The following is a 57,671-nucleotide window of genomic DNA, read 5'->3' on the forward strand; positions in this document are numbered from 1 at the left end:
CGAAAGCCTCCAACCATACACAGACAAATGGATAGGCTACCTCAAAGGGGGAGGGGCATCATGTTTCAAACATTCAAACGGGGACTGAAGGTGGGCCTTGGGACAACTTGGACATTGGGGAAAGTGATTTTTCCGGTCACCCTACTTGTCGGAATCCTTCAGCATACCCCTGTTTTACAATATCTTATCCAAGCAATCGCGCCGATCATGGGGATCTTCGGGCTTTCAGGTGAAGCAGCCATTCCACTGGTCATCGGTAATTTCCTTAACCTATATGCAGGGATCGGGGCCATTCTTACCCTTGATTTGACCGTGAAAGAGGTCTTTATTTTGGCCGTCATGCTCTCGTTCTCCCATAATCTATTGGTTGAATCGACAGTCGCTGCAAAGGTAGGCCTGAAAATATGGGTGATTCTCTTGGTGAGATTGGGCCTTGCCTTTTTCTCGGGGATCATCATCAACCTTGCCTGGAAGGGCGGGGGAGAACTTGCCCATTATGGGATGGTCGCAAGGTCCGAGGAGGCTGTAACTGGCTTTTTCCCTATACTCCTTGATGCCACCCAGCGCGGATTGATGGGAATTTTGCAGTTGGCGATCATCGTGATTCCGTTGATGATTCTTGTTCAGTACATGAAGGAACTGGGCTGGCTGGCGGTGTTCTCCAAGTGGATGGCACCGTTCACAAGGCTGCTTGGCATGAAGGAAAATACCTCCACTACCATGGCTGCGGGTCTATTGATCGGTCTTGCGTATGGAGCGGGTGTTATGATTCAAGCGGTAAAAGAGGATAATGTAAGTAAGAAGGACCTGACACTTGCATTCATCTTCCTTGTTGCCTGCCATGCAGTGGTGGAGGACACGCTGATCTTCATCCCGCTAGGAATTCCAGTCTGGCCACTACTGATGATACGAATCGTCACAGCCATCCTGCTTACCGTCGCGGTGGCCTTCATTTGGAAGCGAATTGAACTTGAGAAAAGAAAGGAAGCATCTTATGACCATTAACACGCTGCTTTTTGACTTAGATGGAACACTGATTGATACGAACGACCTGATTATCGAGTCGTTCCTTCATACGCTAAACCACTATTATCCAGAACAATATGGCCGTGAAGACATCCTTACTTTTCTAGGACCTCCATTATACGATACCTTTGTCAAAATGGATGAATCCCGGGTGGATGAAATGATTACACATTATCGCGACTTCAACATGACCAACCATGACAAGTTAGTAAAAGAATTTGACGGGGTATATGAAACGGTGAAAGCTCTACATGAAAAGGGATTGAAGCTTGGAATCGTCACGACGAAGATGCGTCAGACCGTGGTGATGGGCTTGAAGCTGACCGGGCTTGATCAGTTCTTTGACGTAGTCGTATGTCTAGACGATGTCACCAATGCCAAACCGGATCCGGAACCCGTCCTACTCGCCCTCCAGCAGCTTGGATCCACACCGGATGAAGCCATCATGGTGGGAGACAATTATCATGATATTCTGGCAGGGAAAAATGCCGGCACGAAAACGGCAGCGGTAAGCTGGACCATCAAGGGAGTCGATTATCTGCAATCCTATGAGCCGGATTACATGCTGACACATATGGAAGACTTGCTTCCACTTGTCGGAGTGAACAAGGGTGAGTAGACGGACGACACGCTATCCGGTGGAAGGCGCGAATTCCCTTTGGCATGTCTACAAGACGGTTCCTTTTTTGAAGGTGGTCAAGAACTTTGCGGTCATACAGCTTGCCAGATACACCCCGTTCCTCGGGATGAAAAACTGGCTGTACCGCACCTTCTTGCGCATGAAGGTAGGGGACCAGACATCCTTCGCCCTGATGGTGATGCTCGATGTCATGTTCCCGGAAAAAATAAGTGTCGGCCGCAATACAGTCATCGGTTACAACACGACCATCCTCGCCCACGAATATCTGGTAAAGGAATACCGCCTCGGTGACGTGGAGATCGGTAGCGAAGTCATGATCGGTGCCAACACAACCATCCTGCCCGGCGTCATCATCGGCGACGGTGCCATCATCTCCGCCGGAACACTCGTACATAAAGACGTTCCAGAAGGCGCTTTTGTGGGAGGCAATCCCATGCGCGTGATTTATAGTAAAGAAGAGATGCAGGAGAGGATGAAGTTTTAGACGAGAAAATACCAGGCTGAACTGGGGATGAAGCCCTTATGAGAGGATGTTCGAGCTGGAGAGGTCCTCTAGGAGGAATGAAGACAATCTCAGAGTGAAATCGGGTTCAAGATTGTCATCATAAGAGTGATGAAGACAATCTCAGAGTGAAATGGGGTTCAAGATTGTCATTATAAGAGTGATGAAGACAATCTCAGAGTAAAATCGGGTTCAAAATTGTCATCATAAGAGTGATGAAGACAATCTCACAGTGAAATCGGGTTCAAGATTGTCATTATAAGAGTGATGAAGACAATCTCAGAGTGAAATGGGGTTCAAGATTGTCATTATAAGGCGTATGAAGACAATCTCACAGAGAAATTCAGTTCAAGATTGTCATTATAAGAGTGATGAAGACAATCTCGGAGTGAAATTCGTCTCAGGATTGTCATCATAACAAATATAAAGACAATCTCAGATCGCCCTTCTCGTCAAGAAGTCTTCATAATAAATCAATCACCATTCTCAACACAACAAGCACTTTGTCTGCAAGGATAAAGTGCCTTTTTTTACCCAAAATATAGAAGACTACAACTCCAACCACTAACACTTGACCAAAAAGCTTCATTTTGTTAGTATGTTACCATATTAGCGAACTAAAGGATTTCAGATTATTATAAAAAGGTGGGTATCCACATGTCAAAACTATTCATGTTCGAAAAACCACTAGGAATGCGGGATACGCTTCCTTCCTTATATGAAGCAAAACAAAACGTCAAAAACACGATGACAGCAGAGATCAGCCAATGGGGCTATCAATTCATGGAAACACCGACACTGGAATACTACGAAACAGTTGGAGAAGCGTCCGCGATTCTAGATCAGCAACTTTTCAAGCTATTAGATCAGCAAGGACATACACTTGTCTTAAGGCCTGATATGACGGCACCGATTGCAAGGGTGGCGGCGTCCAGGCTTGTAAATGAAGGTTATCCGCAACGACTTGCCTACTCCGCGAATGTGTTCCGTGCCCAGCAAAATGAAGCGGGAAGACCAGCGGAGTTTGAGCAAATAGGTGTCGAGTGCATAGGCGACCGCTCTATCAGTGCGGATGCCGAGATGATTGCGCTGCTTGTCGCCCTGTTGAAAAAAGCTGGACTTTCCACGTTCACTGTCGCGATCGGGCATATCGGCTTCCTTCAGGAAATCTTCCTGGATGTGGTCGGAAACGAAGAGCGTGCAGCAACGTTAAGACGATACTTATATGAAAAAAATTACGTGGGATACCGCGAGCATGTGAAAAGCTTGCCGTTATCCTCCATTGATAAAAAACGCCTCTTAAACTTGTTAACGTTAAGAGGCGATTCCACTAACATCGAGCTTGCGAAAGAGGTCCTTGACGGCGAAGCGGGCAAAAAGGCCATACAGGAACTCGAACAGCTTTGGACGATGCTTGAAGCATATGGGGTCTCCGATTCCGTCAAGCTGGATCTGAACATTGTCAGCCACATGAGCTATTACACCGGGATTGTTTTTGAGGCGTATGCCGGGAACATTGGGTTCCCTATCGGAAATGGTGGGCGCTACGATAAGCTATTTGAAAAATTTAACCGGGAAAAATCGGCGACAGGCTTTGGCATTCATCTTGACAGGCTCCTTGAAGCGAAAAATATCCAAAAGGTCGAAGCGGATATCCATGGCGTCCTGTTCAGCCAGGAAAGAAGAGCAGAAGCCATCGCTTTTGCCAACGAAAAAAGACAGGATGGGAAAAAGGTGGTTCTTCAGGATATCGCCGGGGTGGAAAATGTGGATGCATGTACCGCGTCGTTTAGCGATGTGACCTTTTTTCTTGGAAAAGCCAGAAAGGAGAGCGAATCATGAGCGTACTGACGATTGCGATGCCAAAAGGGAGAATCTTTGAAGAGGCGGCACAGCTGTTGGTGAAAGCAGGATACCGGATTCCTCCCGATTTGGAGGATTCAAGAAAACTGATCATTGATGTACCGGACGAAAACATGCGCTTTATTTTAGCGAAGCCTATGGATGTGACGACCTATGTGGAGCATGGTGTGGCAGATGTTGGAATTGCCGGCAAGGACGTGATGTTGGAAGAGGAACGGGACGTTTATGAAGTGCTCGACCTAAAAATCAGTGACTGCTATCTCGCGGTTGCCGGGCTTCCTGGAACGGAAATGAAGGATGTGGCACCAAAAATCGCTACCAAGTATCCTGGCATTGCATCTAGCTACTACCGGGAACAGGGGGAACAGGTGGAAATCGTCAAATTGAATGGATCCATTGAACTTGCGCCACTGATCGGTTTGTCTGACAGAATTGTGGATATTGTATCCACAGGCCGGACCTTGAAGGAGAATGGCCTAGTGGAATTCGAGCGGATTGTGGATATCACGTCCCGCTTGATTGTGAACCCTGTGAGTTATCGGTTGAAAGATAAACAGATTGATGAACTTGTAGATAGATTAGCTGAGGTAGTCGGGGAGGTGTAACACGATGAAAATAAAGAGAGTGGAAGAATCGGTGTCATTGCGCCGTTCGATTGACCAGGGGACGGAAGAACAGCGGGTTGCCGTCTTGCAGGTGCTTCAGTCAGTCAAAGAAAAAGGCGACAAAGCGCTTTATGAATATACGGAAAAATGGGATGGGGCCAAGCTGTCCACATTAAAGGTAACCAAAGAGGAGATAAGAGAAGCTTATCAACAACTTTCTCCACAAGTTATCAACATAATCCACAGCGCGGCAGAAAACATCCGTGATTTTCACCAAAAACAGGTGAAACAGTCTTGGTTATCCACAAAACCAGATGGAACGATACTTGGACAGCAGGTGACAGCTCTTGATGCTGTTGGAGTTTATGTGCCCGGGGGGAAAGCAGCTTACCCATCTTCGGTCCTGATGAATGTCATTCCGGCACAGGTTGCAGGAGTGGATCGGATAGCTATGGTAAGTCCACCTTCCGGAGATGGCACATTGCCTGCTGGAGTACTTGTCGCAGCAGATATTCTAGGTGTGGATGAGATTTACAAAGTCGGTGGCGCACAGGCGGTCGCAGCGCTTGCCTATGGGACGGAAAGCCTTCAGCCTGTGGATAAAATCGTCGGTCCGGGGAATATTTTTGTTGCCCTTGCGAAAAAAGAAGTGTATGGACTTGTGGATATCGACAGCATCGCAGGACCTAGTGAAATCGTGGTGTTGGCCGATGATACCGCCCGTCCAAACGAAATAGCGGCAGACTTATTATCCCAAGCGGAGCATGATGAGCGTGCTTCCAGCGTTCTTGTGACCACTTCTGCAACACTTGCGGAACAGGTCGCCCAAGAAGTGGAAGAACAGCTGTCCACCCTGCCACGCGAGGCGATTGCGAGAGCTTCTATTGAGGCGTACGGCATCATTTATGTAACGGAAACCATGGAAGAAGCCCTCCGTGTCGTAAATGAGCTAGCACCAGAGCATCTGGAAGTGATGACAGGGGAAGCGATGAATCTTCTGCCATTCATCAAGCATGCCGGAGCTATTTTCCTAGGAAGGTATAGCTCGGAGCCTGTTGGGGATTATTTTGCCGGACCGAACCATGTGTTGCCGACAAATGGGACAGCACGCTTTTCCAGTGGATTATCTGTGGATGAATTTGTGAAAAAATCGAGTGTGATTATGTATAGTGAACAGGCTTTGACGGAGAATGTGGATAAAATTGCGGCGTTCGCGCGCTTAGAGGGGCTGGAAGCACATGCCCGTGCGGTGGAATCTAGATTTACTAACAAGAAAAAGTGAGGAGAAGTTGTGATGACACGTACAGCCAGTTTAGAGAGAAATACGAAGGAAACGCAGATACAGCTTGCTTTTACAATAGATGGAGAAGGAGCGGCGAAGCTTGAGACGCCTGTTCCATTTATGACACATATGCTGGACCTTTTCACAAAGCACGGCCAGTTCAACTTGGACCTGCAGGCAAATGGGGATGTGGATATCGATGATCACCACACAACGGAGGATATCGGGATCTGTCTTGGCCAGGCGTTAAAAGAGGCACTTGGGGATAAAGTGGGGATAAAACGATACGGAAATGCGTTTGTGCCAATGGATGAGGCGCTTGCACAGGTGGTGGTGGATCTCAGCAATCGTCCCCACCTTGAAATAAGAGCGGAATTCCCAAGTCAGAAGGTCGGCACTTTTGACACAGAGCTTGTGCACGAATTTTTATGGAAGCTTGCCTTGGAGGCGCGAATGAACCTTCATGTGATTGTGCATTACGGAACGAACACGCATCACATCATTGAAGCGATTTTCAAGGCGCTTGGTCGCGCATTGGATGAAGCGACGATGATCGATCCGCGCGTTAAAGGGGTACCATCGACGAAGGGAATGTTATAGAAGATGATAGGCATCATTGATTACGGAATGGGGAATTTATATAGCGTCTCCAAGGCGCTCGAGCGGATGGATGTGGAGTATATCATCACCAATGATAGGGACGTGTTGTTTGAAGCGGAAGGGCTCATCCTCCCTGGCGTTGGCTCATTCCGTGATGCCATGTCCATTTTACAGGAAACGGGTCTTGACTCTTTTATAAAGGAAGAAGTGGCCCGTGGGAAAAAGTTGCTTGGGATCTGCCTTGGCATGCAGCTGTTGTTTGAGGAAAGTGAAGAAAATGGGATAACAAAAGGTTTGTCACTGTTAACCGGCAAGGTCGAACGCTTTCCTGGAGAAACAGCGGAAGGCGAGTCGTACAAGGTCCCGCATATGGGATGGAACAAGCTTGAATTTCAGCAGGCATCCCCACTTCTGGACGGTGTTCCAGAGGACTATGTCTATTTTGTTCACTCCTATTATGTAAAGGATTTTGACGCTACTGAATTATTGGCAAGCAGTACATACGATGTGCAGGTGCCTGCGGTGGTAGGTCGAGCGAATGTGTTCGGCACCCAGTTCCATCCGGAAAAAAGCAGCAATGTCGGCTTGGCGATTTTAAAGAACTTTGTAAACCTTGTGAAGGAAGAGGAGCGATAATATGAGTTTTACCATCTATCCGGCAATTGATATGCGCGGCGGAAAGTGCGTACGCCTGCTGCAGGGCGACTATAGCAAGGAAACGGTCTACGGGGATTCCCCATTTGATATGGCAAAAACCTTTGTGGACCAAGGGGCAGAGTGGATTCATATGGTGGACCTTGACGGTGCGAAGGCAGGATCACCGGTGAATGACCGCTTTGTATTGCAGGTGGCCAGCGAATTGCCTGCAAAGGTTCAGATCGGTGGCGGCATCCGGACAGCTGCTGATGTAGAGCACTATTTATCGAACGGAGTGGACCGTGTCATCTTAGGGAGTGTGGCGATCAAGAATCCTTCTTTTGTGCGGGAAATGCTTAACAAATATGGCGGTTCCCGTATAGCCATCGGCCTTGATGCCAAGGATGGCTATGTGGCAACAGAAGGCTGGGTGGAGACATCCACGGTAAGGGCGACCGTACTCGGAAAAGAGCTGGCGGATGCAGGAGCGGAAACATTTATTTTTACGGATATCGCAACAGACGGTATGCTTTCAGGTCCAAATGTGGAGGCGACCGTTGAGCTTGCCCGTGTGACAGGTGCTTCCGTCATTGCCTCGGGTGGGGTGAGCTCGATTGAAGATTTACTAGCATTGAGAGAGTTTGCTGGTGAAGGCGTGTCAGGTTCCATTATCGGAAAAGCAATATATACAGAGAAAATAAACCTTGCCCAAGCGTTGGAAGAGGTGAAATAAATGCTGACAAAGCGAATCATCCCTTGCTTGGATGTAAAAGAAGGACGGGTCGTAAAGGGTGTCCAATTTGTGGAGCTTCGTGATGCTGGTGATCCGGTCGAACTTGCTGCTTTTTACGATGAAGAAGGTGCCGACGAGTTGGTGTTCCTTGATATATCCGCTTCCCATGAAGGGCGGGAAACGATGGTGGATGTGGTCGAGCAGGTGGCGGCAAAATTGGCCATTCCATTTACGGTGGGCGGCGGTATCAATTCCATCGAAGATATGAAGCGACTGTTGCGTGCCGGGGCGGATAAAGTCTCCTTGAACACGGCGGCGTTGCTGAACCCTTACTTGATTCAGGCTGGTTCAGATTACTTTGGGTCGCAATGCATCGTCGTCGCGATTGATGCAAAATATGAAGAGAGCCTCGGCTCGTGGAGAGTCTATACACATGGTGGACGCCGCGAAACGGACTGGGAAGTGGTGGACTGGGCACGAGAAGCGGTCAAATTGGGAGCCGGAGAGATTTTATTGACAAGCATGGACAGCGATGGGGAGAAAAAGGGCTTCAATCTGGCGCTGACAAAAGCGGTTAGTGAAGCCGTTTCGGTTCCGGTCATTGCCTCAGGTGGTGCAGGGGAAGCATCGCATTTCCTTACGGCGTTTAGAGAAGGAGCAGCTGATGCAGCATTGGCAGCGTCCATTTTTCATTATAAAGAAACGAGTGTAAAAGAAGTGAAGAGTTACTTGAAGGAGAAAGGAGTGGAGGTTCGATGATCAACCTTGAAGCGGTTAAGTTTGACGAAAAGGGACTTGTCCCAGCAATCGTGCAAGATGCTTCTAGTAAGGAAGTGTTGACGCTTGCTTACATGAACGGTGAATCGCTCGTGAAAACGATAGAAACCCGGGAGACTTGGTTCTGGAGCAGATCCCGTGCAGAGCTTTGGCACAAAGGAGCGACTTCTGGTAACACCCAGCGAGTGATTGAGATGCGCTATGACTGTGATCAAGATGCGGTGCTTGTGCTAGTGGAGCCAAAAGGGCCAGCGTGTCATAAAGGCGAGTCGACCTGTTTTCATGAGGTGGTGCTGGCTGATGGGACTGGTGCTCGTAGCGAGTCAGACGTAGAGAGTTCCAGTTGTGCATCGTCCATTTTAGAGCGTTTAGAGTCACTGATTGCCTCACGTGCTGTGGATAAACCAGAAGGATCTTATACGACCTATCTATTTGAAGAAGGTGTGGATAAGATTTTAAAGAAGGTGGGCGAGGAAGCGGCAGAAGTAATCATAGCCGCGAAGAACCGTGACCGCGGGGAGCTGACCTGGGAGGTTGCTGACCTGTTATTCCATGTGATGGTGCTGTTGCGAGAACAGGATGTAAACTTGGATGAGGTATTGGCGGTTCTAGAAGAGCGTCATGTCAAAAAGCCTGGTGGGGCGGAGAAATAGAATGTTCAAGTTGCACTTTCTTGGTTGCTTGCGGGCAACTGGGGAGGTGCTTTTTTACTTAATGAGAGACTAAATCAGTCCCTTCAATTTCATTAGTGACCCTAAAATTTTGCGGGAATTGAACGCTCTACTTTTTCATAACATAATAATTTTCAAACAAATGTTTGTATAAGAGAATATAAAAAGTCGGGTGTACGAAGGGATACAGTGGTCGTGTACAAGATTAACTTTTTAAATAGCTATTTCAATAAAGTATTTCACTTGCGTTATGAAAGAACCCCCCCTATCATCAAGGCTAGAAAACAGCAAACATCAAAATTTCCCACCTCCCTTTCAAAGCGGTGTTGTGTTATACTACGAACGGTAAGTAAGTTTGTATGGAGGCTATAATGGGAAAAAATCCGAATATGAAACAAGTTGCGAAGATCATCCCATTTGCGCAGAATGGCGATTATTTTTTTCAAAAGGGCATCCGCGCTTATCGAAAGCGGGATTTATATAAGGCAAGAAAATGGCTACAGCGTGCGGAGGCGATGAAGCCGAGTGATGCATCCATCATGTGTCAACTGGCGATTGTCTTAACCGAGCTTGGCGATTATCAGCGTTCGAATGAACTTTTAGAGGAAATCATAGGAGATTTGGCTCCCGATATGCACGATTGCCATTACTTTTTGGCGAACAATTATGCGTATTTGGGATTATTCCAGGAGGCTAGGAAGCATGCCGAGGAATACTTAACAATGGAGCCGGATGGGGAATTCGTGGAGGATACGGAAGATTTGATCGATCTTTTGGAAATCGAGACGGACGAACCGGAGGATTATGTGGAGGGTCAGGATCACCTTATTGTGATGCAGGAAAACGCCAGGGGTTTACTTGAGAAAGGTGAGCTTGATGAAGCGTTGGCATTACTCGAGCAAATTATCGAAGAGTACCCGCAATTCTGGTCTGCATACAATAACTTGGCATTGGCCTACTTCTACAAAGGAAATCTTTCAAAGGCGCGCGAAGTGTTGGAGGAAGTGCTGGAAAAGAATCCAGGCAACCTGCATGCGCTATGCAACCTGCTTGTTTTTTTCCATTACGAGAACAATGTGAAGGAAATGAATGAGCTTGCAACCCGCCTTGAAAAGGTGACACCGATCCTAGTGGAACATCGTTATAAGCTTGGCGCGACTTTTGGGCTGATCGGACGTTACGAACTGTCCTTCAAGTGGTTGCGCTCCTTGCAGAAGAACGGTTTTCAAGGAGATGGCACGTTCTACTTCTGGTTGTCGAATGCAGCCTATCAGACGGAACGATTTACGATCGCCGAGCAGGCTTGGGCAAAAGTACTTGAGATGAATCCTGAAAAGGCGGGCACGGAGCCATGGAACCATGTAGAAGATAAAACGGTCGAGGAAGAAGAAGCCGAACAGCTCTTCCACATCTTTCAATCGAGCTTCTCTAGTAAGACCACGGTCAAAAATGTGCTTGAGCAATCCTTTGTCACATCTTCCGTACGCGAATTTGCCATGTTTGCCTTATTGAATCGTAAGGATGTACCGGTCAATGTGGTCAATGGGTATGAAATTGCGACACTTTTAAAGAAGAAACAGGTGGATTCAATCGTAAAAGAATGGTTTGACCTTTTTGCACGCGCATCAAAGCAATCCATCACTTTTACCAATGCACCAGCTTGGGCTGGGGCTTTTGCCTATGTTTGGAGCAAAGGGAATGGATATGCAGTAACTCAAAAAGAACTAGTGGAAACATATGAGGTTTCTGCAAGTACTTTAAGAAAATACATCAAAAGAGTAGAAGAATTGGTTGCTACTTTATCTTAAAAGCCGGGCCTGAATGAGGTTCGGCTTTTTTGCTGATTTCTTATGAGCAAATAGTTGGACGGACAACCCACCTGTTATATAGGATAGTAACTGGGAATACTTTATAAGGGTGTTCCGTAATTATATATCTAAAATTGGATGAAAATAGGGTTATCATAAAGCAGTAAAAGAGTTAAAGGAGTGGGCAACATGACAGAGGAAAAAATTTACGATGTGATCATTATTGGAGCAGGACCTGCGGGGATGACTTCTGCCGTTTACACATCCCGTGCTAATTTGAGCACGTTGATGATCGAACGCGGAATGCCGGGTGGACAAATGGCAAACACAGAGGAAGTCGAGAACTACCCTGGTTTTGACCATATTCTTGGACCTGAGCTATCCACTAAGATGTTCGAGCATGCGAAGAAGTTTGGTGCAGAATATGCATATGGTGACGTGAAAGAAGTTATCGATGGAAAAGAATATAAAACAGTGAACGCTGGCAGTAAAACATATAAAGGCCGTACCGTAATTATTGCAAGTGGTGCCGAGTACAAAAAAATCGGTGCCCCTGGTGAGAAAGAGCTTGGCGGACGCGGAGTTTCCTATTGTGCGGTTTGTGATGGCGCATTCTTTAAAAATAAAGAGTTGGTGGTCGTTGGTGGAGGGGACTCGGCTGTGGAAGAGGGCGTGTACCTGACTCGTTTCGCATCCAAAGTGACGATTGTTCACCGTCGTGATGAGCTTCGTGCACAGAAAATCCTTCAACAACGTGCATTTGACAATGACAAGATCGATTTCATCTGGAGCAACACCATCAAAGAAATCAACGAAAAAGACGGCAAGGTTGGCAGTGTGACACTTGTAAGCACGAAGGATGGAGAAGAGCAAGAATTCCAAACAGATGGCGTTTTCATCTATGTGGGAATGCTTCCTCTGACAAAACCGTTCTTGAACCTTGGGATCACAAACGACATGGGGTACATCGAAACAAACGAACGTATGGAAACAAAAGTCCCTGGTATTTTTGCAGCAGGAGATATCCGCGAGAAAACTCTACGCCAAATTGTAACAGCAACAGGTGACGGAAGTATCGCTGCACAAAGTGCCCAGCATTATATCGAAGAGCTTGTGGAGGAGTTAAAGGCTAACGCAGCAAACTAACGTGTTGCTGGTAAGGATACTAGGTATGTCGAACTATAAAGGGCATTGTCGAAATATCCCTTTAACCAAAACGTAACTGCGCCTTAACGCATCTGTAACAGCTTTGAAACAATAATCGGTTATTATATAAATAGTAATTGACCCCCTTTTATAAATATAGTGGATGACACGGGTTCCCTTTTTCCCGTGTCCTTTTTTTATGTCTTTTTTTAGGGTATGCTTCGTTTAACAGTTAGCTATGATATACTTAAAAAATAAAGCGTTTACACATGGCTGATCACAAACTGGAATCGATACCTATCAGAATTCCTTACATAGAGTTCGTTAATTTGTAGAACTTTCTTGTGTCTTAATAGGTGTATTTGCTGTAAAATATAAAATGATACACTTGGCTAGTTTTATTTTTAATGAAAAGGCTCTGTTAAACATCGCTGTTGATTTTCGCACTAGGCATCGCTTTCCTAGGGGCGTTTGGGGAGCCTCCTCGGCTTGCGCCTGCGGGGTCTCCCCTAAAACGCTATCTCCCTAAGGAGTCTTCGCCTATTGCTACAATCAACAGCTAGGTTACTTTAAAAATTAACAGTTGTTTTAACAGAGCCATTGAAAAAAGAAACCTAAAATTAGACAGCTAAGATTAAAAGGGGTTGTAACCATGCAAAGAGTAACAAATTGTGTGTTAGTGAAAGATGACCAAGTGCTACTGTTGCAAAAACCACGTCGTGGGTGGTGGGTTGCACCTGGTGGAAAAATGGAGCATGGGGAATCGGTGAAAGATTCTGTTGTGCGTGAATATCGTGAAGAAACAGGCATCTACTTAAAAAATCCTGCCCTTAAGGGTGTTTTTACATTTGTGATAAAAGAAGGAAAGGACATCGTGTCCGAATGGATGATGTTTACCTTCCTTGCAACGGAGTATGACGGACAGAATGTGAAGGAATCAGAGGAAGGGAAAATTGAATGGCATAAGCAAGAGGACATTGCAACACTTCCAATGGCGCCAGGGGACTTTCACATACTTGATTACCTGATCAAAGGATCTGGCATGATTTTCGGGACGTTCACGTATACGCCGGATTTCGAATTGTTGTCCTACCGTCTGGATCCAAACTGATTGGCGTTTGCAAAGCCAGAATTAAAGGAGTGAAAACAATATGAGTACAGGTACGAGCAGTGATGTGGAATTGGTGATTATCACTGGGATGAGCGGAGCGGGAAAGACCGTCGCTATCCAAAGCTTGGAGGATCTTGGCTTTTTCTGTGTCGATAATTTACCTCCGACCTTGCTTCCGAAATTTTTGGAGCTGATGGAAGAGTCGGGCAATAAGATGAATAAAGTGGCATTGGTAATGGACTTGCGCGGGCGTGAGTTTTTCGACAGCCTGTTTGAAGCACTTGATGATATATCGGAATTATCATGGGTTACACCGCAGATTCTATTCCTTGATGCGAAGGATTCTGTTCTTGTTAGCCGCTATAAGGAAACAAGAAGGTCACATCCATTGGCAAAATCGGGATTGCCGCTTGAAGGGATCGAGCATGAGCGCGAGCTGCTGGAAGAATTGAAGGGCCGTGCCCAACTGATCTTGGATACATCCAACTTAAAGCCGCGTGAACTCAGAGAGAAAATCCTCAAACAATTTGCTACACACTCCAAACAGACTTTCAAATTGAATGTTGTTTCCTTCGGGTTCAAGTACGGACTTCCTATTGATGCAGATCTTGTGTTTGATGTACGCTTCTTGCCAAATCCTCATTATATCGACCATATGAGACCGATGACGGGCCTAGACGAAGAGGTTTCCTCCTATGTATTGAAATGGACGGAAACGCAGAAGTTCATAGAAAAGCTAGGAGATTTGTTGAGCTTCATGCTTCCGTATTACAAGCGGGAAGGGAAGAGCCAGCTTGTGCTTGCCATCGGATGTACAGGAGGACAGCACCGTTCCGTGACGTTGGCAGAGTATTTTGCCAAGCATTTTAAGGATGAATATGATACACTCCTTACACATCGTGATATTGAGAAACGAAAGGGTAAACACTGATGAAACATCAAAGGGTACCCAAAATCGTCATTATCGGAGGTGGAACGGGGCTTCCTGTTCTGCTCCGGGGATTAAAGCATTATGATGTGGATATCACAGCAGTGGTAACGGTCGCGGACGATGGCGGAAGCTCCGGCAGATTGCGTGACGAGCTGCACATCCCTCCTCCAGGGGATGTCCGCAATGTATTGGCGGCATTATCGGATGTGGAACCACTGATCGAGGATTTGTTTCAGCATCGTTTTGCAACTGGAAACGGTTTATCCGGTCATTCACTAGGTAATCTGCTGCTTGCAGCCATGACCACCATTACAGGTGACTTTGTCCATGCCATTCGTGAAATGAGCAAAGTATTGAATGTCCGGGGAAAGGTTCTTCCTGCTGCAAATCAAAGCGTTGTTTTACATGCGGAGATGGAGGATGGTTCCATCGTTACAGGAGAATCCAAAATCCCTTCACATGGGCAAAAAATAAAAAGGGTGTTCCTTACACCGGAAAAAGTCGAGCCCTTGCAGGAATCGGTGGATGAGATTGAAAAGGCCGACCTTATCATTGTTGGACCTGGAAGCCTTTACACCAGCATCCTCCCAAACCTTCTTGTACCAAAGATAGGCGAGGCGGTTTGCAATGCACATGCAAAAAAGGTGTATATTTGCAATGTCATGACACAGGCTGGCGAAACGTTGGAATATACGGCAAGCGACCATGTTAAAGCGCTTTATGACCACCTTGGCTGTCGCTTCATGGATACGATTCTGGTAAATGAAGAAGGTATTCCCGAGGAGATCGCCATTCGTTATAAAAAAGAATCGGCAACACCGGTTGTGTACGATATCGCAGCCTTGTCAAACCTAGGGCTAGAGATTGTACATGACAAAATCATTCGCTATGAGGACGGCGTCATCCGTCATGACACCCAAAAAGTGGCGGCGCTTTTATATTCGATGATCAAAAAAGAAGAATAGATAGATGCAAACGGATGCATGAAAAATAGACTGGGGGTGATCAACGATGTCCTACGCTTCTGAAACGAAAAAAGAACTGACTACCATAGAAACGAAAGACTGTTGCGTAAAGGCAGAGCTTGCGGCACTTATCAGGATGAACGGATCGCTTTCCTTTTCCAATCGGAAACTGATCTTGGATATCCAAACGGAAAATGCTGCGATTGCCCGCAGAATCTATACGCTGACAAAAAGGATATACGATGTGCGTGTCGAATTGCTTGTACGTAAGAAAATGAGATTGAAGAAGAACAATGTCTACATCGTACGATATGCAGAGCAAGCCCATTATATTTTGGATGAACTGAAAATATTGAAGGACGGCTTCACATTTGTCCGAGATATTTCAGAGGAACTGATTGCCAAAAAATGTTGCAAACGCTCGTATCTGCGCGGAGCCTTTTTAGCGGGAGGTTCTGTCAACAATCCAGAGACGTCCTCCTATCATCTCGAAATCTTCTCGCTCTATCATGAACACAATGAATCTTTGTGCGAGCTCATGAATATGTTTCACTTAAACAGTAAAACGCTAGAGCGGAAGAAGGGGTATATCACGTACCTGAAAGAGGCGGAGAAGATTGCGGAATTCCTGAGTATCATCGGCGCCCATCAGGCGTTGCTGAAATTCGAGGATATCAGGATTGTGCGGGACATGCGGAACTCCGTCAACCGACTGGTGAACTGTGAAACAGCCAATCTTAACAAAACGATCGGTGCCGCAATTCGGCAGGTGGAAAACATCCGTTTTATTGACAGCACGGTCGGGCTTGGGATCCTACCTGACAAGCTTCGCGAAATAGCAGAGCTGCGTGTCACCTATCAGGATGTCACCTTGAAGGAGCTTGGGGAAATGGTATCAAGTGGGACCATCAGCAAATCCGGCATCAATCACCGACTACGGAAAATAGATGAAATTGCCGATAAACTACGTGCAGGGGAATCTGTTAAATAAAGCTGTGAGGGGTCTTCCCGTTTGATGGAGGGCTTTCGACCAGCCAACATAAAATTGGATAGAGGAGGAATACACATGGTACAAAAACAAGTGGATGTTCGTTTGAAAACGGGCTTACAAGCACGTCCGGCTGCCCTTTTCGTACAAGAAGCAAACCGCTTCTCAAGCGAGGTATTCTTAGAAAAAGACGGCAAAAAAGTAAATGCGAAAAGCATCATGGGCCTAATGAGCCTTGCAATCAGCTCCGGCACAACGATTACACTAATCGCTGACGGTCACGACGAAGAGGATGCAATTGCGGCATTAACAGAATACGTACAACAAGAAAACTAAAAAACCGGGTCTCCCCTAGATGGGAAGCCCGGTTTTGTTTTTGCTCTTAGTTATTGTTACGGATAACTTTGTCGATTAGTCCGTATTCCAACGCGCGGTCGGCTGTCATGAAGTTGTCGCGGTCTGTATCGCGGGAGATCACTTCAATTGGTTGACCAGTTTGCTCAGATAGGATCGTGTTCAACTTTTCGCGTAGGAACAAGATGCGTTTTGCAGCAATCTCGATTTCCGTTGCTTGACCTTGTGCACCACCAAGTGGTTGGTGAATCATGACTTCACTGTTAGGAAGCGCGAAACGTTTGCCTTTAGCACCAGCTGCAAGTAGGAATGCTCCCATGGAAGCCGCCATACCCACACACATTGTGCTAACATTTGGCTTGATGAAGTTCATTGTATCGTAAATGGCCATACCAGCTGTGATGGATCCACCCGGGCTGTTGATGTAAAGGGAGATATCCTTATCAGGATCTTCCGCTGCCAAGAATAGAAGCTGAGACACAATGGAGTTTGCCACATTGTCATCAATCGCACTTCCAAGCATGATGATACGGTCTTTTAATAGACGGGAGTAAATGTCATATGCGCGCTCCCCGCGGCTTGTTTGTTCAATAACTGTAGGAATTAAGTTCATCTCACTTTTCCTCCTTGAAATTTAAGTTTTAAATTGATAAGGGTTCATATGTAAAAATGGGTAAACACCATGGTGAACCTCTATCAATTAGTAAGTATTACTAAATCTTTATGTACTTTTATCATACATACAAGGTCAAGAATGGTCAAATAAAAACCATCGCAAATACCCCCATTTTTCCCCATGTACATAATCATATCCACTCTGGGGAGGAATTAAACTTCCGTGTTAATGGACATCCGGAAAAATAAGCGGTAAAGCGTTATCTTAAAAGATAGACTATTCATTTTTTATAAAGATGCTTTTCTGAGAGTGTTGGCCTGACCTAATATTACTAATTTTATCAAAAACAGGATTTTGATAACTGTCTTGGTTATAGTCACCTAAAGCCTTATAGTTCTGAGAGACTTTTGTATCTTCTAAAGAGTATTGGGAAAAATGAATCACTAAAAGTCCGCTGGGCTTAACATGTTTGTCTAGTTTAGAAACTTCGTTTTCGAACTTTTCGAACGGATATATTTTTTTAAGACTTTTTATCCCCTTAGCTGCAATAAAATGTGGCTTTCGCTGAAATACAGCCATGCAAAAGATAGCGTCAAAAGGTCCATGACTTTGAATATTCTTAGTGGAAGAGTAGATGAACTTAATCTTATTATCTGTCTTTAGGTTATTACATTTTAAAAGACTATGTTTGTTTATATCAGCCCCTATAATTTCTGCATTAGGGAAGTATTTACGGAGAGTGAGTACTTCTTCACCTGTAGAACAACCATAAGATAAGATTTTTACATTTTCTTTATCCTTTAAAAATGTATGACAGGCTGAAAAAATCTCAGGATAGCGGTCCATGTATGTAAAAGGCGTCGTTTGGTGAACAGCTCTTGAGTTGAATAATTGTAGGTGATGAATAGAACGGTATTCTGGATCTAAAGCAAATTTCTTAATAAATACAGAAGTATTCCATAGCTTTTCTAAAAGAAATACGCTAGTACGGATGACTCTACTTTTTGAACCCTTATACATTTTAGTACGATTCTTTACTTCTAATATAATGGCCATTCCTTCACCTTCTATAATTTTTATTTTGAATAGACTTATCATACCATCGTTCTTAATAATGAACAACGTGTTTTTATTTAGAGGAATTATTCTTATTGCCCGCCTCTCGACAACTAGTGTATAATTTGGTATATTAATAAAGTTCCATTTGCAACGTGCGCTCGTAGCTCAGGGGATAGAGCGGTGGTTTCCGGTACCGCGTCATGCGGGGGTTCGAATCCCTCCGAGCGCGCCATTGATTTCTATATTGGAAAAACTTACTTTTGAAACACAATTGATAAGCATGTTATAGTATTACTTGTAACGGACAAGCGCCGTTATCTTATATGAACTACTCACCCAGTGTCGGCACACTGGGTTTTTATTTTGCTTAAAAGGCATTCCGGCATTATGAAGGAATGCCTTTTGTTTTATTCGTCGAAAAGTATTTTATGAGTTTTGGATCGAATAATGGTCTAACGGAAAATAAATCTCTCTTAACGGAAAGTAAAATTCCACTAACGGAAAGTAAATCACCACTAACGGAAAATAACCCCCCTGTAGCCCCACCCATAAGCAAGTCCCAATCCCAACTTCACCCCAAAATCTCCCCATTCACCATGAAAATTAAGTATGACAATCCGAACACCATAATAAAATAGAATAATTAGCAAGCACCGCTAGCAAAAAGTGCACCCTTCGACATAGGTGGGAGAATTCCTGCCGGGGTCTGACCCCTAAAGGAAGATTTTTAAAGCTTACAAGTTCCCCAATCTCATGTAGAATATAGGGAGAGACCGAAAACCGGATCGGAGAGTGGCCGGAGGAGGATTGGAAAGTATGATGAAGCAGTCAGTTGGTTTGTATCAGGAGCAGTCGTTGAGGCTTGCGATGACGCAGGAGTTGAAGCAGGCGATTACGTTGTTGCAGTATTCTACGCTTGAGATGGTTGATTTTCTGAAGGAGCAGTCACTGGAGAATCCGCTTATGGAGTTGAAAATGCCAGCTATACAAAGGGAGCTTGCCTCTTCAAGGGTGCAGCGACTTAAGCCAAGGAAGATTGGAAGCACCACTGTACAAACCTTTTCCATTGAAAACTTCAGCAAGCATGGGGAAACCCTACAACAATATATAGAACAGCAACTGGTCGACAGCCCCCTCTCACATGAAGAGAGGCAGCTTGCGAAACGAGTCATCCAGTACATGGATCCCAATGGCTACATTCAAGAAGAACCATCGATCATTGCGGAGCAGCTTAAGACAACAACAGGAATAATCGAAAATCTGCTTACCCACCTAAAACAACTGGAACCAGCCGGAGTAGGTGCGAGAAATCTTCAGGAATGCCTGCTGCTACAATTAAGACGCAGGGAGCAATCAAAACGGAATGAAATGGCAGAAGCGATACTTGAGAACGACTTCACTCTTTTTGCTGAAAAAGCGTGGAAGACGCTTGCCAAAAAATATGGGATCAGCCTTAAACAGATACAGGAGATTCACGATGAAATTGTCCAGTTGAACCCTCGTCCAGGAAACAAATATGAAACAACAGAAAGGCCCAAGTACATCATTCCGGACCTGGTCGTCCAAAAGCATCAAAACCAATTCATCGTATCATTGAATGAAGAGATCATTCCTCAAATTAAAATAAATAAGCAAAACGAGGCGGCACTTAAAAGTAAGAACGAACTGGAATCCTATTTGCAGGAAAAGCTGCAACAATGCCAGTGGATCGTTAAAAGCATGGAGCATCGCAAACTTACTCTTGTAAAAGTTATGGAAGAGATCCTCCAGGCTCAGCAATCTTTCTTTTTTAACGGACCGTCATTTTTGAAACCGCTAACATTGAAGGATATTGCGACAAGGCTTGAAATTCACGAGTCCACCGTGAGCCGAGCGACGAAAGAAAAATATGTGCAGACACCATACGGGCTGTTCGAGCTGAAATATTTTTTCAGCCAAGGGCTTACAGGCCAGTATGAAGAGGAAACGTCCACAAAGCAGGTCCAGCAGCTAGTCGAGGAACTGGTGAAGAATGAAAACAAACAGAAACCTTTGTCCGATCAGCAGCTGACAAACATCTTGCAAAAGCAGTATCATATAACTATCTCGCGGAGAACGGTGGCAAAATACAGGGATCTGTTGAACATTCCGAGTTCCTCCATGAGAAAAAGGTATGACTAGATAGAAAGGCAGATGCAAAAATGAACCTTCAATTTTTTACAAAAGTGGATTGCCCCCTTTGCGATAAAGCAAAAACAAAACTGGAAGAACTGCAATCCGAATATAATTTTACGATAGAAGAATTTGATATCTATAAAGATGACCTTCTTTTAGAAAAATATCAGCTTATGATACCGGTAGTGGAGCATGAGGGGGAAATGCTTGCATATGGGCAAGTGAACAAGGAAGAAGTAAGAAAGCGTTTACTTGAAAAAATCCGCTAAACCCTAGTTGCATAAGGGTTTCACCTTTGTTACAATCAACTTGTAGCAAGGGTGATTTTTTTTACCGCTACTGGGACATAATATGTCATAGCGGGACATTAAACGTCCAGTGAACAGGAGAGATTTTGTCCACCAGGTAAAATACACACTCTGAAGGGGAAGCTATAATGAAGCAGATTATTGAAGTACAAAAGAAATTGTTGCCAGATCTTCTTTCCATTATGCAGAAACGATACGAGATCCTTAGATACATAAGGTTGATGCAGCCGATTGGAAGAAGAAGCTTATCAGGTAGTCTCGGTTTGAGTGAGCGTGTGCTGAGAAGCGAGGTAGATTTTCTCAAAGCGCAAAACCTGATTCTTGTGAGTGTTGCCGGCATGACATTGACAAGTGAAGGGGAATTTCTCATCAAGGACCTGGAAGAGATCATGAAAGAGGTTTCCGGTTTAAAGCTGCTGGAAGCGGGAATAGAAGAAAAGTTAGGGATTGCAAAAGTTGTCGTGGTTCCGGGTGACAGTGACCAATCCCCTTGGGTGAAGAAGGAACTCGGCCGTGCAAGCGTGGCAACCATGCGAGAACGATTCCATGACGACAATATCATTGCCGTAGCCGGCGGAACGACTGTTTCCTCCGTAGCGGAAATGATGACACCCGACACAAAGAATCGCAACCTGCTATTTGTTCCGGCTCGAGGCGGTCTTGGTGAAAAGGTGCAAAACCAGTCAAACTCCATCTGTGCCACCATGGCGGAGAAGGCATCGGGCGACTATAGGCTCTTGCATATACCTGATTCACTGAGCCATGAATCCTACCAGTCCATGATTGAGGAGCCTTCAATAAAAGAAGTGATTTCCCTCATCAAAAATTCTAGTATGGTTATTCATGGAATTGGAGACGCTAAAACAATGGCAGAGCGCCGTAAAACAGCGCCGGAGAATATGCGCAAGATCGAACAGGCCAACGCCGTGGCAGAAGCTTTCGGTTACTACTTTAACGAAGCCGGAGAAGTAGTGCATAAAGTTCAGACGGTAGGAATGCAGCTCGCAGATTTGGAAAAGATAGAATGTGTGATTGCAGTAGCCGGTGGAGCCTCAAAGTCAAAAGCGATTCAAGCGTATCTAAAAAAAGCTCCACACACCATCCTCATCACGGATGAAGGGGCAGCAAAAGAGTTAATTAGGGACTAAACATCCCTTCTATAAAGGCTAAGTGACTATCAGCATTTGATTGGAGCAAAAGGAGTAGACTCCTGCGGGAGGAAGGGACATGGGAGACCCCACAGGCGTAGCCGAGGAGGCTCCCGGACCACCCGCGGAAAGCGGAGCCTTTTGAGGAGATCAAATGCGAGGTACCAAAGCCACCCAAAAAAATTTCTTAGAAAAACTAAGGAGGAACTTAACATGGCAGTAAAGATTGGTATTAACGGATTTGGACGTATTGGACGTAACGTATTCCGCGCAGCACTAAACAACTCTGAGGTAGAAGTAGTAGCAGTTAACGACTTAACAGACGCTAACATGCTTGCACACCTTTTAAAATATGACAGCGTACACGGCAAATTAGCTGCGGACGTGAAAGTAGATGGCGACAACCTTGTTGTTGACGGCAAAACAATCAAAGTAACAGCTGAGCGCGACCCAGCGAAATTATCTTGGGGTGAGCTTGGAGTAGAAGTAGTAGTGGAATCTACTGGTTTCTTCACAAAGCGTGCAGACGCTGCGAAACACTTAGAAGCTGGAGCGAAGAAAGTAATCATCTCCGCACCTGCATCTGATGAAGATATCACTATCGTAATGGGTGTTAACGAAGACAAGTACGATGCAGATAACCACAATGTTATCTCTAACGCATCTTGTACGACTAACTGCTTGGCGCCATTCGCGAAAGTATTGAACGACAAGTTCGGTATCAAACGTGGAATGATGACAACTGTTCACTCTTACACAAATGACCAACAAATCTTAGACTTGCCACACAAAGACTACCGTCGTGCGCGTGCTGCAGCTGAGAACATCATCCCTACAACTACTGGAGCTGCAAAAGCAGTATCTCTAGTATTGCCTGAACTAAAAGGTAAATTGAATGGTGGAGCGATGCGTGTTCCAACTCCAAACGTTTCTCTAGTTGACCTTGTAGCTGAGCTTGACAAAGACGTAACGGCTGAAGAAGTAAACGCAGCGTTCAAAGCAGCGGCTGAAGGTGAATTAAAAGGAATTCTTGGTTACTCCGAAGAGCCACTAGTATCTGGTGACTACAATGGTAACCCTGAGTCTTCCACAATCGACGCATTATCCACAATGGTAATGGAAGGCAACATGGTAAAAGTTATCTCTTGGTACGACAACGAGAGCGGATACTCTCACCGTGTAGTAGACTTAGCGAAATACATCGCTGCTAAAGGACTATAATTTTCATAGCAAAAAGATATTGCTTGGATAAACCTTATCAGCATTCTATAATAAGACATGTGAAGTAGAGGGGGATTGGGGAACACACCCCTCCCTCTTTTCATGTTTTAAAGAGACTTTATTGATGTGATGGAAGCGGAAGTCACTTGACTCCTGCGGGAGGAAGGGACATGGAAGACCCTGCAGGCGAAGCCGAGGAGGCTCCCGGACCGCCCGCGGAAAGCAAGTGACTGCAGCGCAAATCACTCAGTACCAAACAAATTTCCTTTAAAGGGAGGCCGTTTCAATGAACAAGAAAAGTATTCGTGACATCGACGTCAAAGGCAAACGCGTATTTTGCCGCGTGGACTTTAACGTACCGATGAAGGACGGACAAGTAACAGACGAAACCCGTATCCGTGCTGCACTACCAACAATCAAGCACCTAGTGGATAACGGCGCGAAAGTCTTACTTGCAAGCCACTTAGGACGTCCAAAAGGGCAAGTAGTCGAAGAGCTTCGCTTAAACGCAGTTGCAGCGCGTCTACAAGAGCTTCTTGGTAAAGATGTGAAAAAAGCGGATGAGGCTTACGGAGATTCCGTAAAATCCATCGTAAACGACATGAGCGAGGGAGACGTTCTTTTACTAGAAAACGTTCGTTTCTACCCTGGTGAAGAGAAAAACGATCCAGAACTTGCAAAAGCGTTTGCTGAGCTTGCAGATGTGTATGTAAATGACGCATTCGGCGCTGCTCACCGTGCACATGCTTCCACAGAAGGCATCGCCCAGCACTTACCGGCAGTTGCAGGCCTCTTAATGGAAAAAGAATTAGAAGTACTAGGAAAAGCCCTTTCTAACCCTGAGCGTCCTTTCACGGCGATCATCGGTGGAGCAAAGGTTAAAGATAAAATCGGTGTAATCGAAAATCTTCTAAACAAAGTGGACAACCTAATCATCGGTGGTGGACTTGCATACACGTTCATCAAGGCTAAAGGCTATGATGTAGGGAAATCCTTATTGGAAGAAGATAAGATTGACCTTGCTAAATCCTTCATGGAACAAGCAAAAGAAAAAGGCGTGAACATGTACATGCCTGTGGATGTTGTCGTAGCAGATGATTTCTCCAACGACGCAAACACACAAATCGTACCTATTGAAGAAATTCCAAGCGACTGGGAAGGCCTTGATTGCGGACCTAAATCCCGTGAAATCTACGCGGATGTCATCAAGAACTCCAAGCTTGTCATCTGGAATGGACCAATGGGAGTATTCGAACTAGATGCATTTGCTGGCGGCACGAAAGCAGTAGGTGAAGCCCTAGCAGAAGCTACCGATACATACTCTGTCATCGGTGGAGGAGACTCTGCAGCTGCTGTTGAAAAATTCAACCTCGCAGACAAAATGAGCCATATCTCAACTGGTGGAGGCGCATCCCTAGAATTCATGGAAGGCAAAGAACTTCCAGGAGTAGTAGCGCTGAACGATAAATAATTTCTGTATTATAAAGTTTCTAGCTGGTGATTGGAGCAAATGGCGGAGACTCCAGCGGGGGAGTAGCGACATTGTTGAGACCCCGCAACGAAGTGAGGAGGCTCAAGGTCGCCCCGCGGAAAGCGAAGCCATTTGCGGAAATCAACAGCGGCGTATAACCGAAACTTTACAACCCCAACCCCGAAAGGATGGATACCATGCGTAAACCAATTATTGCTGGTAACTGGAAAATGCACAAAACACTCTCCGAAGCAACAAGCTTCGTGGAAGAAGTAAAAGGACTAGTTCCTGCTGCAGACAAAATCGACGCAGTAGTATGTGCACCAGCTCTTTTCCTAGAGCGACTTGTTTCAAACGTAGAAGGACGCGACCTTCAAATCGGTGCCCAAAACATGCACTTCGAAGACAGCGGAGCATTCACAGGCGAAGTCAGCCCTGTTGCACTAAAAGACATCGGTGTATCCTATGTAGTTTTAGGTCACTCCGAGCGTCGTGAAATGTTTGCTGAAACAGACGAAACAGTGAATAAGAAAACTCTTGCAGCGTTCAAACACGGATTGACTCCAATCGTATGCTGCGGTGAAACACTTGAAGAGCGCGAGTCAGGGAAAACTAACGACATCGTTGGCAACCAAGTGAAGAAAGCTCTAACAGGCCTAACTTCTGATCAAGTAAAAACAACGGTTGTTGCATACGAGCCAATCTGGGCAATCGGAACTGGAAAATCTTCCACAGCAGAAGATGCAAACGAAGTATGTGCGCATATCCGTAGCGTCATCGCTTCTGAATTTGACCAGGCTGCAGCAGATGCAGTACGTATCCAGTACGGCGGATCTGTAAAGCCTACAAACATCGCAGAATACATGGCTCAATCCGATATCGATGGAGCACTTGTAGGTGGCGCAAGCCTTGAGCACCAATCCTTCTTACAGCTTTTGGAGGCAGGTAAGAATGACTAAGAAACCAGTAGCACTAATCATCTTAGACGGTTTTGCGATGCGCGGCGAAACTACCGGTAACGCGGTGGCGCAAGCAAACAAACCTAACTTTGATAAATTTTGGAGCACATACCCGCACGCGCAATTGACTGCAAGCGGGGAAGCGGTAGGACTACCAGAAGGGCAAATGGGTAACTCCGAAGTTGGCCATTTAAACATCGGTGCTGGCCGCATTGTGTACCAAAGCTTGACACGTGTGAATGTGGCGATCCGCGAAGGGGACTTTTATGAAAATGAAACGTTCCTGAATGCCATCCATCATGCAAAAGAAAAAGGAACCAACCTTCACCTGTTCGGCTTGCTTTCAAATGGAGGTGTGCATAGTCACATCCAGCATCTTTTCGCTCTATTAAAGCTTGCGAAAAGAGAAGGCATGGACCGTGTGTACATCCATGGATTCCTTGATGGTCGCGATGTTGCGCCAAAATCTGCTCCAGAATTCTTAGAGCAATTAAACGAACAACTCCTAGACCTCGGAGTGGGAGAGATAGCCACCATTTCCGGCCGCTATTATTCCATGGACCGTGACAAGCGTTGGGATCGTGTAGAAAAGTCTTACCGTGCGATGGTGTATGGGGATGGCCCTACTTATAACGATGCGATGGAGTGTATCAATGACTCCTACAATAACGGAATCTTTGATGAGTTCGTCATTCCATCCGTCATGACAAAAGAAGATGGAAGCCCTGTGGCAACCATCCAAGACGAAGATGCAGTTATTTTCTATAACTTCCGTCCGGACCGTGCCATCCAGATTTCCAATACATTCACCAATTCTGACTTCCGTTCATTTGATCGTGGGCCAAAGCATCCGAACAACCTTCAGTTCGTATGTTTGACTCACTTCAGTGAAACGGTGGATGGATATGTAGCTTTCAAACCAGTTGGGATGGACAACACATTGGGCGAAGTGTTATCCCAAAACGGCTTGAAACAGCTTCGTATCGCGGAGACAGAAAAATACCCGCACGTCACGTTCTTCATGAGTGGCGGACGTGAGGATGCATACCCTGGAGAAGAACGTATCTTGATTGACTCTCCAAAGGTGGCAACCTATGATTTACAACCAGAAATGAGTGCTTACGAAGTAACGGACGCACTATTAGCTGAAATAGCAGCCGATAAACATGACGCCATCATCCTGAACTTCGCAAACCCTGATATGGTCGGGCATTCCGGAATGCTTGAGCCGACAATCAAGGCGGTCGAAGTAACAGATGAGTGCCTAGGGAAGGTAGTCAACGCCATTTTGGAAAAAGACGGTGTTGCCATCATCACGGCAGACCACGGGAACGCTGACGAAGTCGTAACGACAGAAGGCAACCCAATGACTGCCCACACAACCAACCCGGTACCAGTCATCGTAACAAAAAACGGCGTACAACTCCGCGACGGCGGAATCCTTGGTGACCTAGCCCCAACTGTGCTAGACTTACTAGGAGTAGACAAACCATCTGAAATGACAGGTAGTTCTTTAATCAAAAAGTAAAAGCTGATTTCTAGCTATAGATTGAAGTGCAAGGTGTGAGACTCCAGCGGGAGGAGGCTCAAGCACCGTCCCGCGGAAAGCGAACACCTGAAATGGAGATCTATAGCGGTGTTAAAGCAGTAAAAAATAAAAAATATCTTAATCCAAAAGGAGAGTTACAAACATGCCAATTATCTCTGACGTTTACGCACGCGAAGTCCTAGACTCCCGTGGTAACCCAACAATCGAAGTAGAAGTATACACAGAATCCGGAGCTTTCGGACGCGCACTAGTACCAAGTGGAGCATCCACAGGTGAATACGAAGCAGTAGAACTACGCGACGGCGACAAGTCCCGCTACCTTGGAAAAGGTGTTCAACAAGCAGTAGAAAACGTAAACGAAATCATCGCTCCTGAACTAGTAGGTCTTTTCGACGTACTTGAGCAAGTAGCAATTGATGAAGCGTTAATCGACCTTGACGGTACAGAAAACAAAGGAAAATTAGGTGCAAACGCAATCCTTGGTGTTTCCATAGCAGTAGCGCGTGCAGCAGCTGACTTCCTTCAAATTCCTTTATACCAACACCTTGGTGGATTCAACTCCAAAACGCTTCCAGTACCAATGATGAACATCATCAACGGTGGAGAGCACGCGGACAATAACGTTGACATCCAAGAATTCATGGTAATGCCTGTTGGAGCTGAAAACTTCAAAGAAGCTCTACGTATGGGCGCTGAAATCTTCCACGCTCTTAAATCAGTATTAAGCGCTAAAGGCTTAAACACTGCTGTAGGTGACGAAGGCGGATTCGCTCCAAACCTAGGTTCTAACGAAGAAGCGCTTCAAACAATCATCGAAGCAATCGAAAAAGCTGGTTACAAACCAGGCGAGCAAGTTATGCTTGCTATGGATGCTGCAGCTTCTGAGTTCTACAACAAAGAAGACGGCAAATACCACCTTAAAGGTGAAGGCGTTGTTTACACTTCTGCTGAAATGGTGGACTTCTACGAGAAGATGGCAGACAAGTACCCAATCATCTCTATCGAAGACGGCCTAGACGAGAACGACTGGGAAGGATTCAAACTATTAACTGAGCGCATCGGAAACAAAGTTCAATTAGTAGGAGACGATCTTTTCGTAACAAACACAAAGAAATTGGCTGAAGGTATCGAGCGCAAAATCGGTAACTCCATCCTAATCAAAGTGAACCAAATCGGTACACTTACAGAAACTTTCGAAGCAATCGAAATGGCAAAACGCGCAGGCTACACTGCAGTAATCTCTCACCGTTCTGGTGAAACAGAAGACAGCACAATCGCTGACATCGCAGTAGCAACAAACGCTGGCCAAATCAAAACAGGTGCACCATCCCGTACAGACCGCGTAGCTAAATACAACCAACTTCTTCGCATCGAAGATCAACTTGGTGACACAGCACGCTACGACGGCTTACGTTCTTTCTACAACCTGAAGAAGTAATTTCTTCACTCGAGGACCCAACTTAGGTTGGGTCCTTTTTTCAGTTCATGACATATCCTAGCTGTTGATTGTAGCACATGGCGAAGACTCCGGCGGGAGGTAGCGGTAGGTTGAGACCCCTGAAGCGTTGTGAGGAGGCTCAAGGACCGCCCCGCGGAAAGCGAACCCTAGTGCGGAAATCAACAGCGTTGATAAAGCGGATAACCTACCTCTCATTTCCTCTTGTCCACCTTGTCATAATGTGGTACATTTAATATAATCAGATATGTACGTTCCGCAGGAGGTGTAGTTTACATGACGTTATTTCTTACTATTTTACTTATTATCGTAGCAATCTCTTTGATCACAGTAGTACTACTTCAATCAGGTAAAAGTGCAGGTCTTTCAGGCGCGATCTCCGGTGGAGCAGAAACACTTTTCGGAAAACAAAAAGCACGCGGCCTAGACCTTGTTCTACACCGTGCGACAGTTGTTCTTTCTGTATTATTCTTCATCCTGACACTGTCAATTGCATACTTTGCATAATAAATAAAACCACTTTCCAAACCAGGAAAGTGGTTTTTTGCTTCTTTCATAAAAAAAGCCCTAGTCACTTTACGACCAAGACTTCCTTGTTCTGTTCACTTGTCTCCTGGAGGAAGGCTTTCACCTCTTCAATAGAAATACCATAAGCTCTAGCTAATGTAAACAGCTCTATCCATTCCATATCCATCTCAACGTTCAAGCCTCTTCTTCCTCCTTTTTTATCACGGTCTTCTTTGCACCCTGCCATTTCTGAAACTCCATGTACTCTTTGAAATGAATAAAATCTTCTTTGCTCAAACCCTCCGCAATTGCCCGTTGCACCAACCGTCTCCATTCTTCATCTAGCACCTGCACATCAGGTTTATCGTTATCCGATTCCCCATTCAGTAAAAAATCCAAATCTGTCTCAAGCGTAACGGCGATCTTATTCAAAAACTGCAGAGAAGGATTCGTCTGAATATTCCTCTCCAAATAACTCAAATAAGACTTCGACACACCAGCCAGTTCCGAGAGTTCACTTAATGAATAGCCCTTTACCTTCCTCAACCTCTTCACCCGCTCACCAAGCATACTCGTCTCCTTAACATTTTACGACGTATGTTCATTATATAGCACGAGTAATTCTTTATAAAAAACGAAACAGTAAGAAAATAGGAGGAAATTGGAGGAAAACCCTTAAAAATGTTCTTAATTAAGAAAAAATGAACTAATTTAATGTTTTTCATTGAGAACAATATGAATTATACTTCGTATTGTAGAGTTCGTTAAAGAGAACAACAAATTAACTCCTGATAGGAGGAGATTATTATAAGATCTCATCGACTAAGAAAATTTAGAGATAAGTATAAGCTTCAAAAACAGGGGATTAAAGCACTTTGTTTATGGTATGCATTATTCTTTTGCATCTTATCTTTAAATGCAAATACAAATGCAGCATTTAACTCGATCACTTCCATAAATGCAAAATTACCTGTTAGTTGGGAGGTTGATCCACCTGTTCCAGATGAACCTACAGAAGGTAGAACAGACAAAAGTTCATTAACTCAAATCGATTCTTCCGTTGAATTTTCTTGTACAAGAATTTCACAAGAATTTAAAAACACTGGTGACGAAAACATGTTATCTGAGTCTATATACTATGTTTACTTCAATGAGAATTTTGAAAATCCAATTAACCCAAATAATAAAAACGGAGAACTAATCTTTGATACAGGTATAATTCCAGTCCTTCAAAAAGGTGATTCAGCCACCCTTACTTTTGAAAGTGGAGAAAGTGAGCTTAGGAATGGATCTTACAAAATAGTTGCTTTTCAATCAGATGATCATCCTGGAAATAAGAAGCTTGGTGGAGAAGTAGTTGATAGAATGCCAGTATTCGGTACGAAAATTGATGTAAAGTCTTGTGAAACTCTAACAGATTCAAATGATACTGAAGAAAAAGATAAAGAAAATGAAGATTTAGAAGAAGGGGAAAAAGATTCTAATAAAGATGAAATACAAGATGATCAATCTATAGAAAAAGATTCTATTGAAGAAGAAACGCAAGAATCAGAAGAATCAAACAAAAGTGGTTCTGAGGATACCCAAGAAACAACACAAAATTCAAGCGAAAACGCTGAATCAGACTTTGAATCTAGCTCAACGGAACATAACAATGTAGATGTGTCTACGGAAACAAATGAAACTTTTGGTGGTGAATCCAATGAATAGTAAAAAGGTAGTAAAAGTAATAGGAAATGTAAGTTACTGGTTGTTTATGATAACTACCCTGATATGCGTTGTTATTGTTATCGCAGGTAGAGCTTCTGGTGGAGAACCAAACATATTTGGGTATCAAATTAAAACGGTCTTATCAGGATCCATGGAACCAACATTTCAAACAGGATCTGTAATCGCAGTACAAAAATTAGAAAATCCTACAGATTTAACCGTAGGAGACGTTATAACTTTTCAAGAAAGTCGAGATGTTTTAGTAACACATAGAATTATTGATGTTAACACTTCAAATGAAGGTGTTTTATATAAAACAAAAGGAGATAACAACAACTTTGAAGATACAAATCCTGTACTATCACAAAATGTAGTTGCCGTTTATTCAGGCTTTACTTTACCAAAGTTTGGATACTTCCTAAATTATGCCACTTCACCTATAGGAACAGCAATTCTATTGATAATACCAGGTTTGATACTGCTTGGATATGCAACAGTTACTATCCGACAAGCAATAAAAGAAATTGAAGGAAAAATGCAAGTTAATACAAAAGAAAGCGATGTAATTGAAGAAAAAATTTCTTAGTGGTGAATCTCCATGCTTAACATGGATTCATATAAACTACATACCTCGCAAAGATCGAGGGGAATGGGAGGAATATCAATGTCTATTAAAAAGAAATTAGGAGCAGGGGTAATGTCAGCAGCGCTAGGTATTTCATTGATTGGAGGGGGAACTTGGGCAGCGTTTAATGATATCGAAACTGTTAGCAACACATTTGCGGCTGGTACATTAGACCTTTCGGTAGATCCAACAACAGTATTTGATATTGAAGACTTAGCACCAGGGGATTACATGACAAGAGATTTTGAAATTATTAACGGTGGTTCCATAGAAATCAAAGACGTAAAAATGACAACAACTTATGTAGTGAAAAATAAAGATAAACAAGTGATTACTGGACCAGATGCAGTAGATTTCGCAAGCCAATTCGATGTAGATTTCCTATCTAATGATGGTCAACCTGTAGGGGGTGGTCTACTAGGAGTGCTTCATGGTAAAAATATCCATGAATTATCAAGTATGAATGTAGATATTACAAACGCTTTTTGGGGATTAGGATTAATAAGTTCTACTGATAGAATATTAGCAGTAGGAGATACTGATGCAATGCGTATGAAAATATCCTTTGAAAATAGAACTCAAAAAGGTAATGATGGTTTATATTTACAAAACAAATACCAAGGTTGGACAATTGAACCAGCATTCAAACTAGAAGCTATTCAAAGAAATGGAATGAATAGACCGGAATAGGCTATCAACAAAATCTTGAAAAAAAGAGGTAGGGAAACCTACCTCTTCTTTTAAGGAGAGAACTAAATTTGAGAACCTTAAAACTACTAACTATTTTACTAACGTTTGTTTCATTTTTTTTACCTTCTGCGACTTTTGCTGAACCAGAAAATGTACCCTTAATTAACATAACGACTGTGCCTGAAAAAGTCTTATTTAATATGGAGAATTACGCTCCTGGTGATTGGACTGAGAGAGTAATAACTTTAGAAAACCTCGGTGGAAAATCAACCTATTCAATGGAAATTAAACATAAATCAGGTTCTGAGAAATTGTTTGAAATGTTTAATTTAACTATTGAAAATAATGGGAAAGAAATATTTAACGGTAAAATTAGTGAGTTTAAAGGGGTTACTAATAAGGGGATTAATGCAGAAACCTCACATGAATATTTTCTATTAATAAATTTTCCATATGAATCAGGAAACGAATTTCAAGGTCTTAAAACACAATTTGAATTGATCTTTAAAGCAGTGGGTAACGAAGCTGTTTCTACCCCTGACCAATCAAGTGTGTTACCAAATACTGCTGGGACGGCATATAATTATATCTTCTATGGTTTGTTAATGCTTGGAATAGGAATAATAGTTTTTTACTCACAAAAAATAAAAAATACATTGGGTGAATGAAAATGTACAATAAAACTTGTCCTAATTGCATAAGAACCTCATATAGTTCCTATGAGTCTGACCATTGGGAATGTCCAACCTGCTTGAAAAATTTAACCTTATTTAAAGCGCATGTTGCGAAAGGTAATCGTTCCACTTCTTTACCTTATAGAACCAAAACGATAAAACTACACATCACATCGTACAAAGTTAACAAAGTAATATAAAAACCGCTGATGCCCCTTTTCTTAAGCATCGGCGGTTTTTCTATTTATCCTGATTTATCTTCCATTTATTAAATTCCAAAAACTCTCTAAACTGCTCCTTGGTCACCCCAGAATCCATCGCCTCTTTAACAAGCGTGGCCCATTCTCGGTCAAGGTTTTCTTTTGCTTGGGCTTCGTCTTCATCGTGCAGGAGAGTGTTGACAGTAACTCCAAGCACTGAAGACACTTTCTCCAAAAATTGAACGGATGGATTAGATTGCAGGTTCCGTTCGATCGAGCTTAGGTATGATTTGGCCACGCCGGCGCGTTCTGCTAGTTCTGACATGGACATCTTACGTTGTTCTCTATATTTTTTAATTCGTTCACCAATCATGGCTTTCACCTTCCTATCATGCTTATTATAGCATATAACGAAGGGTTTGTTAGATATTTAGAACGAAAATACGTAAATATTCATAAAAATTAGAGTTTAAATGATGAATGATTGCGATAATTATGTAAGAATTCTCTAATTTCTGCGGATGAGATGCCCATCTCTAATGCATCTGTTATTAGATCTACCCACTCCTTATCTAAATTTTCTGTCATTTCAATCGTTACGTTTTCCATCATCCTTTTCCCTCCTAAAATACTTTGGTATTTCAGGCAGCCCAGCCATCATAATTCGTAAAAGGACTTTTATGATTCTCTTTTACACAATCTTAGATCTGTTGACTTTGCGTCCTTGCCTTTCAGCAAGTTTGCCTTTTACTGTTGTTTCGAATCATTCGATATACAACTTTTGTATTACTACCATTGTCCTTCCTATACCCTGAATTCATTATAAATTAACTAAATATGGAATGTTGCAGATAAATGTCGAATACCCTATATTATTTTACAAAAATGTTTTGAGGAATAAATATTGCATTTATTCGATTTGTGGGATTAAGTAGTGGTTTTTGAATAATAAAAAGAACTATTTGTGGTCTTCTTTTAAAAAAAGAAAAACATTATTTTTGTCGATTTTCTCCTACTAAACATTCATTTTACAGACATCTTCAAAATGTACCCCCTTAATCGTCAACTTTCTTGCGAATGGAGTTGTCCTAACCCTTGTAAAAGCTATTCCCACTCCATTATGGTAAAATGTTCTTTTCGGACTAATCATATCTGATATTTGACTAAAAGTTGCATACTATAAATACATGTGAATGAAAGGATGTTCTGACGTGATGAAAGTGAAGTTGCCAAAGCCTTTTACGTTTGAAGGCGGTGATCGTGCGGTATTGATGTTACATGGTTTTACTGGGAATTCGGCAGATGTACGGATGATGGGCCGTTTTTTGGAGAAGAGAGGGTACACCTGTCATGCACCGCAATATAAGGGACATGGGGTGCCGCCCGAGGAATTGGTTCACACTGGTCCTGAGGATTGGTGGGAGGACGTGATGGAGGCCTATCAATTTTTGAAGGATAAAGGGTTTGAAAGCATTGCTGTAGTCGGGTTGTCATTGGGCGGTGTTTTCTCCTTGAAATTAGGTTATACGATGCCAGTGAAGGGTATTGTGCCTATGTGTGCCCCGATGTATATCAAGAGTGAGGAAATCATGTATCAGGGAGTTCTTGAATATGCAAGAGAGTTCAAGCGCCGTGAAGGAAAAAGTGCCGACCAGATCGAACAGGAAATGAAAGAGTTTGAACAAACCCCAATGGATACATTGAAGTCACTGCAGGAATTGATTGCAGACGTGCGGAATAATGTAGACATGATCTACTCTCCGACTTTTGTGGTACAGGCCCGACATGACAATATGATCAACACGGACAGTGCCAACATCATTTACAACGAGGTCGAGTCTGACGATAAAAAAATCAAATGGTACGAGGAATCCGGCCATGTCATCACACTCGACAAAGAGCGTGAACAACTGCATGAGGATGTATACGAGTTTTTAGAGTCGTTAGATTGGTAATACTAAAAGTAAATGCAGATAATGCACCCTAGCGGTGATTGTAGCGGTAGGCGTAGACTCCGGAGGGAGGTAGCGGTAGGTTGAGACCCCTGAAGCGTTGTGAGGAAGCTCAGGCACCCCACCTCGGAAAGCGAAGCCTAAAGCGGAAATCATAAGCGGTGTACTACAGTAATTTTAAAAACCCGAAAAAAGGGAAGGGATATATAATGGAAGAAATTATTCAGCAACACGTAGATAAACTTCTATCCTACATGAAAGAAGAAGCCTACAAGCCATTGACCACACAAGAACTGGAACAGGCTTTTGGCATAAAAGACTCAGAAGAATTCAAGGACTTCGTGAAAGCATTGGTCTATATGGAGGATCAAGGCCTCATCGTACGCACCCGCAGCAATCGCTACGGCTTGCCGGAGAAGATGAATCTTATAAAAGGAAAAGTGATTGGCCACTCCAAAGGCTTTGCGTTTGTAATGCCGGAAGAAGCGGATATGGACGATGTATTCATTCCTCCAAATGAGTTGAATAATGCGATGCATGGAGATATCGTGCTTGTGCGCGTAAGCAGGAAAGCCGCTGGCGACTCAAGGCAAGAAGGTACCGTTATTCGTATTGTGGAGCGTGGCGTCAAGGAGATTGTAGGTACATATACCGAAAGCAAAAGCTTTGGTTTTGTTATTGCAGATGATAAGAAGATCGCCAATGATATTTTCATCCCGAAAAGTGCCAGCAACGGGGCGGTTGAAGGGCATAAAGTCGTTGTAAAATTGGTCACGTATCCTGAAGGGCGCCTAAGTGCAGAAGGGGAAGTCATCCGTATTCTTGGCCATAAAAATGATCCTGGTGTGGATATCCTATCTGTCATTCATAAGCACGGTCTGCCACAGGAGTTTCCAAGAGAGGTCCTTGACCAGGCGAATGCGACGCCAGATGAAATTGATGAAAAGGATCTGGGGGACCGACGTGATCTTCGCGACCAGGTAATCGTGACGATCGATGGAGCGGACGCTAAGGACTTGGATGACGCGGTAACCGTGACGAAGCTTGATAACGGAAACTACAAGCTTGGGGTTCATATCGCTGACGTCACTCATTATGTGACAGAAGGTTCACCAATAGACATGGAGGCGCAAGAGCGAGGAACAAGTATTTATCTTGTGGATCGTGTTATCCCAATGATTCCTCATCGCCTGTCCAACGGGATTTGCTCGTTGAATCCGAAAGTAAACCGCCTCACCATTTCTTGTGAGATGGAGTTGAATAATGCCGGGGAAGTTGTGAAGCACGAAATTTTCCATAGTGTCATTAAAACGACGGAACGTATGACGTATACCGACGTGAACAAAATCCTAGTGGATAAGGACGAGGAGGTAACGTCTCGTTATGAATCCTTAGTTCCGATGTTCCAGCTGATGGAAGAGTTAGCTGCTGTTCTTCGTAAAAAGCGTATGACACGTGGGGCTATCGATTTTGATTTCAAGGAATCCAAAGTAATTGTGGATGAAGAGGGTGCTCCTAAGGATGTTGTCCTTCGTGAGCGTTCGGTTGCCGAGCGTTTGATTGAAGAGTTCATGCTTGTTGCGAATGAAACAGTGGCCGAGCATTTCCACTGGATGAATGTACCGTTCATCTACCGTGTACATGAGGACCCAAAAGAAGAAAAATTGCAGCGTTTCTTTGAATTCATCACTAACTTCGGTTATGTGGTGAAAGGGAAAGGTAACGAAATTCACCCGCGTGCACTTCAAGAAGTGATTGAGGCGGTACAAGGGAAGCCGGAAGAAATGGTGGTCTCCACTGTCATGCTTCGCTCCATGAAGCAGGCGAAATATGATGAGGAAAGCCTGGGACACTTTGGTCTATCCACGGAGTTCTATACACACTTCACCTCACCGATTCGCCGTTATCCTGATTTAATTGTCCACCGCTTGATCCGCACGTATCTTATTCAGAAGAAACTGGATGAGAAAACACAGGAAAAATGGAGCGACAAGTTGCCGGAGATAGCGGAACATTCCTCCAACATGGAGCGTCGCGCAGTAGATGCCGAGCGTGAAACGGATGAACTGAAGAAATCCGAATACATGCTTGATAAAATTGGCGAAGAGTACGATGGCATCATCAGCTCTGTGACCAACTTCGGGATGTTCGTCGAGCTGCCGAACACCATTGAAGGGCTTGTCCATGTGAGCTACCTGACAGATGACTATTACCGTTATGATGAGCGCAATTATGCGATGATCGGGGAGCGTACCGGTAAGATCTATAGGATCGGGGACGAAATCACCGTCCGTGTCATCAATGTTAATAAAGACGAGCGTTCCATTGATTTTGAAGTGGTAGGGATGAAAGGCACCCGTCGCCCTGATACAAAGAGCGCACCACGTGTCATTCAAAGTGAGCGTAAAAAGCCTGCCAAAGGTCGCAGTCAGAAGCGTAAAGCAGAAAGCGACATCGATGATTACACGTTTGAAATTGGCTGGACAACACAAGGTCCTGCTAAAAAGAAAAAGAAGAACAAAAAGTTCTTTGAAAATGCACCAAAACAGAAACGCAAAAAGAAGAAGCGATAAACTTCGAGATGTGAAGAGCCTTTTTACAAGAGGAGGCTCTTCTTTCTTGTCGGGGGGTGGTGGATTTGGTAAAATATTCACTACGCCACGATAGAAAGAAAGGGGGAACATAAATGCCAAAAGGGGAAGGCAAAGTCATCAGCACCAATAAAAAAGCGAACCACGATTACTTCATTGAACAGACTTATGAAACAGGTATGGTCCTGCAAGGTACAGAAATCAAATCCATGCGCGCCGGCCGGGTAAACTTGAAAGACTCCTTTGCAAGAGTGCAAAACGGAGAAGTGTTCTTGCACAATTTGCACATCAGTCCTTATGAGCAGGGAAACCGTTATAACCATGATCCGCTACGTACTCGCAAACTGCTTCTTCATAAGAAACAGATCAATCAGCTAATCGGTCTTACAAAAGAAGAAGGATATGCTTTAGTACCTTTAAAAATCTATCTCAAAAATGGTTATGCCAAACTTTTAATAGGACTTGGTAAAGGTAAAAAGAAATACGACAAGCGTGAAGATTTGAAGAAGAAAGAAGCGAAACGTGATATTGAGAGAGCGTTCCGTGAACGTCAAAAGGAATAGTATAGTCTATTTTACAGTAACTTACAATTGCAAAGTAATCTGTATGTGCTATAATATAGTTGTCGCTGATATACAAGCGATGCTTTGATAATTGAATAGCCAACTTGTTGGCTTGATTATCTCTCCCGTAGAAACCTCGTGTTTTGCTCTTTGTTGATTTAAACTTCAACAGAGACATTTTATTCGAGGGGACGTTACGGATTCGACAGGGATAGTTCGAGCTTGGGTTGCGAGTCGGGGGGATCGTCCTCGTCATCAACGTCAACGCCAATAATAACTGGCAAAGAAAACAACAACTTCGCATTAGCTGCCTAATAACAGTCTGATGCGGTTCCTCCCTCCATCGCCCATGTGGTAGGATCAGGGACTCACTCTTAGTGGGCTACGCCGGAGATCGCCGTCTGAGGTCAAAGGAAGAGAACAATCAGGCTAGCTGCCAGGATGCCAGTCAATAGGCGGAACGGTCAGCGAATTACTAATATATTGACTACACTCGTAGATGCTCAAGTGGCGATGTTTCTGGACGTGGGTTCGATTAATATTAGTCGCCTTGCATGGTAACATGTAAGTGAAAATCTGGCTTTATCGGTGAAACCTAAGTCGTACTCTTGTTGCGATAAGGCAATGCCGAGCGGTATGTGGAGCAATCCAACAGCCGTGTATCGACTCATAGGTTGCCACAACAGTGGTAATACTAGGATGCGAATTCTCTAGCACATCCGTTGCTAAAAAACATGGTTCGCATAATACGCCAGAGGGCCTCAACAACACCTGAGGTTCAAGATATAGTCAGTGCCATGACGAAAGCATGGAATTGCACGTCCCACCGTCTCCATTTAAATGTAAGAAGACCACACTATTTTCTGGTGTGGTCTTTTATTTTATTCAAGATTAAAAAATACCTCTTCAAACTTAATTTTTTCTAACTTTTCTTCTGCTTTATACTTACCATTTCTTTTTGTCACTAAATCATAGTTATCCAAAATATATATAGCTCTACGTTTTTTCACATAGACTCTTAGATACGGATAAATACATCTTAGTGTATATAATACATCTCGTTTGGATTTTACACTTAGTGTAAACGAATTTTTGTGGATAGTAGGCTTGTAATTCTTTTTCTTTACAATGGCGCCACCTATTATACTCTGCACAAATTCTAATAATTCTATATCTGTAGAAGCTATAGTGATACAAGGGCGTCTGTATTCATTTTTATGAATTCTTGTTAATAAAATACTACCTTCCCCATCAATAATACCTGCGATATATGCCGCCTCCCAATCTTTCATCGTTTCATCTCCACTCCCAGTAGTATATACTTTTTAGTATGAGCAAATTACAAGTCTCAAAGGATGATAGCATGCTAGAAGAATATATAACAAAGATGCGCGAGCGTTGCCATATCAATAAATTAGATCCACATGTCATCCCCACTTTTAATAGCTTATCGGATGAGGAATTGTCGGAGATACAAAGTGAATACAAGGATACATTGGATATTATCAGACTGTTTATGAATACATTTTTAGAAAAGAGCAAAGGTATACCTATACTAGTGTCGGTTACAGACGAAAAAGGGAATATCATTGAATATCTTGGCGATCCGAGTATGGAGGATACGGTTGTTAATCAGGTCGGTTTGAAAAAAGGCGTACAATTCAGTGAAGCGCAGGCAGGGGTTAACTCTGTTTTGGCGGCACTGGATCTTGGGATTCCCGTTCAGATAATTGGAGAGGAACACTATTATTACTTTCTCCATCAGACTGCATGCTACAGTGTTCCATTATTTGATAAAAACCAAGTGGTTGGCACAATTTCCATGATGACGTTTATACAGGTCGCGAATCCACTTATCATGGCCTCTTTGGAAACAGTCGTAGATTCTATCCAGAGGGAACTAGACCTACTGGAACAAAACCGTTACTTGAATCAAATGAACCATATGGTGCTTGAACAATCAAATACCGGCTATATTGTGGTAGAGAAAAACAAGGAAATTGTAAGGATTAACCCTAAAGCTAGGGATATTTTAGGTTTGCCACATGAAAAGGAACCGTTCACAATTGATGAACTAAAGTTGTTGAGCCGTGTTCATGACCTATATGTAGAAGGGGAAGTTATCCAGGATTACAAAATTATCTTTCAAAATAGCCACGAAACAAGAACATGTTTGGTAGATTTTTTTCCTTTCCAAGAAGGGACGTTGATTCAGCTTCATGACATTACAGAATATACGAAAACCGAATCCTATATTCAAAATGCCGAAAAGCTTGCAATTGTGGGGCAGATGGCAGCAGGAGTCGCCCATGAAATAAAGAATCCACTTACTACATTAAAAGGCTTTATACAGCTGTGTGAAGAAGGTGGACCAAGTAGTGCCTTCCCGGAAATCATGTTGAAAGAAATTGAAAGGATTGATCAGATCACTAACGAGTTCCTTGTTCTCTCCAGGCCGACCGTTCAGAAAAAGGACTGGCATGATGTTCGTGATCTTATCAGTGAAATAGAAGTATTATTATCAAGCTTCGCCATTATTAAGAATGTTGAAATTCTATTCGATTTTCAGGATGTTAAGCCTATCTATTGTGATGGTAATCAAATGAAACAGGTGTTTATCAATCTGGTGAAAAATAGTGTGGAGTCGGTGAAACAGAACGGGAAACTCACCATCAGTGTAAGACCACATGGTAATGATCATCTTTTGGTCCGTTTTAATGACGATGGGAATGGCTTTCCTGATCAGATTCTGCATAGAATGGGCCAACCATTTCTCACAACCAAAAAAAACGGAAATGGCCTAGGGTTAATGATCTGTAAACGTGTCATAGAGGAGATCCATGATGGTAAACTTTATATCCAAAATAATCCCAACGGCGGGGCGGTAGTCGATATAATTCTACCTTGTTAATGGCTAGCAATACTACTCAAAGGAGGCAATCTCAATGAATTTCCAAAACAAAACTGTTATTGTGACTGGTGCGGCGAATGGAATCGGAAAAGGAATCGCAACTGCATACATAAATGTGGGTGCAAACGTGGTACTGGCGGACCTGGATGAGAAAGCGGGACAAACACTGCAACATCAGCTAGGAAACAAAGCCATTTTCGTCAAAACGGATGTCCGAAAAGAAGAGGACATTCAACACCTGATGACTAAAACCATGGAACACTTCCATCAGATTGATATCCTTATCAATAATGCAGGAGTTTCCCGATTTACTACACTACATGACCTTACTGTGGAAGCTTGGGACGATGTGATCAACACGAATTTGCGCAGTGTATTCATTGCCTCCAAAGAAGCATCTAAGCATATGAAAAATGGTGGCTCTATCGTAAATATAGCCTCCACTAGGGCGTCCATGTCTGAACCAAATTCAGAAGCATATGCGGCAACTAAGGGAGGTATTGTGGCGCTGACGCATGCGCTGGCAGCTTCCTTAAGTGAGCGGGATATTACCGTGAATGCTATTTCACCTGGATGGATTCAGAATGAAAATTATGAAGATCTTAGAGATAAGGACCATGCACAACATCTATCCAATCGGGTCGGAAAGCCGGAAGATATTGCAAAGGCTTGCTTGTATCTAACGGACTCCGAAAACAACTTTGTCAACGGAGAAAACATAACGGTGGATGGCGGCATGACAAGAAAGATGATTTATGAGGGATAGGTAGGTATGAGAGAAAAAGTTAAAAATGATTTACTTTTATACCAAAAAGCACATGCAAACAAATGGAATCAGCTTCTGCACTATTTCGCTTTTCTCTTTGCTTTTTTAGCCTGGATCTTTCTATTTATTAATTTGTGGGTGACCCTAGCACTAGCTATTTTACACTATGTATTTTCATGGATTGGTCACTTTTACTTTGAAAAGAATAAGCCAGCATCATTTAGGTATCCACTCATTGGCTTTTATGCCGGGTTCAGTTGGTTTTTCTTAAAAACGTTTGAGCTGATATCAGGTAAAAGAATCCTTCCAAAATGAACCTATACGCTTCGAGAGCCTTCAGAACTCTCGAAGCGTTTTTAATTTGGCTCTGTTAACACGCTGTTGATTTCCGCACTAGGCTTCGCTTTCCTAGGGGCGTTTGTGGAGCCTCCTCGGCTTGCGCCTGCGGGGTCTCCCCTAAACGCTATCTTCCTCAGGAGTCTTCGCCTATTGCTCCAATCAACAGCTAGGTTACCGCTAATTTTAACAGTATGCACTAATAGAGCCTTTAATTTTATTGCGGTTTCGTATAATTCAAATCCCACTTCACCCCAAAGGAATCCTGAACGCTTCCGAAACGCGCCCCCCAGAAGGTATCTTGGAGCTCCATCAATACTTTACCGTTCTCACTAAGGCGTGCATATAGGGTTTCAACCTGTTCTTCGCTTTCCATCTCCAGCATAAGGGAGACATTGCCACCAATCTCTACTGTTTGACCTGGGAAGGAGTCGGATGCCATCAGTGTCAGGTTTCCTTTTTCAAAACGTGCGTGCATGACTAGGTTGTCTGCTTCCGGTGGAGTAGGGAAATCCGCTTCTCCAAAGGTCATGATGCCAGTGATTTCACCTTCAAAAACCTCTTTATAAAACTCAAGTGCCTGTCTTGCATTCCCGTTAAATGATAGATAAGGTACAGCTTGATGCTTCATGATCAACACTCCTTTTGATTGGGTATGTACTTACTCTTTCATTATATTTTGCAATAAATGAAAAGTAAAGAACATACGTTCGACAAATGTGGTTGTACCTCTTTTATACCGTTGTTGATTTCCGCGAACGGTTTCGCTTTCCGCGGGGCGCTGGTGGAGCCTCCTCGGCAAGCCTGCGGGGTCTCCACCAAGCGCTACCTCCCGCCGGAGTCTCCACCTTTTGCTCCAATCACCAACTAATAGAATTAGAGAAACTAATAGTATCTATACAAAATATATTGAAAGCGGATTCACCACCCCGTATAATGGTTAAAGTCGAAACGTTTCAATTAATCGGAAAAGGATGTGAGAATCATGGCTAGGATTACATGTGATTTTTTCTCGGAGGCATTGCAATGCTCCACCTCCATGACTGTCCTGTTGCCACAACCAACTTCACAAATAGGGGTATCAACAAAGGTGATACAAAAGAAACATCCTACCCTCTATTTACTGCATGGCCTTTCAGATGACCATACGATCTGGACAAGATTTACGTCCATTGAACGTTATGCATCAGCGATGGGGTGGGCGGTTGTGATGCCAGCTGCTGGGAGAAGTTTTTACACGGATATGGAGCATGGGTATGATTTTTACAAATTTGTCAGCGAGGAAGTTCCCACACTTGCCCAAAGCTTTTTTCCACTTTCTGATAAAAGAGAAGAAAATTTTATTGCGGGGCTTTCCATGGGTGGTTATGGGGCATTTAAGGTGGCATTGAGGAATCCGGATAAATTTGCAGCCGCAGCTAGCATGTCAGGCTCAGTGGACATCAATGAGCGCTTGTCGGCATTCCCTAGAGACTTCAAATATATATACGGTGATCGTCCCATATTGGGAAGTGAGGATGACCTTTATCATCTTGCCTCAACTATTGGCAAAAACACGCCAAAGCTATATCAGTGCTGTGGCACGGAAGATCACAATTATGAAGCAAATATTCGTTTCAGGGATCATGCCATTCAAGCTGGAATAGATTTAACCTTCTCCGATGGACCTGGTGGCCATGATTGGGGATATTGGGATAAGCATATCCAAGAGGTATTGGCTTTCTTTGAACAACAGCTCTAAACTGTGAAAAAGATGAATAATGAAAAGAGTCTTCTAGCTGTAGATTGGAGCAAATGGCGAAGACTCCAGCGGGAGGTAGCGATAGGTTGAGACCCCGCAACGAAGTGAGGAGGCTCAAGCATCGCCCCGCGGAAAGCGAAGCCATTTGCGGAAATCAACAGCGGTGCATAACAAAGCCACCCAAAAGTAAAAATCGAATCGATTCTACACTTTAGAATCGGTTCTTTTTTCTATTTTCATAAACATAGAAACACAGGGAATACCTACCAAACCCTTCTGTAATAAGACTTCCCATTCAATTATACCAATCTTCGAAAATATTTCGAAAATAATATTGTAATCGTTTTCAAGAGAGAGTATAATGACGGTAGTGAAACGTATCAATTGCAGATAGAACAGGTAGAAAAGGTTGAGGAATCTCCCTTTTTATTTTTACGAACAAATTGAAACGTTTCGATAAAAGCGGTTAAATACTAAATAAGGGGTGTTTGGTTCATGAAGTGGATGAAATCTAGTATTGCTATTGTAGCTTCGTTCATGCTTGTGGTTGGTTGCAGTAATTCTAATAACGCATCAAACGATGAAAGCAAGGAAGCAAATAACGAAGATCAAGTAACGATTAAGTTTGCAAGCTGGGCGCTTGGAACGGAAGAAGATCAAAATATTGAGCGTCTGATGATAGACGAGTTTGAAGAGAAATATCCTAACATCAATGTGGAAATTGATGAGTCGATTGCAACAGATGACTGGAATAACTCCTTATCTTCTGCTGCAAGTGCGAATGCCATGCCTGACGTGTTCATGGTCTCTCAAGTACCGACTGGACTTGCGAATGACTGGTTGTTGGATGTAACGGAATTGGCTGCTGAAGATGAGGACTTTGCAAACATTCCTGAAGTGGTAACAGAATCTGTTACATACAATGATGCTGTTTATGCCATTCCTAGTGCACAGCATTTCCTTGGTTATTTTGTCAATAATGATCTATACAACCAGGCAAACCTGGATGTGCCTGAATATGGATTCTCCATTGATGATTTCACGGAATCTGTTCGTTCCGTAACAAATGTGAACAGTGGCGTGGTTGGTTTGAACAATCCATTTGCCATTGTGGACTGGTATCCATCCTCTGTAAACGAAACGATTGGCTGGTACACTTTCAGTGATGAAGAGTATCACTTGGACAGCAATGAATTCATTTCTGGTGTTAATCTGACAAGCAACTTTGTAACAAACGGTTATTCTTACGAGAATTTATCTGATGAGCAAAAAGCTAATTTCAATGGTGAGCATGCTGGTGAAGTGTTTGCTAGTGGCGGGATTGGACTTTTCTGGGATGGATCCTGGGCCGTCGAAAACTTCTCTACAAATCTAGACTTTGATTGGGATTTCGTTGGAACTCCTGGTGGGAGAACAGTTATTGTAAATGACTTTATGGGAATCTCCAAATCTACTAAGCACCAAGAGGAAGCGTTCCTTTTTGCAAAGTGGATGAGCTTCGGTAAAGAAGGATTCTTAAAGCGTATCGACTTAGCGGTCGAGCATGACAAGTCATTGAACAACTTGCCTGTAACACAAGATGAAGAAGTATTGGATGCATTCTTCGAAGTTCAGGATATCCCTGGATTGCGTACAGCTTATGACAATCTTGAAAACGGTATCGTGGAGCCAGTGAAAACTGTACCAGGATTTGCTCAATCCAGATGGGAAGCTCCGACTGGTGTAGCCGTTGGCGAAGAGCCGAATGCAAACATTGCGGCTTTGATTGATGCAAGTGTCAGAGGCGACATTAAGATCGAAGACTATGCAGCGCAAATTAATGAATTAGCGAATCAAAAGTATCAAGAAGGAAAAGAAGCGATTGGTCAATAAGATATAAGAGCTGTGAAGGGGATGGGGATTAGATATGAAACGTAAAATGATGTTCTGGTCATTAATACTGCTGTTGCTAGTACCAGGCCAATTCGCATTTGCTGATGAAGAGAAGAGCCTAGAGCAGGTGGCAGAACAAGTCATTGAGCCACGCTATCTATCGATCCTTGAGCAGTGGAATGAAGTGGGACAAGGCAACGCGCAAGATTTTGAGCGCGTTGTCCCTCCCACTGATTTTTTATCCATTGATGAGAATAGCCTGCTTTCAAGTAATGAAAGCAAGGAGTATGGCAATCAGGTATACGCTTGGGGAGAACGGAACTCTGTCACCATTGAAGTGGAAGTAGACGAAGCAGGATTATATGAACTGGGCTTTGATTATTATCCTCTTGGTGAAGGAATTGTTCCAATAGAAGGTTCCATCCAGGTGAATGGGGAATATCCGTATTTTGAAAGTCGAAGAATTCTTTTCCCAAAGGACTGGAGAAGTGCGAGCAATGAGTTTGAGCAGGATCGTTTTGGGGATGAAATCATTCCTGAGCAGCTGCCGATCGAACAATGGCATTTTGTCAAAGCAGAGGATTCGAGTTATCTGCAAGCAAGACCGTTAAAGTATCAATTAAAAGAAGGAAAAAACACCATCACGTTGGAGAATATCCGCGGAGAAATGCTGCTTGGCAATATTTATATAAGCGGTATGGGAACGATCCCTACATATGAAGAATATAGAGAAAACCAACCTGGGGATCTCACTGAAACAAGCTCTATCACGATAGAAGCGGAGCACCCGCTTAAGAAGAACAGTTCTTTTATCAGGCCAGTAAATAGACAGGACGCGTCCGTTGTCCCTTATGAGCGTGACAAACGCCTATTGAATGCGATCGGCGGGGAGTCATGGGAAACAAGTGGGCAAACAGCTACATGGGAGATGGAAGTGGAAGAAGCAGGCTACTACCAGATTTCCTTAAAGGTTTTACAAGAAAAACAATCAGGCTTTCCGGTCTTCCGGACGGTCATGATCAATGGAGAAGTACCTTTTGAAGAAGTGGAAAGCTATTCTTTCCAACAGAAGAAAAGCTGGGTGAATGAAACACTTAGCAACGAAGACGGGGAACCGTATTATTTTTATTTGGAAAAGGGGAAAAACACCCTGACACTAAAGGTTGATGCGTCACCTGTAAATCGTACCTTATTCGAAATGGATGAAGTGATGAAGGGCATTGAACAGCTTTCCTTATCCATTAAACGACTAACTGGAAACAACCAAGATCGCTCCCGCGGCTGGAGAATTACGGAGTATATGCCTGAGATTGAAGGGGAACTTACTTCCTGGGCAGATAAGCTGGAAGGAGAAAGTACGTACCTGCTTGGGTTAAGTGATGGAAAAGAATCAGTGGAGATTGTATCGCTCAACATTGCCGTCGAACGGTTAAGGGAGCTAGCAGCAGATCCTGATAAAATTCCGGCACGGCTGACACAGCTCTCCGAAGGTTCAAGCTCTGTCGCACAGCTTCTTGGAAATGCAACACTGGAATTGAAAAAACAGCCATTGATAATGGATCGAATATATATTCATGGTGACGAAACGTTGCCAAAACCGGAACTTGGATTTTTCGCAAAAACAAAAGAATCTGTCTTGAAGTTCTTCCACTCCTTCCAATCCAATACGTTGGCTACGGAAAAAGTGGATGATGACGTGGTGGATGTGTGGGTGAACAGACCACGACAATATGTAGAATTGATGCAAAATATGGTGGATCAGAACTTCACCCCTCAAACAGGGATAAAAGTGAGATTTTCCATCATGCCTTCCGAGCAAAAATTGATTTTGGCCAATGCGGCTAACAGTCAACCGGATCTCGCACTTGGAATCAGTAGCTGGCTTCCATATGAACTGGCAATCCGCGGCGCCGCATATGACTTAAGACAGTTTGACGACTTTAATGAAACGTTAGGACACTTCTCCCCTGGGGCATTCTTGCCGATGATGATTGAGGATGAAGTATACGGGTTACCTGAGACACAGGATTTCTTTGTACAGTTTTATAGAAAAGATATTTTAAATGCTTTGGATGTTCCTGTCCCTGATACATGGGAAGAAGTAGTCGATGTCTTGCCTGAGCTGCAGCGCTTTGGGTTGAACTACTATACACCGATTGCAGGGGCAGTTGCTTTCAAGCCGTTCCAGGCAACGTCTCCTTTCATCTATCAACATCAAGGGGACTTGTATAAAGAGAATGGCATGGGGACCACGATCGATAGCGATGAAACAGTCCGCGGTATACAGCTTATGACGGACTTGAACACGATCTACAGCACGCCATTACAGGTGCCGAATTTCTATAACCATTTCCGTTATTCTACCTTGCCGATCGGCGTTTCCAACTTCCAGACATATGTGGAGCTTACATCTGCAGCGCCGGAAATCTCGGGTTGGTGGGACATCTCCCTTCATCCTGGAGTAGAAAATGAGGACGGCGAAGTGGAAAGATGGGCAACAGGTTCAGGACAGGCTGGCATGATCTTTAACGGCAGTAAAAATAAGGACGAGGCATGGCAGGTGCTGAAATGGTGGATGTCCACCGAAACACAGACTGACTTTGCGACCACCTTGCAGATCATGTACGGTCCATCCTATATGTGGAATACAGCTAATCTGGAAGCCTTTAAACAATTACCATGGCCAGAGGAACACAAAGAAGTCATCCTCGAGCAATGGGAGCATTTGAGGGAAGTGCCGAAAACGCCTTACACCTATATGGTAGAGCGTGAAATCAGTAATATTTGGAACAAGGTTGTTTTTGACGGAGAGAATACCCGTTCCGCCGTAGACGATGCGGTGGTGACCATCGACCGTGAAATGAGACGGAAGATGGAGGAATTCGGATATATGAAAAACGGAAAAATCGTGAAGACCTATCCAATTCCAACGATTGAACAAGTAGAAAGCTGGGTGGAAGAAAATGAGGAGTAGCCTTCAAAAGCATGCGAGTACATCGATCTTTCTTGCACCATATTTAATCTTCTTCTTTACCTTTATCATCATCCCGGTGGTAGTGGCAATCCTCCTGTCGTTCACGTATTTCAATGCGATCGAGATGCCGAACTTCATCGGACTTGCCAACTATGTCAGCGTGCTGACACAGGATGAGGTCTTTATGCAGCGTGTCCTGCCAAATACATTGATGTTTGCAGTCATCGTCGGGCCGGGGGGATATGTTTTATCCTTCCTGCTGGCATGGATGCTGGCACAAATTTCAAAGGTGCCAAGAACGGTTTTGGCGCTGATCATCTATTCCCCTTCCATGACGGCTGGGATCGCGATGGCTGTTGTGTGGACGATTATATTCAGTGGGGACCAAACGGGTTACTTGAATAGTTTATTGATTACGATTGGTGTCATCCTGGAACCTGTTCAATGGCTTCAATCTCCAGATCATCTAATGACCATCATGATCGTCGTGACGCTTTGGGGAAGCATGGGGGTAGGATTCCTTGCGATGCTATCCGGTGTCTTGAATATCAACAAGGAAATCTATGAAGCTGGTTATATTGACGGCATTAAAAATAGATTCCAAGAGATCATTTATATCACCATACCATCGATGAAGCCGCAGATGCTTTTCGGGGCGGTGATGGCGGTCGTTGGAACCTTCCAGGCCGGTGCTATCGGGGTCGCCTTATCAGGTGCAAACCCGACGCCTCAATATGCAGGTCAGTTGATGGTCAATCATCTAGAAGACTATGGATTCATCCGCTATGAAATGGGGTATGCAGCAGCAATATCTGTCCTATTACTATTATTCGTATATATCTTCTCAAAAATCGCCTGGCGTTTATTCGGAGAAAAAGACTAAAGAGATGGCTGTTTTCTAGAAATTAGTTAATGAGTGGTTGGAGCACAAGTCACTTCATTCCAGCCGGGAAAGCGAAACACCCGAATTAGGAGGCCATTTAAAGGTGAATGTACAATCCTGCTGGTCTCTAGCTGTTGAATGAAGCAAAAGGCGGAGACTCCAGCGGGAGGGAAGCGGTAGCTTGAGACCCCGCAACGAAGTGAGGAGGCTCAAGCATCGCCCCGCGGAAAGCGGAGCCTATTGCGGAATTCAACAGCGGTGTTTAATGTTAAAAACCTATGCTTTTTCACTGGCCTCCAACGGAACCCAAGGACCGGTCAATCCTAAAGCCAATCAACTAACTTTAAGAAAACAATCAAGCCTATAAAACTTCTAAAGTAGGGAGTGAATGATGTGTCGGCATTCCATGGAACGAAAATCAATCCAGACCGTTTTCACAAAAGCCAATTAAAGTTCTATGCCTTTCTAATACCGCTCGCCATCTTTATGGCCATGCCCATCGTCTTTGTCTTTTCCCACGCCTTCAAGCCGATCGATGAGCTTTTCGCTTATCCACCGCGCTTTTTTGTGCAAAAGCCGACGATGCAGAACTTCATAGACTTAATGAACAACACAAGTACATCGGGCGTTCCGATGTCCCGTTACTTGTTTAATAGTATTTCCATCACCCTCATTGTCGTCTTTGTGACAGTCTTGATCAGTACAATGGCAGGGTATGCCTTATCCAAAAAACGATTCAGATTAAAGAAAACCATCTTTGAAATCAACACACTTGCTTTGATGTTCGTTTCGGCGGCAGTCGTCATCCCGCGTTACTTACTTATTGAAAAAGTGGGGTTATTGGACACGTTCCTTGTTCATATCTTCCCACTGATCGCGATGCCGATCGGGCTTTTCTTAGTAAAACAATTCATCGATCAAATACCGAACGAATTAATAGAAGCTGCCCAGATGGATGGGGCGACAGACTATCAGATTTTCCGGAAAATCATCATTCCGCTTGTAAAGCCGGCGATTGCAACTATTGCGATTCTTTCTTTCCAACTCGTCTGGAATAACACAGAGACCTCGACATTGTTTGTCGATAATGAAAATTTGAAGACCTTTGCCTTTTACATGTCGACCTTATCTTCAGCCACAAGTGGTAACACGGTTGCGGGTCAAGGTATGGCGGCAGCGGCATCTTTGATCATGTTCGTTCCAAATTTAATCATTTTTATCATCTTACAAAGTCAAGTAATGAATACGATGGCACATTCAGGTATCAAGTAGAAGGGGGAGTAAAAGAGTATGAAACGCATATTCATTGGTTTAATGACTGTATGGTTAATCCTCCTTTCTCCTTTGCAATCTTTTGCAGCCCTGTCTGTTCCATATAATACAGAGACGGTATCAACAGAAGGGGATATCATTGAAACCCAGACCGCTTATATTCCGGTGGGGCTTTTCGGAAGTACAAGTGAAATAGTCAGTCCGGAAGATGTCTATATCGATCAGAATAATGATGTATATGTGGCAGATTCCGGGACAAAAAAAATCACCAAATTTGATGAGAATGGCAGAAAACTTTTAGAAGTCGGAGAAGGAATCCTGCAAATGCCGACAGGGGTTTTTGTGGATGAAGAACAGCAAATTTACGTGGCGGATTATACAAACGAAAAAGTCTATCGTTTTTCTAAAGAAGGCGAAATGCTCCAAGAATACGGCAGGCCAGATTCGCCGCTGTTTGGGACAAGGACGCCTTATAAACCACAGAAAATCACCGTCGATAAACGAGGCAACCTCTACATTATCGGAGAAGGTTCAACAAATGGGATCATCCAGGTTGGGCAAGATGGGACATTTCTTGGATTCTTCGGGGTAAACCGTACAAGGCCGTCGTTAATGTCGGTGATCCAGGATGCACTGACAACGGACCAGCAACGCTCGAGCATGTTTTTGAAAGTGCCGCCAGCGCCGACCAATATTGCCATTGATGAAAAAGGCCTTGTCTATACCATTACTGCGGGTACTAGATTTGAAACCATTCGAAAATTGAATATTGCGGGTGGAAACATCCTGCCATCAGGAATTTTAGACTCCTCTAACCTGACTGATATCACTATAGGACCGTTAGGCAATTTCTTTGTTATCGACAGTAATGGAAGAATTATTGAGTTTGATAGCTTTGGAAACATTCTCTTCTTATTCGGAGGAAAAGATGATGGTACAAACCGCCTTGGCCTATTCATGGATCCATCGGGTATTGCAACGGACAATCTTGGACGGATTTTTGTCACAGACCGTGAGCGCGGAACGATCCAACTTTTAGAGCCAACAGCTTTTGCAGAAATGCTTCACGGTGGAATCTCGCTCTATGCCCAAGGGCTCTACATAGAGAGTGAGCAATACTGGAGCGAAGTATTGCGCATGAACTCCTCCATCGGCCTTGCACATAATGCGATGGGAGAAGCCTATTACAAGCAACAGGAGTATGAAGAGGCTCTGCAATCCTTTGAACTAGTCGGAAATGTGGAAGGTTATTCCGATTCCTTCTGGGAAATCAGAAACGAATGGATGAACGAAAATCTTGGCTTAGTTTTTGCCATCTTAATCGGATTATTCGCAGTGAGGGCGACCTTGCTTTTTGTGGATAAGAAGAAGGGGATCTTATCACCTGCAAGGAAAAGATGGCAGGCACTGAAAAGTAGGAAACTATTAAGTGAGTTATTATTCCTAGGAAAGTTTTTACGTAACCCGATAGACAGCTTCTATTATATTAAAAGACAAAGAAGGGTATCCGTCCTATCGGCGACCATCCTGTATATCATTCTTTATTTAGAATTCCTGTTCATGAAGTACTTTACAGGATTCATTTTCAGGGGCGGAATCACCCTTGAGCAAATCAATTTCGGAATGGAGTTCATTCTCTTATTCCTGCCAATCATTCTTTTCATTGTTTCTAACTATCTAGTCAGTACGATCAACGATGGAGAAGGAAGATTCTCTGATATCTATATCGGAACCATTTATTCGTTGGCACCGATCCTGGTGCTCTTAGTGCCGATTACACTCATGTCAAACGTGCTTACGCTTAACGAATATTTCCTGTACGTCTTCTTTATGCAGGTGATGATGGGATGGTCCTTGATAATCTTGTTCATCATGATAAAGGAAATTCATGCATTTGAATTCTGGGGAACGGTACGAAACATCTTTACAACGATTTTCTGTATGTTCATCATCGTATTGGTATGTTTCATCATCTATGTATTGATGGATCAGGTTATTGATTTTGTAACAGCAATCATCCAGGAGGTGATTCTCCGTGTATAAAAAAATTCTGCTAGCCATGCTTATCGCCATCCTTCCAGTATCTGTATTCGCTGAATCATTGACTTCAAAAGAAGAGTTGGAAGAGATCGAAGTGGGAACAGAGCTCGGAGAAGAGACCCTCCGCTTTGATTCCAATCAATTCACCCAGCCAGAGGGAGAAAACAAACCTCTGCCGGAAGGAAGCCTTGATGGCTTTACAAAAGTAACGGAGAACCACAAGCTTGCCCTTTATGTACAAGAAGAGTCGCTGGCAATCAAAATTCAGAACAAAGAAACAGGCTATATCTGGCATTCAGGTGTGGATAATGCCGAGAATTACCGCTTGAACAACACATGGACTGATATGGTGCAATCCGCCATCACCATTGATTACCTCGATCGACGCGGAAATATTAAGACGGAAAGTATCCTGACGGAAGAAACGAAGCCTAGCATTCAAATGAACGAAGACGGCTTTACCGCAGAGGTTGATTTACGTGGTTCCAGTATTGAAGTTGTACTGAATGTGACGCTTGAAGACGAAAGCATTGTCATTGATGTGCCGAATGAAGGTGTCCAGGATGGCACCTACAATAAGATAGTGGCCATGAAAGTTTACCCTTTCCTTGGTGCCGCACATATGGATGATATCACCGGATACTTATTCATACCGGACGGAAGTGGCGCGCTGATGCGTTTCGAAAAGAATGCTTTCCGTTCCGATACTCCGTTCATCGGTTCCATCTATGGTGAGGATGAAGGATTTACAAGACCGAAAAGCACAGAAAATGTCTACACCTACCCGGCACAGGCGATATCCGTTCCAGTGTATGGTGCGGTGCATGGCGTAAAGCAGAATGCCTTCCTTACTTCCATTGAAGAAGGCCAAATCTATGGCAGGATTCTTGCTTACCCATCTGGCGCTTCAACTGACTTCTTTTGGGTAACATCCGATTATCAATATCGCTTTAATTATTTTCAACCGACAAGTAAGAGCATGGGAGGCTTCAACGTCTACCAAGAGGAAAAAAACAGTTTCAATATTAAGCAAAAAGTGATGTTCCTCTCCAATGAAGAAGCTGATTATGTAGGCATGGCCAACAAATATCAGCAACATCTAGAGGATAAAGGTACTCTTTCTAGCAACAATGAAGACAAAGTAGATCTTCGCTTAGAGCTTCTGGGCGGGGAAACAAAGAAAGGCCTGATCTGGAATTCTGTTGAGCAGATGACAGAGATCCAAGATATTCCTCGTTTTGTAGAAGAGCTGGAGCAAAACGATGTAGATAATCTACACGTTGTGTTAAGAGGCTGGACAAAAGGTGGATTGACGGGAACACTGCCACAGAAGTTTCCATTAGAAAAGAAGGTTGGCAGTAAAGGGGACTTGGAAGAAACCATCCAAAAGTTAGAGGAAAGAGACATTCCTTTTTATCTTCACACAGATTTCACCACTGCTTTTGACGGGGCATCCGGCTTTTCCGGAAGCAAGGATGTTTCCAAGAAAATAAACGGCCAGCCGATGACAAAAAATCAATATGGCTATAGCAGTTACTATCTCAGCCCGAAAAAGTCCCTTGAAATCGCCAAAAAAGATGCAGCGGACTTCAAGGACCATAGGGTAGAAAACCTCGCCATAGAAACGACTGGAAGCAAACTTTTCTCTGATTTTAACAAAGGAATGGCAACTTCCAGAGCAGAGATGATCAGCCTGAATCAAGAGTTATTCGCTCATTATCAGGAGCAAAATATTGATTTATCCTTATACAGACCAAACGATTACGCTTGGGGGTATATGGACAAGTACTTGGATATGCCGATGTATTCCTCGAACTATATGTTTGTGACGGATACCGTACCGTTTTTACAAATCGTATTGAAGGGATACACGCCGTACTATGCAACCTTCTCCAACTTCTCCCACAATCCGATGGAAGAAGTGTTGAGAATGATCGAGTTTGGTGCTTATCCATCCTTCTACTTGACTAGGGAATCTGCACAGCTTTTGATGAAGACACCATCAAGAGGTTTATATACTTCCGAGTTTGATAGTTGGAAAGAGGAATTGGTCAGTCAATACAGTCTAATTAAAGACAGTCTCGGAAAAGTGGAGAACAGCTCCATCATCGATCGTGTCGTCCATCAGCCAGGAGTTTCCGAGGTCATGTACGAAAACGGTGTCTCCATCATCGTTAATTATACGGACGCAGACATTACCATTGAGGGAACAACGGTCGATGCTACGTCATTCAGCATTAAAGAAAGGGGGAATTAAGCATGAAACAGTTATCCATGCGTTCAAAGAATTCGCTGACAGGTTTGTTATTCATCTCACCATGGATTCTCGGTTTTCTCTTATTCACAGCTTACCCCCTTTTCTATTCGCTGTACTTAAGCTTTCAAAAGGTGCGGATCACAACAGAGGGGATCCAGACGACCTTTGTTAAATTTGATAATTTCAAGCATGCCTTCACGGTGGATGCACTGTTTACACAAAAGCTATTGACGTTTGTGCAGGAGCTTGTGCTATCTGTGCCCATCATCATTGTATTCTCACTCATCATCGCGATCCTGTTGAATCAGCCGATCCGCTTCCGCAATTTTTTCCGGATGATATTCTTTCTACCGGTCATCATTGCGAGCGGCCCGGTCATAAATGAGCTGATTTCACAGGGAGTGACATCCATCCCGTCCATCAAGGATTATGCGATATTTGAAACGATGCTCTCTGCTGATTCATTATTCAGCAGTATCCTTCTGTATTTGATGGATAACCTGATCATCATCTTATGGTTTTCAGGGGTACAGTTCTTAATTTTCCTGGCAGCCCTGCAAAAAATAGATACGCAAGTGTATGAAGCTGCCAAAATTGACGGTGCCTCCAATTGGGAATGCTTTTGGAAGGTGACATTACCAAGTATTTTCCCAATGATCGTCGTTAACACGGTATATACCATTGTGACATTCTCGATCTTCTCGTTAAATCCAGTCATCGAGCATATCCAAACAAATATGTTTCAAATCAATACAGGGTTTGGCTATGCTTCAGCCCTATCATGGATCTACTTCTTATTGATTGCAGTGGCTTTAGGCATTTCCGTAGCGCTGTTAACTGTTAGAGGAAGAAAAAATTATGCTTAAAGGAGGCCGTTATCATGGCAAGCGAATCGCTGACTAACCGCAAACCAAAAGGGACAGGCATCGTGACCAGGTTGAAAAAGCTCGCTTTCGGAATGAAAGGGAACGACGGCCTTCTCTATAAGCTTTTCATTTACGGCTTGTTAATTGGAATTGGCTTTGTCTACTTATTCCCCTTGCTTTATATGATTTCTTACAGTCTGAAAAGCTTGGATGATATTCTCAATCCACTAGTAAACTGGATACCGACTCAACTTTATCTTGATAACTATCAATCTGCCTATGCGGTATTGAAATTCCTGCCTACCTTAGTGGAATCCTTTTATGTAACAGCCATCCCGGCCATTGTTCAAACGGCGGTATGTGCAGTGGTGGGTTATGGTTTTGCACGCTTTGCCTTTCCATTCAAACGAACCATGTTCGTCTTAGTATTGGCGACGTTCATCATTCCTCCTCAAGTGACGGTCATCCCTCGTTATGTATTTTTTAACGAGATTGGTATTCTAGGAAGCATTCAGGCTTTCTTGTTTCCGGCACTACTTGGACAGGGAATCAACAGTGCGATTTTCATCTTGATTTTCTATCAGTTCTTTAAAATGATGCCAAAAGCATTAGAAGAAGCAGCCCAGCTTGATGGGGCGGGATATTTACGTATATTCTTGACGCTTGCGCTTCCGATGGCTGCACCTGCGATCATCATTTCGTTCTTATTCTCCTTCGTTTGGTACTGGAATGAAACATATTTGGCAGCGATTTATTTTGGTAACTCATTAACGACGTTACCACTCGAACTGCAAAAGTTCGTAGCAACCTATCAACAGATGTACCCGCAAAGTGGTGGGGAAGCATCTGAAATCAATGAAGGCATCAATATGGCAGGTACGGTCATGACGATCTTGCCGATGCTTGTTGTCTATGCCATCACGCAACGCTGGTTTGTCGAAGGTGTCGACCGTTCCGGTATTGCTGGTGAATAAGGAGGTAAAGAGTGCCAATTAGGCCTCTTTATCGAAACAAATAGAAACGTTTCGACAAAAACTGTCGATTGTATGATATAAATACTTATTCTTACTCATTATTTTTAGTGAAAACGTTTCGTGTTCGTGCAACACGATCGGGGAGGTAGTAAAGGATGGCTAAAAACATGGAAAGCCTTTTAGAACAAATGACATTAGAGGAAAAAATAGCCCAGCTCATGCAATTGGCAACCTTCTTCTATAAAGGTGCAGCAGGGGATGGAGAAATCACAGGTCCTCTTGAAGATATGGGAATCTCCAATGACGTGGTGCAAAACAGTGGCTCCGTACTTGGTGCATCAGGGGCATGGGAAGTTGCCAATATTCAACGAGAGCATCTTGCGGAAAATCGTTTAGGAATTCCTCTACTGATGATGGCAGATATTGTCCACGGATTTAAAACCATCTTCCCTGTACCTCTTGCGATTGGATGCTCATGGGATACAGAACTTGCTGAAAAGAGTGCAGAAATTGCCGCAAAGGAAGCATCTGTTTCTGGTGTTCATGTGACATTCGCGCCGATGGTCGACTTAGTGCGCGATCCAAGATGGGGACGAGTGATGGAATCAACCGGGGAAGATCCTTATCTGAATAGTGTCTTTGCCAAGGCCTTTGTACGAGGCTTCCAAGGAGAGGACTTGACCAATGA

The 57,671-nt window shown here is 43.6% G+C and carries 55 protein-coding genes, 1 tRNA gene, 1 other RNA gene and 1 riboswitch (1 of these 58 running past the window's edge); of the genes, 49 read left to right on the top strand and 8 right to left on the bottom strand.

The features are described from left to right. The first annotated feature begins 60 nt into the window (after positions 1–60). From EKQ44_RS08150 to EKQ44_RS08235, 18 genes are all read left to right on the top strand, one after another. Positions 61–1,005 (top strand): nucleoside recognition domain-containing protein, encoded by a 945-nt coding sequence (locus EKQ44_RS08150; protein ID WP_237663057.1) that lies wholly within the window; start codon positions 61–63, stop codon positions 1,003–1,005. Continuing rightward, positions 995–1,645, top strand: a complete 651-nt coding sequence (gene ppaX, locus EKQ44_RS08155) for a pyrophosphatase PpaX (RefSeq protein ID WP_237663058.1) — start codon at positions 995–997, stop codon at positions 1,643–1,645. The genes EKQ44_RS08150 and ppaX overlap by 11 nt, the downstream gene beginning before the upstream one ends. Next, complete coding sequence (locus EKQ44_RS08160; protein WP_237663059.1) at positions 1,638–2,150, top strand: acyltransferase; 513 nt, start codon at positions 1,638–1,640, stop codon at positions 2,148–2,150. Before ppaX ends, EKQ44_RS08160 begins: the two co-directional genes overlap by 8 nt. A gap of 675 nt (positions 2,151–2,825) precedes the next feature. Continuing rightward, entirely contained in the window at positions 2,826–4,010 is a 1,185-nt protein-coding gene (locus EKQ44_RS08165) for an ATP phosphoribosyltransferase regulatory subunit (RefSeq protein WP_237663060.1), read from the top strand. Then, the gene (gene hisG, locus EKQ44_RS08170) at positions 4,007–4,636 is read left to right on the top strand and encodes an ATP phosphoribosyltransferase (protein WP_269151584.1); all 630 of its coding nucleotides are present in this window, start codon (positions 4,007–4,009) and stop codon (positions 4,634–4,636) included. Before EKQ44_RS08165 ends, hisG begins: the two co-directional genes overlap by 4 nt. 4 nt (positions 4,637–4,640) lie before the next feature. Next, a complete protein-coding gene (gene hisD / locus EKQ44_RS08175; protein ID WP_237663061.1) occupies positions 4,641–5,918 on the top strand; it encodes a histidinol dehydrogenase in 1,278 nt (425 codons plus the stop codon). A gap of 12 nt (positions 5,919–5,930) precedes the next feature. Beyond that, positions 5,931–6,518 (top strand): imidazoleglycerol-phosphate dehydratase HisB, encoded by a 588-nt coding sequence (hisB, locus tag EKQ44_RS08180; protein ID WP_237663062.1) that lies wholly within the window; start codon positions 5,931–5,933, stop codon positions 6,516–6,518. Positions 6,519–6,521: 3 nt separating this feature from the next. Beyond that, positions 6,522–7,154 (top strand): imidazole glycerol phosphate synthase subunit HisH, encoded by a 633-nt coding sequence (gene hisH / locus EKQ44_RS08185; protein ID WP_237663063.1) that lies wholly within the window; start codon positions 6,522–6,524, stop codon positions 7,152–7,154. A gap of 1 nt (position 7,155) precedes the next feature. Next, positions 7,156–7,887: a 1-(5-phosphoribosyl)-5-[(5-phosphoribosylamino)methylideneamino]imidazole-4-carboxamide isomerase gene (gene hisA, locus EKQ44_RS08190; protein WP_237663064.1), complete on the top strand. Its 732-nt coding sequence runs from the start codon at positions 7,156–7,158 to the stop codon at positions 7,885–7,887. Further along, positions 7,888–8,646 carry an imidazole glycerol phosphate synthase subunit HisF gene (gene hisF / locus EKQ44_RS08195; RefSeq protein ID WP_237663065.1) on the top strand — a complete coding sequence of 253 codons (759 nt, stop codon included), beginning with the start codon at positions 7,888–7,890 and terminating at the stop codon, positions 8,644–8,646. It begins immediately after the preceding gene. Further along, positions 8,643–9,317, top strand: coding sequence for a bifunctional phosphoribosyl-AMP cyclohydrolase/phosphoribosyl-ATP diphosphatase HisIE (gene hisIE, locus EKQ44_RS08200; protein ID WP_237663066.1), 675 nt, complete (start codon positions 8,643–8,645; stop codon positions 9,315–9,317). The genes hisF and hisIE overlap by 4 nt, the downstream gene beginning before the upstream one ends. Positions 9,318–9,706: 389 nt before the next feature. Continuing rightward, positions 9,707–11,143, top strand: a complete 1,437-nt coding sequence (locus EKQ44_RS08205; protein ID WP_237663067.1) for a tetratricopeptide repeat protein — start codon at positions 9,707–9,709, stop codon at positions 11,141–11,143. Between the two features lie 189 nt (positions 11,144–11,332). Further along, positions 11,333–12,289 carry a thioredoxin-disulfide reductase gene (gene trxB / locus EKQ44_RS08210; protein WP_237663068.1) on the top strand — a complete coding sequence of 319 codons (957 nt, stop codon included), beginning with the start codon at positions 11,333–11,335 and terminating at the stop codon, positions 12,287–12,289. Between the two features lie 652 nt (positions 12,290–12,941). Beyond that, positions 12,942–13,400, top strand: a complete 459-nt coding sequence (locus EKQ44_RS08215) for an 8-oxo-dGTP diphosphatase (RefSeq protein ID WP_237663069.1) — start codon at positions 12,942–12,944, stop codon at positions 13,398–13,400. A 40-nt stretch (positions 13,401–13,440) separates the two neighbouring features. Beyond that, positions 13,441–14,331 (top strand): RNase adapter RapZ, encoded by an 891-nt coding sequence (rapZ, locus tag EKQ44_RS08220; protein WP_237663070.1) that lies wholly within the window; start codon positions 13,441–13,443, stop codon positions 14,329–14,331. Continuing rightward, positions 14,331–15,296 carry a gluconeogenesis factor YvcK family protein gene (locus EKQ44_RS08225; RefSeq protein ID WP_237663071.1) on the top strand — a complete coding sequence of 322 codons (966 nt, stop codon included), beginning with the start codon at positions 14,331–14,333 and terminating at the stop codon, positions 15,294–15,296. The genes rapZ and EKQ44_RS08225 overlap by 1 nt, the downstream gene beginning before the upstream one ends. Before the next feature lie 46 nt (positions 15,297–15,342). Continuing rightward, positions 15,343–16,287: a DNA-binding protein WhiA gene (gene whiA, locus EKQ44_RS08230; protein ID WP_237663072.1), complete on the top strand. Its 945-nt coding sequence runs from the start codon at positions 15,343–15,345 to the stop codon at positions 16,285–16,287. A gap of 75 nt (positions 16,288–16,362) precedes the next feature. Next, positions 16,363–16,620: an HPr family phosphocarrier protein gene (locus EKQ44_RS08235; RefSeq protein WP_063559560.1), complete on the top strand. Its 258-nt coding sequence runs from the start codon at positions 16,363–16,365 to the stop codon at positions 16,618–16,620. A gap of 46 nt (positions 16,621–16,666) precedes the next feature. Here EKQ44_RS08235 and clpP read toward each other — a convergent pair whose 3' ends face one another. After that, entirely contained in the window at positions 16,667–17,251 is a 585-nt protein-coding gene (gene clpP, locus EKQ44_RS08240) for an ATP-dependent Clp endopeptidase proteolytic subunit ClpP (RefSeq protein ID WP_060665404.1), read from the bottom strand. Between the two features lie 279 nt (positions 17,252–17,530). Beyond that, on the bottom strand, positions 17,531–18,310 hold the full coding sequence (locus tag EKQ44_RS08245) for a methyltransferase domain-containing protein (protein ID WP_237663073.1): 780 nt from the start codon (positions 18,308–18,310) through the stop codon (positions 17,531–17,533). Between the two features lie 157 nt (positions 18,311–18,467). On the opposite strand from EKQ44_RS08245, the gene EKQ44_RS08250 reads away from it, so the two are divergent. From EKQ44_RS08250 to secG, 10 genes are all read left to right on the top strand, one after another. Beyond that, positions 18,468–18,545, top strand: a tRNA-Arg gene (locus tag EKQ44_RS08250). Between the two features lie 584 nt (positions 18,546–19,129). Then, positions 19,130–20,473 (top strand): RNA polymerase factor sigma-54, encoded by a 1,344-nt coding sequence (rpoN, locus tag EKQ44_RS08255; protein WP_237663074.1) that lies wholly within the window; start codon positions 19,130–19,132, stop codon positions 20,471–20,473. A gap of 20 nt (positions 20,474–20,493) precedes the next feature. Then, positions 20,494–20,736, top strand: coding sequence for a glutaredoxin family protein (locus EKQ44_RS08260; protein ID WP_237663075.1), 243 nt, complete (start codon positions 20,494–20,496; stop codon positions 20,734–20,736). Between the two features lie 167 nt (positions 20,737–20,903). Then, positions 20,904–21,923, top strand: a complete 1,020-nt coding sequence (locus EKQ44_RS08265; protein WP_237663076.1) for a sugar-binding transcriptional regulator — start codon at positions 20,904–20,906, stop codon at positions 21,921–21,923. A gap of 213 nt (positions 21,924–22,136) precedes the next feature. Beyond that, a complete protein-coding gene (gene gap, locus EKQ44_RS08270; protein WP_237663077.1) occupies positions 22,137–23,144 on the top strand; it encodes a type I glyceraldehyde-3-phosphate dehydrogenase in 1,008 nt (335 codons plus the stop codon). Positions 23,145–23,430: 286 nt separating this feature from the next. Further along, positions 23,431–24,615 carry a phosphoglycerate kinase gene (locus EKQ44_RS08275; protein ID WP_237663078.1) on the top strand — a complete coding sequence of 395 codons (1,185 nt, stop codon included), beginning with the start codon at positions 23,431–23,433 and terminating at the stop codon, positions 24,613–24,615. A 197-nt stretch (positions 24,616–24,812) separates the two neighbouring features. Continuing rightward, positions 24,813–25,574 (top strand): triose-phosphate isomerase, encoded by a 762-nt coding sequence (tpiA, locus tag EKQ44_RS08280; RefSeq protein WP_063559569.1) that lies wholly within the window; start codon positions 24,813–24,815, stop codon positions 25,572–25,574. Then, positions 25,567–27,102: a 2,3-bisphosphoglycerate-independent phosphoglycerate mutase gene (gene gpmI, locus EKQ44_RS08285; protein ID WP_237663079.1), complete on the top strand. Its 1,536-nt coding sequence runs from the start codon at positions 25,567–25,569 to the stop codon at positions 27,100–27,102. Before tpiA ends, gpmI begins: the two co-directional genes overlap by 8 nt. A 163-nt stretch (positions 27,103–27,265) precedes the next feature. Then, positions 27,266–28,561, top strand: a complete 1,296-nt coding sequence (gene eno / locus EKQ44_RS08290) for a phosphopyruvate hydratase (RefSeq protein WP_237663080.1) — start codon at positions 27,266–27,268, stop codon at positions 28,559–28,561. 294 nt (positions 28,562–28,855) lie between these two features. Continuing rightward, entirely contained in the window at positions 28,856–29,086 is a 231-nt protein-coding gene (gene secG, locus EKQ44_RS08295) for a preprotein translocase subunit SecG (protein WP_060665413.1), read from the top strand. A 64-nt stretch (positions 29,087–29,150) separates the two neighbouring features. On the opposite strand, the gene sinI is transcribed toward secG, so the two are convergent. Both sinI and EKQ44_RS08305 read right to left on the bottom strand, forming a co-directional pair. Next, the gene (sinI, locus tag EKQ44_RS08300; protein ID WP_237663081.1) at positions 29,151–29,285 is read right to left on the bottom strand and encodes a DNA-binding anti-repressor SinI; all 135 of its coding nucleotides are present in this window, start codon (positions 29,283–29,285) and stop codon (positions 29,151–29,153) included. Further along, a complete protein-coding gene (locus tag EKQ44_RS08305; RefSeq protein ID WP_237663082.1) occupies positions 29,282–29,656 on the bottom strand; it encodes a helix-turn-helix domain-containing protein in 375 nt (124 codons plus the stop codon). The genes sinI and EKQ44_RS08305 overlap by 4 nt, the downstream gene beginning before the upstream one ends. 546 nt (positions 29,657–30,202) lie before the next feature. On the opposite strand from EKQ44_RS08305, the gene EKQ44_RS08310 reads away from it, so the two are divergent. The 4 genes from EKQ44_RS08310 to EKQ44_RS08325 all read left to right on the top strand — a co-directional run bounded on the left by EKQ44_RS08310 (position 30,203) and on the right by EKQ44_RS08325 (position 32,779). Continuing rightward, on the top strand, positions 30,203–30,796 hold the full coding sequence (locus EKQ44_RS08310) for a hypothetical protein (RefSeq protein WP_237663083.1): 594 nt from the start codon (positions 30,203–30,205) through the stop codon (positions 30,794–30,796). Continuing rightward, entirely contained in the window at positions 30,789–31,382 is a 594-nt protein-coding gene (gene sipW, locus EKQ44_RS08315) for a signal peptidase I SipW (RefSeq protein ID WP_237663084.1), read from the top strand. Before EKQ44_RS08310 ends, sipW begins: the two co-directional genes overlap by 8 nt. A gap of 78 nt (positions 31,383–31,460) precedes the next feature. After that, complete coding sequence (locus EKQ44_RS08320) at positions 31,461–32,111, top strand: TasA family protein (protein ID WP_269151585.1); 651 nt, start codon at positions 31,461–31,463, stop codon at positions 32,109–32,111. Positions 32,112–32,179: 68 nt separating this feature from the next. Beyond that, positions 32,180–32,779 (top strand): CalY family protein, encoded by a 600-nt coding sequence (locus tag EKQ44_RS08325; protein ID WP_237663085.1) that lies wholly within the window; start codon positions 32,180–32,182, stop codon positions 32,777–32,779. A 246-nt stretch (positions 32,780–33,025) separates the two neighbouring features. Here EKQ44_RS08325 and EKQ44_RS08330 read toward each other — a convergent pair whose 3' ends face one another. Both EKQ44_RS08330 and EKQ44_RS08335 read right to left on the bottom strand, forming a co-directional pair. Further along, a complete protein-coding gene (locus EKQ44_RS08330; RefSeq protein ID WP_237663086.1) occupies positions 33,026–33,358 on the bottom strand; it encodes a helix-turn-helix domain-containing protein in 333 nt (110 codons plus the stop codon). 89 nt (positions 33,359–33,447) lie between these two features. After that, complete coding sequence (locus tag EKQ44_RS08335; RefSeq protein WP_237663087.1) at positions 33,448–33,597, bottom strand: anti-repressor SinI family protein; 150 nt, start codon at positions 33,595–33,597, stop codon at positions 33,448–33,450. A gap of 29 nt (positions 33,598–33,626) precedes the next feature. Further along, positions 33,627–33,740, bottom strand: a riboswitch (cyclic di-GMP riboswitch). 459 nt (positions 33,741–34,199) lie between these two features. Between EKQ44_RS08335 and EKQ44_RS08340 the strand changes: the two genes are divergently transcribed. The 4 genes from EKQ44_RS08340 to ssrA all read left to right on the top strand — a co-directional run bounded on the left by EKQ44_RS08340 (position 34,200) and on the right by ssrA (position 38,629). Next, on the top strand, positions 34,200–34,940 hold the full coding sequence (locus tag EKQ44_RS08340; protein ID WP_237663327.1) for an alpha/beta hydrolase: 741 nt from the start codon (positions 34,200–34,202) through the stop codon (positions 34,938–34,940). A gap of 206 nt (positions 34,941–35,146) precedes the next feature. Beyond that, the gene (gene rnr, locus EKQ44_RS08345) at positions 35,147–37,510 is read left to right on the top strand and encodes a ribonuclease R (RefSeq protein ID WP_237663088.1); all 2,364 of its coding nucleotides are present in this window, start codon (positions 35,147–35,149) and stop codon (positions 37,508–37,510) included. Positions 37,511–37,623: 113 nt separating this feature from the next. Then, positions 37,624–38,091, top strand: a complete 468-nt coding sequence (gene smpB / locus EKQ44_RS08350) for an SsrA-binding protein SmpB (RefSeq protein ID WP_226682172.1) — start codon at positions 37,624–37,626, stop codon at positions 38,089–38,091. 195 nt (positions 38,092–38,286) lie between these two features. Beyond that, positions 38,287–38,629, top strand: a transfer-messenger RNA (tmRNA) gene (gene ssrA / locus EKQ44_RS08355). Positions 38,630–38,972: 343 nt separating this feature from the next. On the opposite strand, the gene EKQ44_RS08360 is transcribed toward ssrA, so the two are convergent. Beyond that, entirely contained in the window at positions 38,973–39,383 is a 411-nt protein-coding gene (locus tag EKQ44_RS08360) for an LAGLIDADG family homing endonuclease (RefSeq protein WP_237663089.1), read from the bottom strand. A gap of 71 nt (positions 39,384–39,454) precedes the next feature. Here EKQ44_RS08360 and EKQ44_RS08365 point away from each other — a divergent pair, with 71 nt between their 5' ends. From EKQ44_RS08365 to EKQ44_RS08375, 3 genes are read left to right on the top strand one after another with little or no spacing between them, the layout of a single operon-like run. Further along, a complete protein-coding gene (locus EKQ44_RS08365) occupies positions 39,455–41,002 on the top strand; it encodes an ATP-binding protein (RefSeq protein ID WP_237663090.1) in 1,548 nt (515 codons plus the stop codon). A gap of 34 nt (positions 41,003–41,036) precedes the next feature. Beyond that, positions 41,037–41,768: an SDR family NAD(P)-dependent oxidoreductase gene (locus tag EKQ44_RS08370; protein ID WP_237663091.1), complete on the top strand. Its 732-nt coding sequence runs from the start codon at positions 41,037–41,039 to the stop codon at positions 41,766–41,768. 6 nt (positions 41,769–41,774) lie between these two features. Further along, positions 41,775–42,083: a DUF962 domain-containing protein gene (locus EKQ44_RS08375; protein WP_237663092.1), complete on the top strand. Its 309-nt coding sequence runs from the start codon at positions 41,775–41,777 to the stop codon at positions 42,081–42,083. A 238-nt stretch (positions 42,084–42,321) separates the two neighbouring features. Here EKQ44_RS08375 and EKQ44_RS08380 read toward each other — a convergent pair whose 3' ends face one another. Beyond that, complete coding sequence (locus EKQ44_RS08380) at positions 42,322–42,735, bottom strand: VOC family protein (RefSeq protein WP_237663093.1); 414 nt, start codon at positions 42,733–42,735, stop codon at positions 42,322–42,324. 354 nt (positions 42,736–43,089) lie between these two features. Here EKQ44_RS08380 and EKQ44_RS08385 point away from each other — a divergent pair, with 354 nt between their 5' ends. The 10 genes from EKQ44_RS08385 to bglX form a co-directional block, all read left to right on the top strand. Further along, positions 43,090–43,845 (top strand): alpha/beta hydrolase, encoded by a 756-nt coding sequence (locus EKQ44_RS08385; RefSeq protein WP_237663094.1) that lies wholly within the window; start codon positions 43,090–43,092, stop codon positions 43,843–43,845. 495 nt (positions 43,846–44,340) lie between these two features. Beyond that, the gene (locus tag EKQ44_RS08390; RefSeq protein ID WP_237663095.1) at positions 44,341–45,717 is read left to right on the top strand and encodes an ABC transporter substrate-binding protein; all 1,377 of its coding nucleotides are present in this window, start codon (positions 44,341–44,343) and stop codon (positions 45,715–45,717) included. A 34-nt stretch (positions 45,718–45,751) separates the two neighbouring features. Beyond that, positions 45,752–48,691, top strand: coding sequence for an extracellular solute-binding protein (locus EKQ44_RS08395; RefSeq protein WP_237663096.1), 2,940 nt, complete (start codon positions 45,752–45,754; stop codon positions 48,689–48,691). Next, positions 48,681–49,574, top strand: coding sequence for a carbohydrate ABC transporter permease (locus EKQ44_RS08400; protein WP_237663097.1), 894 nt, complete (start codon positions 48,681–48,683; stop codon positions 49,572–49,574). The genes EKQ44_RS08395 and EKQ44_RS08400 overlap by 11 nt, the downstream gene beginning before the upstream one ends. A 393-nt stretch (positions 49,575–49,967) precedes the next feature. After that, positions 49,968–50,846: a carbohydrate ABC transporter permease gene (locus EKQ44_RS21565; protein WP_237663098.1), complete on the top strand. Its 879-nt coding sequence runs from the start codon at positions 49,968–49,970 to the stop codon at positions 50,844–50,846. An 18-nt stretch (positions 50,847–50,864) separates the two neighbouring features. Beyond that, entirely contained in the window at positions 50,865–52,889 is a 2,025-nt protein-coding gene (locus EKQ44_RS08410) for a YIP1 family protein (RefSeq protein ID WP_237663099.1), read from the top strand. Continuing rightward, complete coding sequence (locus EKQ44_RS08415) at positions 52,882–55,143, top strand: DUF5696 domain-containing protein (RefSeq protein WP_237663100.1); 2,262 nt, start codon at positions 52,882–52,884, stop codon at positions 55,141–55,143. The genes EKQ44_RS08410 and EKQ44_RS08415 overlap by 8 nt, the downstream gene beginning before the upstream one ends. 2 nt (positions 55,144–55,145) lie before the next feature. Beyond that, complete coding sequence (locus EKQ44_RS08420) at positions 55,146–56,009, top strand: carbohydrate ABC transporter permease (protein WP_237663101.1); 864 nt, start codon at positions 55,146–55,148, stop codon at positions 56,007–56,009. A gap of 14 nt (positions 56,010–56,023) precedes the next feature. Next, positions 56,024–56,983 (top strand): carbohydrate ABC transporter permease, encoded by a 960-nt coding sequence (locus tag EKQ44_RS08425; RefSeq protein ID WP_237663102.1) that lies wholly within the window; start codon positions 56,024–56,026, stop codon positions 56,981–56,983. A gap of 155 nt (positions 56,984–57,138) precedes the next feature. Further along, positions 57,139–57,671 carry the start of a beta-glucosidase BglX gene (gene bglX / locus EKQ44_RS08430; RefSeq protein ID WP_237663103.1) on the top strand. The gene runs 1,627 nt beyond the window's last position, so only the first 533 of its 2,160 coding nucleotides appear in the window; its start codon is at positions 57,139–57,141; the stop codon falls past the right edge of the window.

The sequence above is a fragment of the Sutcliffiella horikoshii genome (assembly GCF_021991925.1).
In the GTDB taxonomy this organism is placed as follows: Bacteria; Bacillota; Bacilli; order Bacillales; family Bacillaceae_I; genus Sutcliffiella_A; species Sutcliffiella_A horikoshii_F.

Bases quoted from the DNA above. Each gene is read 5' to 3' on its own strand.
- EKQ44_RS08150 (WP_237663057.1), top strand. From the start codon at position 61: ATGTTTCAAACATTCAAACGGGGACTGAAGGTGGGCCTTGGGACAACT.
- ppaX (WP_237663058.1), top strand. From the start codon at position 995: ATGACCATTAACACGCTGCTTTTTGACTTAGATGGAACACTGATTGAT.
- EKQ44_RS08165 (WP_237663060.1), top strand. From the start codon at position 2,826: ATGTCAAAACTATTCATGTTCGAAAAACCACTAGGAATGCGGGATACG.
- hisG (WP_269151584.1), top strand. From the start codon at position 4,007: ATGAGCGTACTGACGATTGCGATGCCAAAAGGGAGAATCTTTGAAGAG.
- hisD (WP_237663061.1), top strand. From the start codon at position 4,641: ATGAAAATAAAGAGAGTGGAAGAATCGGTGTCATTGCGCCGTTCGATT.
- hisB (WP_237663062.1), top strand. From the start codon at position 5,931: ATGACACGTACAGCCAGTTTAGAGAGAAATACGAAGGAAACGCAGATA.
- hisH (WP_237663063.1), top strand. From the start codon at position 6,522: ATGATAGGCATCATTGATTACGGAATGGGGAATTTATATAGCGTCTCC.
- hisA (WP_237663064.1), top strand. From the start codon at position 7,156: ATGAGTTTTACCATCTATCCGGCAATTGATATGCGCGGCGGAAAGTGC.
- hisF (WP_237663065.1), top strand. From the start codon at position 7,888: ATGCTGACAAAGCGAATCATCCCTTGCTTGGATGTAAAAGAAGGACGG.
- hisIE (WP_237663066.1), top strand. From the start codon at position 8,643: ATGATCAACCTTGAAGCGGTTAAGTTTGACGAAAAGGGACTTGTCCCA.
- EKQ44_RS08205 (WP_237663067.1), top strand. From the start codon at position 9,707: ATGGGAAAAAATCCGAATATGAAACAAGTTGCGAAGATCATCCCATTT.
- trxB (WP_237663068.1), top strand. From the start codon at position 11,333: ATGACAGAGGAAAAAATTTACGATGTGATCATTATTGGAGCAGGACCT.
- EKQ44_RS08215 (WP_237663069.1), top strand. From the start codon at position 12,942: ATGCAAAGAGTAACAAATTGTGTGTTAGTGAAAGATGACCAAGTGCTA.
- rapZ (WP_237663070.1), top strand. From the start codon at position 13,441: ATGAGTACAGGTACGAGCAGTGATGTGGAATTGGTGATTATCACTGGG.
- EKQ44_RS08225 (WP_237663071.1), top strand. From the start codon at position 14,331: ATGAAACATCAAAGGGTACCCAAAATCGTCATTATCGGAGGTGGAACG.
- whiA (WP_237663072.1), top strand. From the start codon at position 15,343: ATGTCCTACGCTTCTGAAACGAAAAAAGAACTGACTACCATAGAAACG.
- EKQ44_RS08235 (WP_063559560.1), top strand. From the start codon at position 16,363: ATGGTACAAAAACAAGTGGATGTTCGTTTGAAAACGGGCTTACAAGCA.
- clpP (WP_060665404.1), bottom strand. From the start codon at position 17,251: ATGAACTTAATTCCTACAGTTATTGAACAAACAAGCCGCGGGGAGCGC.
- EKQ44_RS08245 (WP_237663073.1), bottom strand. From the start codon at position 18,310: ATGGCCATTATATTAGAAGTAAAGAATCGTACTAAAATGTATAAGGGT.
- rpoN (WP_237663074.1), top strand. From the start codon at position 19,130: ATGATGAAGCAGTCAGTTGGTTTGTATCAGGAGCAGTCGTTGAGGCTT.
- EKQ44_RS08260 (WP_237663075.1), top strand. From the start codon at position 20,494: ATGAACCTTCAATTTTTTACAAAAGTGGATTGCCCCCTTTGCGATAAA.
- EKQ44_RS08265 (WP_237663076.1), top strand. From the start codon at position 20,904: ATGAAGCAGATTATTGAAGTACAAAAGAAATTGTTGCCAGATCTTCTT.
- gap (WP_237663077.1), top strand. From the start codon at position 22,137: ATGGCAGTAAAGATTGGTATTAACGGATTTGGACGTATTGGACGTAAC.
- EKQ44_RS08275 (WP_237663078.1), top strand. From the start codon at position 23,431: ATGAACAAGAAAAGTATTCGTGACATCGACGTCAAAGGCAAACGCGTA.
- tpiA (WP_063559569.1), top strand. From the start codon at position 24,813: ATGCGTAAACCAATTATTGCTGGTAACTGGAAAATGCACAAAACACTC.
- gpmI (WP_237663079.1), top strand. From the start codon at position 25,567: ATGACTAAGAAACCAGTAGCACTAATCATCTTAGACGGTTTTGCGATG.
- eno (WP_237663080.1), top strand. From the start codon at position 27,266: ATGCCAATTATCTCTGACGTTTACGCACGCGAAGTCCTAGACTCCCGT.
- secG (WP_060665413.1), top strand. From the start codon at position 28,856: ATGACGTTATTTCTTACTATTTTACTTATTATCGTAGCAATCTCTTTG.
- EKQ44_RS08305 (WP_237663082.1), bottom strand. From the start codon at position 29,656: ATGCTTGGTGAGCGGGTGAAGAGGTTGAGGAAGGTAAAGGGCTATTCA.
- EKQ44_RS08310 (WP_237663083.1), top strand. From the start codon at position 30,203: ATGTTATCTGAGTCTATATACTATGTTTACTTCAATGAGAATTTTGAA.
- sipW (WP_237663084.1), top strand. From the start codon at position 30,789: ATGAATAGTAAAAAGGTAGTAAAAGTAATAGGAAATGTAAGTTACTGG.
- EKQ44_RS08320 (WP_269151585.1), top strand. From the start codon at position 31,461: ATGTCTATTAAAAAGAAATTAGGAGCAGGGGTAATGTCAGCAGCGCTA.
- EKQ44_RS08330 (WP_237663086.1), bottom strand. From the start codon at position 33,358: ATGATTGGTGAACGAATTAAAAAATATAGAGAACAACGTAAGATGTCC.
- EKQ44_RS08335 (WP_237663087.1), bottom strand. From the start codon at position 33,597: ATGATGGAAAACGTAACGATTGAAATGACAGAAAATTTAGATAAGGAG.
- EKQ44_RS08340 (WP_237663327.1), top strand. From the start codon at position 34,200: ATGAAAGTGAAGTTGCCAAAGCCTTTTACGTTTGAAGGCGGTGATCGT.
- rnr (WP_237663088.1), top strand. From the start codon at position 35,147: ATGGAAGAAATTATTCAGCAACACGTAGATAAACTTCTATCCTACATG.
- smpB (WP_226682172.1), top strand. From the start codon at position 37,624: ATGCCAAAAGGGGAAGGCAAAGTCATCAGCACCAATAAAAAAGCGAAC.
- EKQ44_RS08360 (WP_237663089.1), bottom strand. From the start codon at position 39,383: ATGAAAGATTGGGAGGCGGCATATATCGCAGGTATTATTGATGGGGAA.
- EKQ44_RS08365 (WP_237663090.1), top strand. From the start codon at position 39,455: ATGCTAGAAGAATATATAACAAAGATGCGCGAGCGTTGCCATATCAAT.
- EKQ44_RS08370 (WP_237663091.1), top strand. From the start codon at position 41,037: ATGAATTTCCAAAACAAAACTGTTATTGTGACTGGTGCGGCGAATGGA.
- EKQ44_RS08375 (WP_237663092.1), top strand. From the start codon at position 41,775: ATGAGAGAAAAAGTTAAAAATGATTTACTTTTATACCAAAAAGCACAT.
- EKQ44_RS08380 (WP_237663093.1), bottom strand. From the start codon at position 42,735: ATGAAGCATCAAGCTGTACCTTATCTATCATTTAACGGGAATGCAAGA.
- EKQ44_RS08385 (WP_237663094.1), top strand. From the start codon at position 43,090: ATGGCTAGGATTACATGTGATTTTTTCTCGGAGGCATTGCAATGCTCC.
- EKQ44_RS08390 (WP_237663095.1), top strand. From the start codon at position 44,341: ATGAAGTGGATGAAATCTAGTATTGCTATTGTAGCTTCGTTCATGCTT.
- EKQ44_RS08395 (WP_237663096.1), top strand. From the start codon at position 45,752: ATGAAACGTAAAATGATGTTCTGGTCATTAATACTGCTGTTGCTAGTA.
- EKQ44_RS08400 (WP_237663097.1), top strand. From the start codon at position 48,681: ATGAGGAGTAGCCTTCAAAAGCATGCGAGTACATCGATCTTTCTTGCA.
- EKQ44_RS08410 (WP_237663099.1), top strand. From the start codon at position 50,865: ATGAAACGCATATTCATTGGTTTAATGACTGTATGGTTAATCCTCCTT.
- EKQ44_RS08420 (WP_237663101.1), top strand. From the start codon at position 55,146: ATGAAACAGTTATCCATGCGTTCAAAGAATTCGCTGACAGGTTTGTTA.
- EKQ44_RS08425 (WP_237663102.1), top strand. From the start codon at position 56,024: ATGGCAAGCGAATCGCTGACTAACCGCAAACCAAAAGGGACAGGCATC.